A 54,421-nucleotide genomic window follows, 5' to 3' on the forward strand; every position below is an offset into this window, starting at 1 on the left:
TTGTCGCGCGCGCCTTCGCCGTCCGGCAGGCCCATCGCTTCCAGCACGCCGTTCAGAACCTTGCGGTTGTTCACGCGCACCAGATAATCCCCGCGCGGAATGCCAACGGTTTCCAACGTGTCCGACAACAACGCGCAAATCTCAGTGTCGGCAGCCATGCTGGACGTACCAACCGTGTCTGCATCACATTGATAGAACTGGCGATAGCGCCCCGGCCCCGGCTTTTCGTTGCGCCAAACCGGCCCCATCGCGTAGCGGCGATAGGGCGTGGGCAGATCATTGCGGTGCTGCGCATAAACACGCGCCAGGGGGGCGGTCAGGTCATATCGCAATGCCATCCAGTCGCCGTTGTCGTTCTCGTCATACTCCTGCCAGGCAAAGACGCCTTCATTGGGGCGATCCACGTCCGGAAGGAACTTGCCCAACGCTTCGACGGTCTCGACTGCACTCGATTCCAAGGCCTCAAAGCCATAGCGATGATAGACCCCGGCGATCTGATGCAGCATCTCGGCGCGCTCGGAAACTTCGCTGCCGAAATAGTCGCGGAACCCCTTGGGCGTGATCGCCTTGGGGCGGGGGGCTTTTTTCTGCTTGGCCATGGTCATGGTCCCTATGGGATAAGGTTCGACATGGCGTTTACCCAATGCCCCGCGCGGGGGCAAGCAAACCCTCTGCAACACAGCGCCGCGGCAGAAGAAAACGTACGAGAGTTCAGGAGATTATTGGATGGGACGCGACCGCAGAAACAAGTAGAGCGGCAATCCACAGCTGACCCCGATCAGAAAGGTCGCGGGAATCGCGATCAAGGCCAACCAGTTCCGGCGCACCGACACTTCGGCCAGAATCCAGACGGTCAGGGCAATCGCCGAAATGACCAAGTCCCAATAAAGGCCGGTGACCAGTTCATTGGCCTTCCACTCCGCCACCAACCCGTCCAAGGTTTGCAGACTGATGCCGCTTTCGATCACGTAAGGGCCAAAATAGGCCATCGGATGCAGGGCACCCCAGATGGCCAGTCCCAAAAAAATCAAACGCAGCAGTGACATGAGAATATCCTCTTGGCCCGGGGTAACAGGCGGGGCTCGTCAGTAAGGCGTAGGGTCAGTAGCAGGAATAGCACCCGCGGCCCGAGCCTATCGAGATCGAAACCGGCCCACGGGTCACAGAAACAGCCCCAAACGCGCCATCGGTAGACAGGCCAACCGTTCCGTTCATTGTCGGGGCTTCGGGTTCACCATCGACACCACATGCCGCCAGAACCAGCAGCACGCCCAAAAGGCCAAAAATCCGCATCTTACCATTCCTTGTCAGGTTGGGCCCAGAGTACCTGAAAACATGCCCGCCGTCACCATTTAGCGGCCATTGCCGCAATGCGCGCCGCCGTTGCACATGCCACTCGCCGAATAGCCGGGCCGGGCCGTTGGTGTGCCCGTCGTCTGGCACGCTACCAGACCGGTCAGGATCAAAAACAGAAATGCAATTCTCATCTTACCCTCATGTCTCTAGCGATAGCCGCCACAATGCGCGCCACCGTTGCACATACCGCTGGCACTATACCCGGGCCTTGCGGTCTGGCTCGCACTCGTTGTCTGACAGGCGGCCAAAAGCCCCACCGGTCCCAACGCAATGACCATATTTTTCATATCAGATCTCACAATGCCAATCACCTTATGGAGATGGGCCGGAAAACTCCAAAGTCAATTGCGACACTATTGACCGTATACCACGCCGACACGCGCTGAACCGCTGACACTCACGCCAGTCTCAGTTGGCGTCGGCTTTGGGCCATGCGCCGATGTGTTGTTCGGCGCACCACCCGGATCGCATGCTGTCACTGCCAGCAGCGCCACGACGCAGAGGGTCCGAATTATCCCAGTCGCTTTTGCCAGGCCGCCACCTGTGCCAGAACCTGTTTCGGCGCCGTCCCACCATAGGACATGCGCGATGCGACAGAGTTGTGCACTCCCAATACACCAAAGACGTCATCGGTGATCGCGTCGTGAACAGATTGCATATCTTCTAGGCTGAGGTCCGGCAGATCGCACCCCCGTGCTTCGGCCATCGCGACCAAGGTTCCGGTCACGTGGTGTGCATCGCGGAACGGCATGTTCAGCGCCCGCACCAGCCAGTCAGCCAGATCTGTGGCCGTGGAAAACCCGCTGCCGGCAGCTGCTTCCAGCGACTCGCGGTTGGCCGACATGTCTTTGACCATGCCCTGCATCGCAGCAAGCGCCAGCATCAGGTTGTCTGCAGCATCAAAGACCTGCTCTTTGTCTTCCTGCATGTCCTTGGAATAGGCCAGCGGCAGACCCTTCATCACCGTCATCAAAGCCACATTTGCCCCAAAAATCCGGCCGATCTTGGCACGGATCAGCTCGGCGGCATCCGGGTTCTTCTTTTGCGGCATGATGGATGAGCCGGTCGAAAAACGGTCCGAGAGCGTCACAAACCGGAACTGAGCCGAGGACCAGATCACCAGTTCTTCGGCAAAACGGCTGAGGTGCATCGCGCAGATTGACGCGGCCGCCAGAAACTCCAGCGCAAAATCCCGGTCCGACACAGCATCCAGTGAATTGGCCGCCGGACGGTCAAAGCCCAGCGCCTCGGCAGTCATGTGCCGATCAATTGGAAAGGACGTGCCCGCCAAGGCCGCCGCACCCAGCGGAGATTCGTTCATCCGTGCCCGCGCATCCTGAAAACGGCTCATGTCGCGGCCGAACATCTCGACATAGGCCATCATGTGATGTCCCCATGTGACCGGCTGCGCGGTTTGCAGATGGGTAAACCCGGGCATGACCCACTCGGCCCCCGCTTCGGCCTGCACCAACAACGCACGGATCAGCGCGTCGATCCCACCAATCGCGGCGTCGATCTGATCCCGCACCCAGAGTTTAAAGTCGGTCGCGACCTGGTCATTCCGACTGCGGCCCGTGTGCAACCGCCCGGCAGGTTCGCCGATAATCTCTTTCAGCCGAGCCTCGACATTCATATGAATGTCTTCCAGCGCGGTGGAAAACTCAAACGTGCCGCCCTCAATCTCTGACAACACCGTGAGAAGCCCTTCCCGAATGGCGTCAGCATCGCTATCTGTCAGGATGCCCGATTTGGCGAGCATCGCCGCATGGGCCCGAGAACCGGCAATATCCTGTGCCGCCATTCGCTGGTCGAACTCGATCGAGGCATTGATGGCCTCCATGATCGCATCCGGTCCAGCGGCAAAGCGGCCGCCCCACATCTGGTTCGAGGTCTTTTTGGTCATGATATGCCCTTCGGAGGGAATGAAGTAATGTCAAAGTCCGCGCTGGTTTACATGGGCCTTGCCGCAATCGCAATTGCTGCCATTGGGTTTGTTACCCTGCGCGATCCCGCGTCGCAGGGGTCACCCACCGATTACACCGACATCGCCGACATGCGCAAAGGCGACATGCGCAAGCTGATCGTGCATGGTAACCAGCGCGCGGCGTCCAGCATTCCCTTTGAAAGCCAGAATGGCACGGTTATGTCATTGGCCTCGTTTCAGGGGCAGATCGTGCTAGTGAATTTCTGGGCCACATGGTGCGCGCCTTGTCGCAAGGAAATGCCGATGCTTTCGGAACTTCAAAGCGAACTGGGCGGCGAGGATTTTCAGGTCGTAACGCTCGCCACTGGGCGTAACCCCCTGCCCGCGATGGAGAAATTCTTTGACGAGATTGGTGTGAATAACCTGCCGCTCTATCGCGACCCCCAGCAAGAAATTGCACGCGAGATGGCGGTTCTGGGTCTGCCAGCCACGATGATCCTCGATCGCAACGGCAAGGAAATCGCCCGCATGACCGGTGATGCCGACTGGTCCAGCGCGTCAGCCAAGGCGATCCTTCGGGCGTTGATTGCGTCCGAAAGCTAACGCTCGCTATCCTCTTCGCCCGGCCCATGATGAAAGCGTTCGGCTGATCCAACCGCGTTTGCGGGGCGCAGTTGATGTTGCGCTCAGCTTTAGCTCAACCGGTATATGGGCAATTTCAAAGGCGCTGTTGACGGAACTTGCATTCACAAAGGTTGTACCGCTACGCACCAAATGCCCCGCGCTTGCATGGACATGGCCAAAACAATGCAGCTTTGGCCGAACGTCATTCAGCCGCTCGGCGAGATGCGGGCAGCCCAACATCAAACCACGGCTTGAAACGTCCAGCACTCCGGCCGGTGGCGTGTGGGTGATCAGCACATCCGTGTCGCCCGGTATTTCAGCCCATGCTCGTTTCAGCGTCGAATCATCGGCAAAAAACGCATGTCCGCTCAAATCCGGCACCCAGGATGCGCCGTAAAACTTCAGGCCCTCAATCACGATGTCGCGCCCATGCAGAAAGGTGGCATTGCGAAACGGCTCACCGCCCGCCTTTACCGCGTGCTCAAGCTGCACGTCATGGTTCCCGCCGACACATAGGATATGGTCAAAATCCTGCTGCCCGAACCAATCATCCATCCTTGCGATCATCCCGGGTTCTTGCCGGAACAAGTGCTCAAAATCGCCGCAATGGATCAACACATCGCCGCTGAGCTGGCCAAGGTCCGCATGGCGCCCATGCGTATCACTGATGATGACGATCTTCATGGCCCCAGATCATCACGGCCCGCCAGTCGCTGTCTAGGTCCCATATCTAAATGAACGGCAGCAGGGGTTAGGGTTGGCCGCTAACCCTGATCCTTGAACCCCTCAGGCAACTGGGTGCGGAAATCGGGTCGATACTTGCGGGCGCGCACCACGCCAAACCGATCCATCCGCGCCGGGCTCTGGCCTAGCTTGCGCCAGGCTTTCTCTTCGGCCCGTGCCCAAGGCTTCAGGCGCATCACGGCCATCTCATCATAGACCTTTTGCGTCTCGGCCTCGGGGTCTTGCCACGCGGCGCCCGGCAACCCCCTGCCCTCGGCATTGGCTACGGCACGACGCACCGCGTTCGCCTCGGCCAGCGCCTGAGCATTGGCAAACTTAAGATGCGCAAGATAAAATCCACGCGGCATATGAAACGGGAACTCTTGCAAATTCTCGGTCCCGACATCCACGCCGTGCAACCGGAATGGCACCGAAACGCGCGTGGCAACCGCCTTGGAATAGTGCCCCGAAAAGACCGCATCACGGCGCTGGCCCAATGCGGGGCCCTCATCAATTGGCTTGGCATCTGCCATCTCGACCACGTCAAAGCCCAAGGCCCAAACCACAGGCGTCTCGGATTTGGCAATAACATCCTTCAGCCCATCATGTAGCGCCGGATCGTAACACAGGATTTCGTCCACATCCGTACGGAGGACCCAGTCGTAATCCTGCAAAAGATCCGTGACATAAACGTCCAGCATGCGCCCTCGTACGCGGTCGAAATGCGCCAGATCGTCCCGCAAGACGGTGAAAATTCGCGCCTCGGGGCAAATCTCGGCAATCTTCGGGTCGACCCCATGTGACACAACAAAAAGATTCTCAGCGCCCAGCTCTCGTGTGTGTTGCGCATACCAGCGCGACAAGGCCCAATAGTCTCGATAGACCATGGTCAGGGCGGCAATCTTCATTGCCAGCCTTTCGGACGTGCGGCCGCGCTGTAAGGGCCCCGCGCGGGGCAGGTCATCAGGTGGTCATTCACCATGCCCATCGCCTGCATAAAGGCATAGACAATGGTCGGCCCGCAGAACCGAAACCCGGCTTTCTTCAAATCCTTCGAAATTTGAGTCGATAAATCTGTAAATGCCGGCACCTCATCCAAGGTTTCAAACCGGTTTTGCAAGGGTTCAAAATCCACGTATTTCCAGAGGAAGTGGTCGAAACCCTCTGCCTGCTCGATGCGTTGCCAGGCCTGAGCGTTGCCGATCGTGGCCTCAATCTTTCCCCGGTGCCGGATGATGCCGGGGTTGTCCAGCAACCGCAGCACCTCCGGCTCGCCCCATCCGGCGATGATATTGGGATCAAACCCCTGAAATACCTCACGGAAATTATCGCGCTTCTTGAGGATGGTGATCCAGCTCAGCCCTGCCTGAAACCCGTCAAGGATCAGCTTTTCCCACAAGGCGCGGCTGTCATATTCCGGCATGCCCCACTCGGTATCGTGGTAGTCCAGATAGATTTGTTCGGCCCCAGCCCAGCCGCATCGCTCTGTCATCACAACACCTCATGTCGACAGTTTTCATCAAATTCGGACCTTAAGATCCTGTTCATGAGTTTGGCGACATTCTGGCAAGAACTGCAACACCCGCTTGCATGAGGAGCATGCGATGGCGCGCATCAAAAAACGTGACAAGGCCAATGTCCCGCCCGGGCAGGAAACACCACTGGACTTTGCGGTATCCTCTCGCGATGCGGGCACGCTTCAAATGGTGCAAGACGCCATTCACCACAAACAGGTGATGCTGGCCTTTCAGCCCATCATGAATGCGTCAGATCAAACAACCCCGGCCTTTTACGAAGGATTGATCCGGGTTCTGGACGAAACAGGTCGGGTGATTCCCGCAAAGGATTTCATGGGAGCCGTCGAAGACACTGAATTGGGCCGGCAACTGGATTGCCTCGCGCTTGAGCTTGGACTTGCCGAGTTGTCCCAAAACCCATCTTTACGCCTGTCGATCAACATGTCAGCGCGCTCGATCGGGTACAGCCGCTGGATGCGCAGTCTGCAACGCGGGCTAAGAAAGCGCCCGGACGCTGGCGAACGGTTGATCCTTGAGATCTCCGAGGGCTCTGCGCTTCAGGTGCCTGAGCTTGTAATAGATTTTATGGACAAACTGCAGGGAAAGGGCATTGCCTTTGCATTGGATGACTTTGGCAAGGGCTTTACTTCCTTTCGCTATTTCAAAGACTTCTACTTTGATATTCTGAAACTGGATGGCCAATTCAGCCGCAATGTCCATCGGGACAGCGAGAACCAGATCATCGCTGCCGGGATCGCTGCCATTGCTGAGCGGTTCGACATGTATACGGTTGCCACCCGCATCGAAGACCCAAAGGATGCGCATGTTTTGGCCGATCTGGGTTTCGACTGTTTGCAAGGGTTCCTGTTCGGCCCGCCGACCACAAAACCCGACTGGCAAACCTCCAAAAATGACCGCAACGCCGCGTAACGACGAAACATAATTTCGCCTGAGACATAGTGGCCGTTGCCGCAACGCAGCAAATACGCTATGCACGGCCGCATATCGCGTTTGGGGGATTGCATTCCGCACCGTATGCGGACCGCGGTCGCCCAGTCATTTGACAGAGGAAACACATATGACCAACGTAGTGATCGCTTCGGCAGCTCGAACCGCTGTCGGCAGCTTCTCGGGCTCGTTTGCCAATACCCCCGCACATGATCTGGGCGCCACTGTTCTTAAGGCACTGGTCGAGCGCGCAGGCGTCGATCCTTCAGAAGTATCGGAAACCATTCTCGGTCAGGTTCTGACCGGTGGTCAGGGCCAAAACCCCGCGCGCCAGGCACACATCAACGCCGGCTTCAACAAAGAAGCCTCGGCTTGGGGCATCAACCAGGTGTGTGGCTCGGGTCTGCGCGCCGTCGCATTGGCCGCACAGCACGTGCAACTGGGTGACGCGTCGATCGTTGCCGCGGGTGGTCAGGAAAACATGTCCATGTCGCCCCACGTTGCGAACCTGCGTCCCGGCACCAAAATGGGCGACGTAAAATATATCGACTCGATGATCCGCGACGGCTTGTGGGATGCCTTCAACGGCTACCACATGGGCCAGACGGCAGAGAATGTTGCCGAGCAATGGCAGATCAGCCGTGACGCCCAAGACGAGTTCGCCGTTGGCTCGCAGAACAAAGCCGAAGCCGCCCAAAAGGCTGGCAAGTTCGCTGATGAGATCACGCCCTTCACCGTGAAAACTCGCAAGGGTGACATTGTGGTTGAGAGCGACGAATACATCCGCCACGGCGCCAACATCGAAGCCATGGCCAAGATGCGCCCCGCTTTCACTAAAGACGGTTCGGTTACGGCCGCAAACGCCTCGGGTCTGAATGACGGCGCCGCCGGTGCTCTTGTGATGACCGCTGACGAAGCCGAAAAGCGCGGTATCGAGCCTCTGGCCCGCATCGCCTCTTATGCCACCGCTGGCCTCGACCCGTCGATCATGGGTGTTGGCCCGATCTATGCATCGCGCAAAGCGCTGGACAAAGCAGGCTGGGCCGTTGGTGATCTGGACCTCGTGGAAGCCAACGAAGCCTTTGCCGCTCAAGCCTGTGCCGTGAACAAGGACATGGGCTGGGATCCGTCGATCGTTAACGTGAACGGCGGCGCCATCGCCATTGGTCACCCGATCGGTGCTTCGGGCGCGCGTATCCTGAACACCCTGCTGTTTGAAATGCAGCGCCGCGGCGCCAAGAAGGGTCTCGCGACCCTTTGCATCGGCGGCGGTATGGGCGTGGCCATGTGCCTTGAGCGTCCCTGATTCTGCGCCCGCAGAGATGAATCGTAAAACGGGCGCCCTCGCGGCGCCCTTTTCATTGCCAGTTCGACATTTTTTCACTCAATTCGGCAGGAAAAAGCTGCAGTGCGGCAAATTGCTCGCGCAATAATATTGCACACCAGGCGTTTCTTGCGTAACAGAATTACCAACCGAATACACATGAACAGGAGAAACATCATGGCAAGAGTTGCCCTCGTCACCGGCGGATCACGCGGTATCGGTGAAGCCATTTCCAAGAAACTGCAGGCCGAAGGTTACACCGTCGCGGCCACTTATGCCGGCAATGACGAAGCCGCGGCCAAGTTCACCGCGGAAACCGGCATCAAGACTTATAAGTGGAACGTGGCCGACTATGACAGCAGCGCCGCGGGCATCGCCCAGGTTGAAGCTGACCTTGGCCCCATCGACGTGGTTGTCGCCAATGCTGGCATCACCCGCGACGCCCCCTTCCACCGCATGACACCCGAGCAGTGGAAAGAAGTCATCGACACCAACCTGACCGGCGTATTCAACACCGTTCACCCCGTCTGGCCCGGCATGCGCGAGCGCAAGTTCGGCCGCGTCATCGTGATCTCGTCGATCAACGGTCAAAAAGGTCAGTTCGCACAAGTGAACTATGCCGCGACCAAAGCCGGTGATCTCGGCATTGTGAAATCGCTGGCTCAGGAAGGCGCACGCGCAGGCATCACCGCCAACGCGATCTGCCCCGGCTATATCGCCACCGAAATGGTCATGGCGATCCCTGAAAAGGTCCGCGACTCGATCGTTGCTGGCATCCCTGCTGGCCGTCTGGGTGAGCCCGAAGAAATCGCCCGTTGCGTGGCATTCCTCGCATCAGACGACTCAGGCTTCATCAACGGCTCGACCATCTCGGCCAACGGTGCACAGTTCTTCGTCTGATCTGGCACACCTCAGAAGACACCAAAGGCCGCCTCAACTGGGCGGCCTTTTTTCTTGATCCACGACCTTAGAGACCAATCCCGACTACGGACATGATGCGCTGCTTATCAATGTGCATCGCACCATTCCGAGTCATCGATGACCGGCAGCAATGCGGCACCTATTTATTTCTGGCTCAGCTCGTACGCAGCCTTTTGGCCAAACCGTCAAGATTTGCGTCGATTATTTTTCCCATCATCATCTTCATCATTGTTTGCCCCATCAGCCATCCGAGCGGCCCATACTTGACGCGATAGTCAAAGGTCCATGTGACCTTGGATTGACCCACCATCGGGCTGATCTGGATTTTCGAACTAGCTTCGTCCAGAGGCATTGCTGCCATATCCGAGAGCTGCACCGTGTACCCTTCACCTGGTTTCCACTCGATGACTTTCTCTACCACCGAGGTGCCGTTGGCAAAGTGGTTGCGGCGCTTTGCTCCCACGCCTGGCTCACCATCTGTCAATGCATCCACCGATGTAATCTGCGGCGCGAACTCGTCTATGTGCATGTATTTGCTCAGAACCTCCCAAACAGCATCGGGGGCTGCATCGATGGTCAGGCTGCGTTCGTTGTGGATCATAACGGGCTCCGTGGGTTGGCGCGCGACTCGCGTGGTTGTTCTTGATGTCTGAGCCTGTCCTAGACCTCCCCTGCTCTCACCGTTATGACAGCAGCATGAGAGGAGAGGCAAAAAATGCGTCGCACTGAACGTTTGTTCCAGATTATCCAGATATTGCGGTCCACCCGGTCGCCGATCACTGGACGGGAGTTGGCGGATGAATTGGAAATCTCACTTAGTACGCTCTACCGCGACATGGCAGAGCTTCATGCGCAGCGCATTCCTATCACCGGCGAGGCCGGTGTCGGATACGTGCTTGACGATGGCTACGACATGCCGCCGTTGATGCTGACAGCGGATGAGCTGGAGGCCGCTGCTCTTGGCGCGGCTTGGGTGGCGTCCGAGGCGGACCCTTCGCTCGCGCGCGCCGCGCGGGATCTGGTATCAAAGCTTTCAACCGCCATCCCAAAGGATCTGCGGCCAGTGGTTCTGGACGGGAGTTCAAAACCAATCCAAACCCGATCCCCGGTATCTGAACGCGTTGACAGCGCGCTACTGCGCCATGCCATTCGAGTGCGCTACAGGCTGCAGCTATTGTACAAAGACCGCGACGGGCATGCGACGGACCGGATTATCTGGCCTTTGTTCATCGCGTTTCTGGACCGTACGCGATATCTCGTGGGTTGGTGTGAGACCAAGGATGACTATCGTCACTTCAAAACCGAACGGATCGAAGACTTGAGGGTGCTTGGAGAGAAATACCCAGGGCGACGGGCAGCGCTGCTTAAGGGTTGGGACGAAGCGACTGCAAGGCCAACTTAGGGTCACGCCAAGGGTTCACGCACAATGGGCGCGGTTCGAGATTCTACGGTGACGCCGGAAATTCACTCAAGCTCCGCCAAATTTTTTGACCGTCTACTATATACAAAACGGAACAAACCAGGAGTGAGATTTGTGCAAAGCAGACAAAAGGGTCGCCTCCTCGCGGAAACGACCCTTGTTTGATCCCGTAAGTGCCTGACTTTCAGGCGCAGCGGGAAAGCTCCGTAAGGACCGGTTGGCCCAGCGGAACATCTCGTTTGCCAAACAGCCAGCCAACCATTCTAGACAAGGTCTCTCCGCGCTCTTTGTGAGCAAGGTCAAAGGCCTGTTGCATGCGGGCGGTGTGTGCGGTCTCAATCATTGGGTGGCCTCCTTGGGCAAGTATTCCTGAACTGCACCCAATATGTGCCTCACGAATAAAACTCACAAACGAGACTTTTCACGAGTTCAGTTAAGGTGTACTTAACTGAAATGCAGGACCGCCTTCCCCCTCTCACCGCCTTACGCGCCTTTGAAGCTGCGGCGCGTCATATGTCTTTTTCCAGGGCGGCGGATGAATTGCATGTCACGCCCGCGGCGTTATCGTTTCAGATCAAATCTCTCGAAGAGCATCTCGGCGCGCCAGTCTTCCGACGCCTCAACCGTGCCGTGGCACTGACCGAGGCCGGACGCGCACTAGCGCCCGGGCTTTCTGAGGGATTTCAATCTCTTAACTCCGCTTGGCGCACGGCCCAACGGCTGACCAACGAAACCACATTGATGGTCACTGCCGGGCCCGCATTCACCGCAAAGTGGCTGGCTCCGCGGTTTTATGAATTTGCCCGCGCCCATCCCGAAATTGATTTGAGGTTCTCTGCGACACTCCGAAATCTCGACTTTGGGCGGGATGAAGTCGATGTCGCGATTCGGTTCGGTTTAGAAAAACATGAGCCTGGACTATGGTCGCTGCCGTTGGATACCGAGTGGGTCATGCCGGTCATGACGCCGGAGTTGGCTGAGCAGTACCCCACCTTAGAGTCCCTCGGAACGGCTCCACTGATCCATGACGAATCCATTGCATTTCTGTCTCCTCGAGCCGATTGGGATGCTTGGGCGCGCATGATGGGCCTGAGTTTTGACACATCTCATGGCGCCCGCTTTACCGGAGCCGATCACGCCGTGGATGCAGCCCTCGCCCATGCGGGTGTCGTGCTGGGACGTCGCGCGTTGGTGGTCAAAGATCTCTATGAGGGACGCCTGGTTGCGCCTTTCAAGCACGCCATCGAGTTGCAAGCCCGCTTTCGCTTTGTGTGCCGAAAAGGAGCCGAAGATCGCCCGCAGATTGCCGCTTTCAGACAATGGGTTCTGGATGAAATATCCAAAACTGCGTCCGTGACAGAAGCACTTGAGCTGACCCATATCGAGGATATTCCCGCATGACACGCCATCGCGCCACAATGATTGGCTTTGTCGCTGTCCTCCTTTGGGCTCTGCTAGCGCTCTTTACGGTTGGCACTGCGCCCACACCTCCACTGCTGCTCAACGCCATCTGCTTCACCATCGGCGGCACACTTGGGTTACTCTGGACAGCCCGCACTGGTGGACTGGCACGATTGCGCGGGGTGAGCTGGAAAGTCTATGTTTTTGGCACGTTGGGCCTGTTTGGCTACCACGCGCTCTATTTCAGCGCCCTTCGTCTCGCACCTGCCGCCGAAGCCGGATTGATCGCCTACCTGTGGCCGCTGCTGATCGTACTCTTATCAGGGCTATTGCCGGGCGAGCACCTGCGCGCGGGACATCTGATTGGTGCGCTCTGTGGCTTCATTGGTGCAGCTCTCATCATTCAAGGCGGCGGTGGTGGCTTCAATGCCGAAGCCCTTCCCGGCTATCTCTTGGCACTGGCTTGCGCTTTGACGTGGTCGGGGTATTCGGTGATGTCGCGCAAGCTGGGCGACGCACCAACCGAAACTGTCGCAGTTTTTTGCGTGGCAACGGCAATTCTATCTGTGGTGATGCATTTGCTGACCGAAACGACCATCTGGCCGCAAGGCACCTTGGGTTGGGCATCAGCCATTGGTTTGGGGCTCGGCCCGGTTGGGCTGGCGTTCTATGTCTGGGATATCGGGGTGAAACGCGGTGACATACAGCTCTTGGGCACGGCGTCTTATGCAGCGCCCCTGTTGTCCACTTTGATTCTCGTGGCGGTCGGCGTCGCCGAGCCCAGCTGGTTGCTGGGCGCAGCGACCCTTTTGATTACGGGCGGTGCCGTGATCGCGGCGCGCGCCAGTTTGAAAGACTGATCAGACGGATAGTCGTTCGATTTCTTCTTTGATCTTCAGCTTTTGCTTTTTCATTTCGGCAATGTCGAAGTCGCTGGATCCGGGTGCACGTTGTTCGGCTTCGACTTGGTCCGAGAGGGCTTCGTGTTTCCGTTTCAGTTCTTCCAAATGCGAGCTTACGCTCATGGCAGTCCTCCTCTCAAATGTGTTGTCTACGTTCTCAGTGCAGCACAAATTTCTCGATCTGTCACGACACTTACATATAAATCTGGGTTGGATTTTTGGCATTTCCAGATGCCGAGCCCGAGGAATTTCACACAATGCCGAATTTGTCGCATTCAAGACGTTGAAACCAAAGCGTTTCGCTCAAAAACCATCCCATGTCTCAGCCCTCTTATCAGCATGTCAGTGCATGAGCAGGATTCAGCGCCCTTTGAATTCTAACGCGGCACCCTCTCGCAGAACCGCGCGAATCCGCGGCGTATAGCTTTCGCGATCCCTGTCGTGCTGATCCCCGTCATGCATCACAACGGGGGCATGCAGCCGAAACGCGGCGCGCCCCCCTTTTCGGGCCCGTACCAGAACCAAACCCGCCTCTCTTCCGGGGCGCGGCTGCAACGGCAGGACTTCGATCGATCCCAGAACGCTCGACATGGCACTCAAGAGATCCGGCAAGCGCTCAGCACGGTGGACAAAGCTCGCATGGCCCTTGGGCGCAAGGCGTTTTGCAGCCACTTGCACCCAAGCCTCAAGCGGCGTCGCTTCGCCCATAGCGATCTCGCGCCCGTCGTCTTCTGAACGCGTGGACGCCGCCCTGTCAAAGTAGGGCGGGTTGGCAATAACGTGGTCAAAGCTTTGCTGGCGCAAAGTGTCGGGAAGATGGTTCAGATCTGCCTCAACCACACTGAAATCCAATGCATTGGCACGCCCATTTTCCTGCGCCAGATGCGCATACACCGGCTGCACCTCAACGCCGGTCAGCCGCAGCCCGGGCACACGTCGCCCCAAACACAGGCTTGCGGTCCCAACACCGCAGCCCAACTCAAGCACGGATTGCCCGGCCAGCGCCGGGACGGACGCCGCTAAAAGTACGGGATCCACCCCGGCGCGATACCCTTTGGCGGGTTGGCGAATGTGCAGGTGCCCGCCCAGATAGGCGTTGAATGTGGTGGGGTCGGAAACGGTCATACGCCCAGCGGAATCTCATTGTCGCGCATGACTCTTTCCGCCCGTGTCCATTCATCCGTACGCACCATCAGGCGGCGCGGAAAAATTCCTATAGAGCCTTCGAGAATGCTCATATTTACGTCCATTTCAAAGCAGTCTATACCCTCCCCCTGAAGAAGGGCTGAGGCAAAGGCGATGATCGTCGGGTCGTTGCTGCGAAGAAGCTCTTTCATACCGAGATTTAAGGGCAGGTCTGCGGGGATGTCGAGACCTGAGACGGGGGAGTGATGGGCCTGGACCACGCCGCAACCAAACCACACGAAGCATTAAGTGCCGTTTTGGCCGATGAAATGCAGGCCGTGAACGATCTGATTCAGGATCGCATGGCCAGCAAACATGCGCCCCGGATTCCTGAGGTTACTGCGCATTTGGTGAACGCTGGCGGCAAACGCTTGCGCCCGATGCTGACGCTGGCTGCTGCCAAGCTCTGCGGCTATGACGGCCCCTATCACGTGCATCTGGCAGCCACGGTCGAGTTCATTCACACCGCGACGCTGCTGCATGACGATGTCGTCGACGAGAGCGCACAACGACGTGGGCGCCCCACGGCGAATCTGTTGTGGGATAATAAGTCTTCGGTGTTGGTGGGGGATTACCTGTTCTCGCGCTCGTTCCAGTTGATGACCGAGACCGGGTCTATCGACGTCCTGCGGATTCTGTCCAATGCTTCGGCCACCATTGCCGAAGGCGAGGTCCTGCAGTTGACAGCCGCACAAGACCTTCGCACGGATGAGAGCGTTTATCTGCAAGTTGTGCGCGGCAAAACCGCCGCGCTGTTTTCTGCAGCAACTGAGGTTGGCGGCGTCATTGCCGATGCCGACCCGGCCCATGTGCAGGCCTTGTTTGACTATGGCGACGCTTTGGGCATCGCGTTTCAGATCGTTGACGATTTGTTAGACTACCAAGGTGACACTAAGGCCACTGGCAAAAACATTGGTGACGATTTCCGCGAGCGCAAACTAACGCTGCCCGTGATCAAAGCGGTGGCCAAAGCGGACGAGACCGAGCGGGCCTTTTGGGTAAAGACCATCGAAAAGGGCAAGCAGGACGACGGTGATCTTGAGCACGCGCTTGAGCTATTGCACAAGCACGACACGCTGGAGGCCACCCGTCAGGATGCATTGGCTTGGACGGCTAAAGCCAAGGCTGCGATTGCCAAGTTGCCGGAGCATCAAATCCGGGGCCTGCTGAGTGACATCGCCGACTACGTGGTCGCGCGGGTCAACTAAGGCAGGGAGCTGTCCTCCTCTTGGCCTTTGGCCAAAAGAAGTCCTGTTCATTGCGCTTGGGTCGGAACGATCCACCAGTTGGGAAAGGCCCGTTGCAATTGCTTAAGTGCGCTGTCCCGTACGCCCGTGTCAGCGTAAAGGCCGAAACAGGTGGCCCCCGACCCCGACATTCGTGACAAAGTACAACCTTGGCTTTCCCTTAGTGCTTGCAACACCGTGCCGATCACCGGCTGAGCGACAATGGCGGGCATTTCCAGATCATTGCGCTGCGACGCAAGCCATGACACCGCCGCTTTGCGATCCGTCCAGTCTGGCAGGGCGTCAGGCATCGCCGGATTGTCTTTGCGCGACAGAGCCTGAAACACGGGGCCCGTCGGAACCACAACGCGGGGATTGATCAGGATCATTGGCCAGTCAGCTTGTCCGCCAATCGGCGTGACCTGTTCGCCAATACCCTGCATCCGCGTTAAGGAGTCTTCCATGCAAACAGGAACGTCCGCGCCCAGCCCCAATAGATCATCCATGTTCGTGGCGGGCAGGTCGTAGAGCGCTGTCAACGCCCGGATCGTGGCCGCGGCATCTGACGACCCACCACCGATACCCGCTGCCGCAGGCAGGTGCTTGTCTAACGTGATGTGCGCGGGAGCTCCCAAAAGTGATACCGCCCTTAGCACCAGATTGCTTGCGTCGGTCGGTACACCAGCAGCCATTGGTCCGGTCACTGTCAGAGAGGTTTCTTCAGCTTTCTCAACCGTGATCCTGTCACCAATATCCGCAAACATCACCAGCGAATCCAGCAGATGACAGCCATCGGCTCGCTGGCAGGTCACGTGAAGTGTCAGATTGATTTTGGCAGGCGCGAATGCCTCAACCGTCATTGGCAACCTTCAAAGGGTCAGAACCTTCTTCTTCCAGAACCACGTCCAAACCAACCTCCAGTTTGCGACGGATACGGTCAGGTTTGGCTTCTTCGGCAGTTTCTTCATCAACAAAGGACAGCGCACGCTTCCACTGGAATTCAGCCTCAAGCGTACGGCCCACCGCCCAATAGACATCACCCAAATGGTCATTCACCACCGGATCGATCGGCATCAACTCTGCCGCACGTTCCATGTGATCAACCGCTTCATCGTAGCGACCAAGCCGATAGAGCACCCAGCCAAGGGAATCGACGATGTACCCCGAGTCCGGTTGTGCTGCGACAGCGCGTTCAATCATGTTCAACGCTTCGTCCAGCTTGATCTGCTTCTCAACCAGTGAATACCCGAGGTAATTCAGAACCTGAGGCTGTTCTGGGTTCAACTCAAGTGCGGTTCGAAAATCAGCTTCGGATTTTCCCCAATCACCCATACGCTCATGGCCAATGCCCCGCGCATAGTACAGGAACCAACGGCTGCGGTCCTTTTCCGAGGACAGGTCGAGCGCGCGATTATACGCGACAACAGCACCTGCGAAATCCCGTTGTTGGCGCAGCATATCGCCCAGTGACGAGTGCACGATGGACAGATCTCCGTGGCTACGCGCCAACTGTTCCAAGACTTCAATTGCGGCTTCAGGCTTGTCCGCGCGCCGCAGCGCCTCGGCCCGTCCTAACTCGGCCGCGTGGTATGAGGGATGATCCTGCGGTACCTGCTTATAGGCTTTGGTCGACAGATCGTATTGGCCCAATTGTTCCAACAGGCCTGCAGACAGCAGCAGCGCTTCGAAGTGGTCTGGACGCAGATATTGCGCGATCCGCGAATACAGCAATACGTAATCGGGCGCGGCCTCGTTCTCGAGTGCACGGGCCAAGGTAAAGAACACTTCCGCGACACCATCTGTGGCCCCGCGAACATGGGTAAACGGCAGACGTTCACCTGCGGCAAGGCGGGTGCGGGCGTTTTCCAGATCGGGATCCAAATCGCCCTGGAACATCTCATCCATCATGGCGACCGCATCCTCGTTGCGGTCAAGCTGCGATAGAATCTCCAGAAGCGCCATGATCCCACGGCGGGTATTCTGAATCGCTCCGTTTTCTTGATTGGCATAGATTGCCTCGGCGCCCTCATAATCACCAACAGATGCCAGCGCGAGCGCCTTGTGATAGGCGGCAAAGCCCGAAAATCCTGGTTCCTTTGCGACCGAGTCAAAGGCCTCTAGGGCCTGTGTCATGTCGCCGGCACCCATATGCGCCCAAGCCGTAATCAGACCATCCACTAGATGCCCGATGCCGTCATCGTTGGCCAGCGCGTCCAGCAAGGTGGCATAGTCCCCCTGCTTTACCCAACCCGCAGCCACGACCATTTCAGCCAGTTGGCTTTCCAGCCCATCATTGACGATCTTGCGCGCCACAGGCAGCGCAGTCTCAAGATTGCCGGTCGAGAGGTACGCCAGAACCGCGCTTTCCAGCAAAAGCGGGTTTGACGGATCCCGGGCCAGTGCACGGGTGTAATACCGCGCCGCAGTCTCATAATCGCTTGCATAGGTCGCCTGCCGGGCCGCCAGATAGCTACCAGACAAACCGTCCGCCGAAGCAGGCAGTGCCGTCCCAGTCAAAAGCAAGGTAAGAGTCAGTTTTCGGATGAATGACGTGGCCACACGAGGCTCCCTAAAATAGCGCTGCCTGCAAAAGGTAATGCGCATGTAGTGAAACGGCAATGCCAGAAGGCAAAAGGGCCGCCCGTAGGCAGCCCTTTCGATCACAAATTGGTCAGATCACATATTTGGATAGTTCGGCCCGTCGCCACCCTGGGGGGTGACCCAGGTGATATTCTGGCTTGGGTCTTTGATATCGCAGGTTTTGCAATGCACGCAGTTCTGGAAATTGATGACAAAGCGCGGGTCTTTGCCCTCTTCCTCGACGATCTCATATACGCCTGCCGGGCAATACCGTTGAGCAGGTTCTGCATATTTCGGCAGGTTAACCCCAACCGGGATGCTGTCATCGCCCAGTCGCAGATGGCAGGGCTGGCTTTCTTCGTGGTTGGTCATCGCAAAGGACACGTTGGTCAAGCGATCAAATGACAGCTTTCCGTCAGGTTTGGGATAGTCGATGATTTTGTGCTTGTCGGCAGCCTCGGTTGCGTCGGCATCGTTTTTGCCATGGCCCAATGTTCCGAGCAGTGAAAAGCCCAGCGTGTTGGTCCACATGTCCAATCCGCCCAGCATCAGCGATGCCGTCAGGCCCCACTTCGACCAGATTGGTTTGACGTTACGAACCTTCTTCAGGTCTTTGCCGATGGCGCCGGTGCGCACTTCGGTTTCGTAGTCATTCAACTCATCGCCCGAACGACCCTCTTTGATCGCGGCAACGGCGGCTTCTGCTGCAGCCATGCCCGACAGCATCGCGTTGTGGTTGCCCTTAATGCGCGGCACGTTGACCATGCCAACCGAGCAACCCAACAGGGCCGCACCCGGCGCCACCATCTTGGGCATCGATTGGAAACCACCCTCGGAAATGGCCCGCGCGCCATAAGCCACGCGCTTACCACCCTCCAGCAACTCAGCAACCATTGGATGGTGCTTGAGGCGTTGGAATTCCATGTAGGGGAACAAATGCGGGTTCTTGTAGTTCAGGTGCACCACAAAGCCGATGAAGATCTGGTTGTTCTCCATGTGATAGATGAACGAACCGCCCCCTGCATTGCTACCCAAAGGCCAGCCCATCGTGTGCGTCACAGTGCCTTCTTTGTGCTTGGCCGGGTCGATCTCCCAGATCTCCTTCATGCCCAAGCCAAATTTCTGGGGTTCTTTGCCCTTTTGCAGGTCGTACTTGCCGATGATTTCTTTCGCGAGAGACCCGCGCACACCTTCCGAGATAAAGACGTATTTGCCGTGCAGTTCCATGCCCGGCTCAGTGCCTTCACCGATCGAGCCGTCCGCTTCCAGACCGAAGACACCGGCGACCACGCCTTTGACTTCGCCATTATCGCCGTAGACCAACTCAGAACAGGCCATGCCGGGGAAGATTTCTACGCCCAGCTCTTCAGCTTGCTCAGCCATCCAGCGACAGACATTGCCCATCGACACGATGTAGTTGCCGTGGTTGTTCATCAGCGGCGGCATCGGGAAGTTGGGGATACGAATCTCGCCCGCTTCACCCAACATGTAGAAATTGTCGGCTTCGACCGGCACATTGAGCGGCGCGCCCTTCTCTTTCCAGTCTGGAATCAGTTTGTTCAAACCAGAGGGATCCAGCACAGCACCCGACAGGATATGTGCACCCACTTCCGACCCTTTTTCCAGAACAACAACGTTCAGATCAGCGTCCAGTTGCTTCAGACGGATCGCCGCAGACAGGCCCGCGGGACCCGCACCAACGATGACGACGTCATACTCCATTGCTTCGCGTTCGATCTCGGCCATTTGGGCATCCTTCCTTCCGGTGACTGACGGAAATAATCTTTCGCGAGTGCTAGCGCTTTTTGCAACAAACCGTCAATTGGAACCCGACGACAAAAGGTCACAAAACGCCAATTAACGTTGCGAATTTGCCTATTTGCACTTGCAAAGGGATTGGTCCCTTGCTTTTGAAAGAGCGCTCGGGGCACTCTCGGGTCAACAAAAGTTAAAAATGCGGTCCGCACCGAAAGGTGGGACAACTGAAAATCGGGACTTAACCCATGGAAAAACTACCAATGACCCGCGCTGGGCACACCGCGCTGGAAGCAGAATTGAAGCAGCTCAAGACCACTGAGCGCCCGGCCATCATCGAGGCTATCGCGACCGCGCGCGAATTGGGTGACCTGAAAGAAAATGCCGAGTACCACTCGGCACGCGAAAAACAGGGCTTCATCGAGGGCCGCATCAAGGAACTCGAAGGTGCGATTTCGTTGGCAGAGGTGATTGACCCGTCCACGCTCTCTGGCACGATCAAATTTGGTGCCACCGTCACGCTGGTTGACGAGGACACCGACGAAGAAAAGACCTGGCAAATCGTCGGCGAACACGAAGCCAATATCGAAAAGGGTCTCTTGAACATCAAATCTCCCCTTGCGCGCGCGCTGATTGGCAAGGATGAAGGCGACAGCGTCGAAGTCCGCACCCCGGGCGGCGAGCGCAGTTATGAAGTTCTGACAATCGCCTTCAGCTAGGGTAAAATGACCGTAGCAATGGCACCGGAATGGCCATGAGTGACGAAAAAGAAAGCCGCCCGACACCGCTCGGGATTTATGACAAACCCTCGCGCCAGATGGTGACGGGGGTCGAGGTCATTGCCATTGTGCTGTCCGGCATCTGGCTGGCTGGAACAGCGATCTTTTTCCTAATTCTTGGCGGCGCACCCGGCGAAGGCGACTCGCTGCAGTTTGTCATGACGATGCTTGCTGTGTTCATGCCGGTTGCAATGATCTGGGTGGCCGCAACAGCAGCCCGATCCAGCCGGATCATGCGCGAAGAAAGTGCGCGCCTACAGGCCGCCATTGATGCCATGCGCCGGACCTATGTGTCCCAAACCCAAGGCGTCCCTATTGCGACAGGGGCTGAACCTTCGGTGACGCGCAAGCTGGACGAGATTGCAGCAGCACAACGCAAAACTGAAACGGCGCTGGCCACATTTAGCTCGTCTCGCGATCACAATCCCGGCATTCGCAAAACCCCGGAACCAGAAGTGGCACAGGTCGATGCTGAAGATCAGGGCCTGTTGGCTTTGGGAACTCCGGTTGAAGATCTCTCACCACCGCTGGACCGCGAAGTATTCATCAGCGCCCTGAATTTCCCGGAAAACGCCGAAGACAAAGTTGGGTTCGCCGCGCTTCGCAAAGCACTTAAGGATCGGCAGGCCTCGCAGCTTATCCAAGCCGCGCAAGATGTTCTGACTCTGCTCAGCCAGGATGGCATCTACATGGATGACCTGCGCCCGGATCTGGCCCGTCCGGAAATCTGGCGCCGTTTTGCCGCCGGAGAGCGGGGGAGACAGATCGCGCAACTGGGCGGCATTCGGGACAGGACGTCGCTGGCGCTGGCCGCCGGACGCATGAAACAAGACACGATCTTCCGCGATGCCGCACACCATTTCCTGCGCCGCTTTGATCGCACCTTTGTTGAGTTTGAGGAAACCGCCTCGGACGCGCAAATTGCTGCCCTCTCCGACACCCGCACCGCGCGCGCCTTTATGCTGCTGGGACGTGTGGCCGGGATTTTCGACTAAGAAACCTCAGAGGCCGAACCCTGCATAGGGCAGAAACGTCACCGGCGTGCCGTCAGTGATGTTCAGTTCGCCATCAGGCAATTCCACCAGACCTTCGGCCCATGACAGGCCGCTGATGCGTCCTGACCCCTCAGACTGGAACACTTCGGCGTGGCCATCGCGCAGACGCGCGCGCAGGTATTCCCGGCGTCCGGGTTTCTTGAATTTCGAGAATGCCGCCGGCACAGTCAGGCGCAGCGGGGTGTGCCAGCCTTCACCTGCCATCAGCCCCATTGCCGGGCGCGCAAAGATCAAAGTGCAGACCATCGCCGCAACCGGATTGCCCGGCAGCCCAAAGACCGGTGTGCCGTCCCACAGGCCCAGCGCCAGCGGGCGCCCCGGCTTGATCGCCATACGCCATAGGGTCATTGAGCCCGTTTCATTCAGGATCGCGGCCATGTGGTCTTCGTCGCCCGCCGAGGCTCCGCCAGAGGTCAGGATCAGGTCTGCCTGTGCCACTGCCCCGTCCAGAAACGTGCGTAAATGGTCACGATCATCAGGCGCCCGTCCCATATCAACCGGGTGAAACCCTAACCGTTGACACATTGCGATCAGCATGGGGCGGTTGGCGTCATAGATTTGATCTGTGCGCGCCGCTTGGCCCGGTTCGGCCAGTTCGTCGCCGGTAGAGACAATCGCCACGCGCAAGGGCTGCCGCACGGCAACCTGTCCCAATCCTGTCGCCGCCAGCAACGCCAGATCGGCCGGGGTCAGGCGACGCCCAGCCGGCAGGATCACGTCTCCAGCCGCCACGTCTTCGCCTGCCTTGCGGGCGTTGGCGCCTTTCTTCAACGGTCCGTGAAACGCAATGCTCTGCCCGTTTGTTGTGACGTCCTCTTGCAGGATCACGGTATCGACCATGTCGGGCAGTGTCGCTCCGGTCAAAATGCGGATCACATACCCCTCGGGTAGATCACCCAAAAAGGGCTGTCCGGCAGCCGCGCGCCCATCAACCAGTGGCAAGCTTTGCGGGCCTTCAATGATATCCGCGTGGCGCATTGCGTAACCATCAACCGCAGAATTAGGTTGCGGAGGGTTCGATCGCGCGGCGACCACATCGGTTGCCAAAATCCGGTCCAACGCCTCTGCCAGAACAACCGTTTCGACGCCTGTCACAGGCCGCAACCGCGCACGCAAAGTCTCTAACGCCTCGTCAACCGGCGTCCAGTGGGTGCCAGCCGGCAAAGCAAAACAATCGTTTTTCAAAGGGGGAGGTTTCAGGGTCACGAGGCAGTGTCTTTCACGATGAAATCGGCGATGCTCTCGACATCGTCAAGGTCAAAAACCGGCAGGTCGGTCGGCGCTGCGTAATCCGCAGCAACCGCGCGGATGCTGGGATTGTTTGGGGCAATCAGCGCCCGCCCTGCTACCTCGCGCGAGGTTTCGATCTTGGGGTGAGGCGCGGTTTTGTAGCCCTCGATCAGCACGATATCGACCGGATCAAGACGCGCAATCAACTCTTCAACCGTGGGCTCGGGCGCGTCGCGCTGTTCGTTCATCAAGGCCCAGCGGCTGGCCGAAGCCAGGATCACCTGCCCTGCCCCGGCGCTGCGGTGACGAAAACTGTCAGTGCCTGGCTGATCCACATCCACCGCATGGTGGGCGTGTTTGATTGTCGACACGCTCAGCCCGCGCCCGACAAAGGCCGCAACCAGCCGTTCGGTCAACGTGGTCTTGCCTGTGTTCTTCCAGCCGGTGATGCCATAAATGCGCATGGGTTATTCTTTGGCCATGCGCCGCGCCTGCGCAAGCTCTTCGGGCGTATTGACGTTGAAAAACGGATCGACGCGCCCTACCGGAAATTCGGCCAGAACACCGCCGTGCCGGTCAGTCCACATCACCACTTTGCGCAGCCCATCTTGTAACGCGGCGCGCAAATCATCGCGCAGAGACACCGGCCACAAGCCAAACGTCGGCTGCCGCCACAAGTTGCCACTGTCTGGGTCCCGGCTGGCGGCAAGGGCCACGGGCTGCGCCATGCCTTCAGCTGCCAGCATCAACTGCGGCACCAAATCGCAAGGAAAAAACGGTGTGTCCGCCGCCGCGGTCACAATTGTGTCGGCGCCCTGCCCTGCCGCCCAATCGAGCCCGGCCAACACCCCTGCCAATGGGCCGGGAAATTCGGCAATACTGTCGGGCAAAACGGGCAAGCCAGTGTTTGCAAAACGATCCGCGTCGCCATTGGCATTCAACGCCAAGCCTGCAACTTGCGGCTCTAGCCGCTCTATCACATGTGTCAGGATCGACTTGCCATTCAGGTCTAACAGTCCCTTATCGCCACCACCCATCCGGGTTGCACGACCGCCCGCGAGAATAACACCAACCGGCTGTTTCATGATTTTGCGCCTCCGGCGGGAGTATTTTTGGCAATACGAAGCATGGCGTCAGCCACCCGATTTCCGGCGATGTTTCTTGTCTTCCTGCGGCACGGTCGCAGGGTCTACATCGCGGATCAGGCGGTGTTCGCCGGCTAGGCAGACAAAGCGCTGGCCACGCATGCGGCCAATCAGCGTCAGGCCAACCTGCTGGGCAATCTCAACACCCCATGCAGTAAACCCCGAGCGCGAGGCCAAAACGGAAATGCCCATGAGCGCGGTCTTGATGACCATCTCTGATGTCAGGCGACCCGTGGTGTAGAGCAGTTTGTCATCCGCCGGGACATCTTGGTCAAACATCCAGCCTGCGATCTTGTCGACGGCGTTGTGGCGTCCGACATCCTCCATATAGACCAGCGGGCGATTTCCCTGGCACAGCACGGTGCCGTGGATTGCACCAGCTTCGAGGTAAAGCGACGGCGTGCGATTGATCTGATGAGCCAGCGCATAAAGGTCCGACGTCTTCACTGAAGTATCCGGCAGGGTCAGCTCCTCGATGCCTTCCATCATGTCGCCAAACACGGTGCCCACGGCACAGCCCGAAGTGCGGGTCTTTTTCTGGAGTTTTTCTTCGTGGCTGGTCTCATGCTCGGTGCGGACGACAACGGTCTCCAGTTCTTCGTCAAAATCCACGCCTGTCACAACGTCAGCGTCACTCAGCATGCCTTGATTACGCAGGAACCCAAGCGCCAGGTATTTCGGGTAGTCACCGATGGTCATGGCAGTCACGATCTCGCGACTGTTGAGAAAGATCGTCAGCGGACGTTCTTCGACCACGGACAACGTCACGGCCTGCCCATATTGATCCGTTCCCGTTACCTCGCGGGTTAATCCGGCTCGGGAAGGATCGGGGGCGATCAGATAGGCGCCGCTCTCTGGGGTGGTGGCCAATTGCATCTCCGTGACTGGAAGGTTAGGGCAGTCTAGCAGACTCAACTTAGGATCAGGCGATGGCATCCTCCAGTGTCAAATCAGCGTATTGGAAAGGTTTTCGCGACGCGACGCCGTTTATCGTGGTGATTATTCCGTTTTCGACGCTGTTTGGCGTGATCGCCACAGAGGCCGGGTTAAGCGTTTTTGAAATCCTCAGCATGTCCGTTGTTGTCATTGCCGGGGCAGCCCAGTTTACGGCCTTACAACTGATGACCGAGAACGCACCGACCTTTGTGGTGCTGGCATCGTCGCTGGCGGTGAACCTTCGGATGGCGATGTATTCCGCATCACTCACGCCCTATTTGGGCGCCGCTCCGGGGTGGCAACGCGCGATCATGGCCTATTTCACGGTCGATCAGTCTTATGCGCTGAGCGTGCTGAAATTTGAGACTGAACCCAAGATGACGCTGCCCGAGCGGGTGGCCTACTTCATGGGCACTGTCTCGCCCGTATGTCCGAATTGGTATCTGTTCACGCTTGTCGGCGCGCTTGTCGGGCAATCTATACCGCCTTGGATGGCGCTTGATTTCGCGGTTCCGATCACTTTTCTGGCGATGATCGGACCGATGCTGCGTACTGGCGCGCATCTGGTGGCGGCACTTGTGTCGGTTGCACTGGCGCTATGTTTTGCCTGGGTGCCCTACAACCTGGGTCTCATGGTCGCAGGACTTGGCGGTATGATGGCGGGGGCACAAACCGAAGTGATCGTTGCACGGAGGGCTGACACATGATCAGCCAGACCGAATTGTGGATCGTGATCTTTGGCCTTGGTCTCGGCAGTTTCGGGATGCGCTTTCTGTTCCTGGGGCTGGTCGGAGACCGTCCCCTGCCCGCATGGCTCTTGCGGCATTTGCGCTATACGGCTGTGGCGATTTTGCCGGGGCTTGTGGCGCCTTTGGCGGTTTGGCCTGCGGCAACCGGCGGCGAAACAGACCCGGCGCGTCTGGCCGCTGCGGCAACAACGCTGACATTAGGCTATGTTACCAAGAACGTGATCCTGTCGATCCTCGCAGGCGGTGTAGTGCTTTTCGGTGGGCTGTATCTGTTGGGATAAGCGCTCATCGCGCTTAGTTAGCAGCCTTGCGCGTGGCCCGCGTTTCTGCGACCCGCTGAGCGTCATAGGCTTCCAGCACTTTAGACTTGTCGTCGCCATCATACTCGAAAAGCTTGCTTTCGGTCGGACCGTACTGCTTGAACCCTTCATAGAGTTTCAGCGGGTAATACGTGGACGGAATACCTTCGAAGCCCGGCAATGTCCGTAAGATGGCAGATGTACTCGCGGCACAGGTGGCCTGAGGCACTGCGCCATGAGACATCACAGTCCTGAGCGCCTGTTCGGCAACGGCGGCACTGACCGGCAATTCCTGAATGATCACGTGATAGGTCTCGCGCGCGTGGAACCGGGTATAAAGATCAACCATCTGCGGAGTCATGCCATAAACCACATCGCCGCTGGCGATGATGCTTTCAGCACGGAAACTACCCGCAGGATCCCAAGCAACGCGTTGCGATCCATTGATCAACAATGACGTATGCGCGCCTTTGCCCGTGTCATTGCTGACCATCGTGTAAAGGGTTAGCGACGGAGGCCCATCGTGCTGATAAGCCGCTGCCTGAATCTCTTCCGCGGTGCGGGTCTCTTTGTTGACTTCACAGCCAGCCAGCACAAATACGGCCATCAAGACCGCAATCAGTCGTACAACAGGAGCCATGAGGGTCACCAAGCTATTTGGGATCAGCTGTTAAAGATCGCGAGAAAGATCAGAATGCCGATGGAAACACCTGCAACCCATGTCGAGGCTTTAACAAAACCTGCAAAAGTTTTTTCCTGAACGTCTGTGTTCATCGATCCATGCTTGTGGTCGGCCATGTCGCGTCGTCCTTGTATCGTCGTTTTTTGCTGATTAACGGATTCGAAAGGGCCTGTCACCACGTCATTCGCGCACAGGCCTTTTGGATCAGTCGCCTTTACTGGCCAAATCGGCCGCCAATCGGAACCCAATGCGGGTGGGTGGTTCTTCCTGAGTGGGTTTGGGCAAGGCCCGCAGCATGACCGAAAGCTGGCTCACGTGTTGGACCAACTGGGTTTTGACGCCCACCGAATCCGATCCGTAAAAGGTGATCATGTCGGGATCAAAAAAACCCATGCCCTCGATCCGCAAAACACCCGCGTCTCCCCCGGTAAACCCCATCGCAACTTCGTGCTCATTATCGAGTTGCTGTTCAAAGTTCTGGATATAGAGGATCAGGCGTTCATAAGCCCATTCTGCCGGACTTTTCTGTTCGACGGGCGTCTGCGCCACCGAGTCAGGGATATCCTTGCAGGGCTCCACATCCGGATCGGCGTGAACCTCGTGGCGGCGCGGCAGCGCGGCAGCTTCGGCGGCTTCAGCGCTTGTTTCGATTTCGTCACCCATATGTCTTACCCTTTACGTTGCCAGAGCCACGCACCATCCTCGCGCATGATGCGGGTCACTTTGCCAACATGGTACAAGTGATTCAAATGGGCAATCGCTTCGACCAGCGCCAGCCCGTAGGCGGACCCACCGATGTTGCGTTTGAAAATCGGCAGGAAACACTCGCCGCCGGTCTTGGGGTCGTCCAGATGATCCAAAAGGCGATCCAGAGCGCCGTGATGGTTTTCCACCAATTGCTTCATACGCAATTTCAGCCCGGTAAAGGGCAGTTTGTGGCCTCCCAGCACCAGATGATCCGGCCGCCCGAACTGAGCAAGCCGTTCGCAACTTTCCAGCCAATCCCCTACGGGGTCCGCGTCTGGTTCGGTGGCATAGACACCGATGTTCGAGCTGATCGAGGGCAAGATCTGGTCGCCTGAAATCACGAGATTGTCATCCCTGCTCCAGAAAGTGGCATGTTCGGGGGCGTGGCCATTGCCGATGCGCACATCCCAGTCGCGACCCCCGATTCGCAGCACGTCACCTTCTTTGATGCGCTTGTAGCCCACAGGCATTGGATCCACGACATCGGAAAAATTGAACGGCCGTTCGCTGGCGCGCTGGTTGAACACCTCTTCGTCCATGCCGCAAGCTTTGTAAAAGGCCATCGTCTCTTGGGTCGGAACAGCCTGTTCGTCGAGTTGCAGCATCCGCGCCATCAACCAAGAGGTCCGCGTTGTCCACAGTTCGGCGCCAAATTCGGTCTGGAACCACCCGGCAAGCCCGACATGGTCGGGATGGTGATGGGTCACAATCACACGTTTGACCGGTTTCCCGGCCAAAGGCCCCTCCATGAGTGAGGTCCAGATCTTTTTGCCGCGTTTTGACGAAAAACCGGTGTCGATCAGCGTCCAGCTGTCGCCGTCATCCAACGCGTAGACATTGACGTGATCCAGCGCCATCGGCAACGGCAGGCGCATCCACAACACGCCCTTGGCCACTTCAATTGCTTCACCCTGGGCCGGAGGCTCATCCCATGGATATCGAATCCCGGTCAGGTCATCACTCATAGGCTCAGGTCATCCACGCTGATTGAATACAAATCCTCGGCCCCGCGCACAGAATGTGCCAACAGTCCCGAATGTTCGGGCAGCATACGAGTGATGTAAAAACGCGCAAGCCTGCTGCGTGCACCATAGTCGTCTTCGCCCATCGCGGCCTTAAGGTGGTAATGCGCACCGAGCACACGGGCAAACCCCTTGAGGAATGGCACCGATCCGGCAAAACGGTTGTTCATGTCGTCCTGCGCCACCAACCACTCCGTGGTTTCGCGCAGGGTTTCGGTTGCTTGCCATACCGGCTCTGCCAATTCTGGCAGCTTGGCGCGAGCGCCTTCGGCATGGGCTTCGATCTCGTCCAAGAGACGATAAGCCGCCTCACCACCGTCCATCAGCTTGCGCCCCACAAGGTCCATCGACTGGATGCCGTTGGTGCCCTCATAGATGGCTGTCACGCGCACATCCCGGCTGTACTGCGCTGCACCGGTTTCTTCGATGAACCCCATACCGCCATGCACCTGCACGCCCATTTCCGAAACCGCGATCCCGGTATCCGTGCCAAAAGCCTTGGCTATCGGGGTTAGGAACGCCGCACGGGCCTTCCATTCCGCATCTCCAGTGGCGGTGCCCATGTCGATCGCCACGGCGCAATCCATTGCGATGGCACGCGCGGCAAAGGTATCAGCTTTCATCGTCGCCAGCATCCGGCGCACGTCGGCATGATCGACAATCGTGCCGGCGCCACCCTCAACAGGAGTGCGGCCTTGTTTGCGCTCAAGCGCATAGGCCAGTGCGTGCTGATAGGCGCCTTCGGCCACGCCGATGCCCTGACATCCAACACCCAGGCGCGCGTTGTTCATCATCGTGAACATTGCACGCATCCCGTCATGGGGCTTGCCCACGAGCCACCCCTGCGCACCGTCAAACTGCATCACTGCCGTCGGCGAACCGTGCAGGCCCATTTTATGCTCTAGGCTCACCACCTTAAGGCTGTTGGCCACGCCGGGATCACCATTTTCGTCCGGAATGTTGCGCGGCACGATAAAAAGGCTGATGCCTTTTGTGCCGGGAACACCATCCGGCAAACGCGCCAACACCAGATGGCAGACGTTCTCGGTAAAGTCGTTGTCGCCCCACGAAATGTAGATCTTCTGACCCGAGACCGAAAAAGATCCGTCACCGTTTGGTTCGGCCTTTGAGCGCAACGCGCCTACATCCGAGCCGGCCTGTGGTTCGGTCAGGTTCATCGTCCCCGCCCACGTGCCCGAAATCAGTTTCGGCAAGTACACGGCCTTGATCTCATCGCTGGCGTGATGCTCCAGCGCCTCGATCTGGCCTTGTGTCATCAACGGGTTCAGCTGCAGCGAAAGGCAGGCGCCACTCATCATTTCGTTCACCGCCGTGGTGATCGTATGCGGCAGCCCCATGCCCCCATACTCCGGATCAGCGCTTGTCGAAATCCAGCCACCTTCTGCAACTTGCGCATAGGCCTCGGCAAAGCCTTTCGAGGTGCGCACAACACCGTTTTCCAGAACCGCGCCATCCAGATCACCATTGCGCTGTACGGGATACATGACCTTTTCGCACATGCGCCCGGCTTCGGTCAGGATCGCGTCGGTGACATCCTTGTCGGCATCGGAAAACCGCTCGGTCGAGGTCACAGCGTTCAGATCCACCACATGATCGAACAGGAACTGATAGTCGGCAACTGGGGCGCGATAAGGCATGGCACTCTCCTTCGGTTACAGCTTGGCAATACTCGCGGGCGCTTGTATTTAGCTTTGCGCCCCAAGGTAAGGGGACGTCTGCGCCCGACATAGAAAAACGCAGCGTCACGGAAGGTAGCAACGTGAAGACACAGACCCTCACCCCTGATCGCGCGGGTTTTGACTGCGCTGCCGCCCTCTTGGGCGAGGGGCAGCTGGTCGCCTTTCCAACCGAGACAGTCTATGGCCTTGGCGGCGATGCCCGCGATGATATGGCCGTGGCGCGGATATTTGAAGCCAAGGGTCGTCCGCGGTTCAACCCGCTGATCGTGCATGTGCCTTCGGTCGACGTCGCCAAGCAATACGTGACGTGGAACGATGATGCCGATCGTCTGGCGAGTGCCTTTTGGCCTGGACCAATGACGCTGGTCCTGCCTCTGAAACCCAACAGCGGCCTCTCAACTTTGGTCACTGCGGACCTGCCAACACTGGCCATCCGAGTACCTGAACATACCGTGGCCAAAAAGCTACTGGAAACCTTTGGTGGTCCCGTCGCCGCGCCCTCTGCCAACCCATCCGGCAAGATCAGCCCGACTTCGGCTGCCCATGTTACGGCGGGTCTGTCAGGTCGGATCGCCGCTATTCTGGATGGCGGTCCCTGCGGCGTTGGACTGGAATCCACCATCCTTGGGCTGTCCGACACGCCGACGCTGCTGCGCCCCGGCGGTTTGCCGTCGGAAGCGATCGAGGCCGCATTGGGCGCGCCTCTGGCGCGGCATCACACGGGCGATCCGTTAACAGCCCCCGGGCAGATGACTTCGCACTACGCGCCCGGCGCGCCGATGCGCCTGAACGCAACCGACCTGCACGAAAACGAGATGCTCTTGGGCTTTGGATCGGTTGACGCGACACTGAATCTGTCACCCGCCGGCGATCTGATCGAGGCCGCCGCCAATCTCTTTGGTTACTTGCACAAGATGGATGCATTGGAACCTGAAACGATTGCCGTGTCACCAATTCCAGATCATGGACTTGGACGCGCGATCAACGACCGTTTGCGTCGCGCTGCAGCGCCACGGCCCTAACCTGTTCAGGCGTGCCCAGCAGTTGCCGACAGGGTGATCGGGTCAATGCCAAGGCTTTTTAGTGCTTCCGGCCAGACATTGGCCGGATCTTCATGAAACACCAGTGCCTGCGTCGGTTCAGCGATCAGCCAACCATTGTCGGCAATCTCAGCCTCAAGCTGCCCCGGTCCCCAGCCCGAATAGCCCAAGGCCACCAACGCGCCCGACGGACCTCTGCCCTCGGCTATTTCTTCCAGCACGTCTTGGGTTGCCGTCATGGCAAAGCGACCATCAATATCCAGCGTCGACAGTTCTGAACGGTAGTCTGGTGTGTGCAGGACAAAGCCACGCCCCGTTTCGACCGGGCCACCAAAAAACACATCACGCGTCCCGCTTTCACCTTTGGCCTCGATCTCAAGCTGCTCAAACAGTTCCGCCAACGCCATGCCTTCGACGGACTTGTTGACGATTAAGCCCATCGCGCCGTCTTCGGAATACGCACACAAAAGCACCACAGAATGCGCAAACCGCGGATCACCCATGCCCGGCATGGCAATCAGGATTTTGCCAGTCAGATCCATTTCTGCATTAGTTGAGTCGGTCAACTCAGGCTCTCCTTTTTCGTCATCCCAAGATGCGCCCCGCCCACGGACTGCGCAAGCCCCGAGCAACGCTTTGACAGGGGTCATGTTACAACAAACACACGATTTCTCGCCCAGTTGTGAGTTGGCATCCGCCGCATCATCCCGCACATAGAAGACATGTGGAAATACCTTGCCCTTTCGTTCGTCCTGTTGGCGGGCCTTGTCGGCCCCGGCCAAGCGCAATCCTTTGACCGGGTGGTGCAGGCTGAAATCCTGCCTGGATGGCAGCAATCTGATGGCACGCACATGGCCGCGATCCGGATCACGCTGAACCCCGGCTGGAAGACCTATTGGCGCAGCCCCGGTGATGCGGGCATTCCGCCACGCATCGATTGGAGCGGCTCGGGCAACATCCGCAGCGCCAACCTGACTTGGCCTACACCCGACGTGTTTTCACAAAATGGCATGCGGTCAATCGGCTATGAACAGGAACTGATCCTGCCGGTTCAGATCGACCCCAAAAAGCCGGGCAAAACCATCCGCCTCAAGGCCCTTTTGGATATCGGTGTTTGCCGGGATATCTGCGTGCCTCAGCGATTGAAACTGACCGGCAAAATTCCGGCTTCGGGTGGTGAACGGGATCCGCGCATTGCCGCCGCCATCGCGTCGCGCCCGCTTTCGGCGTCTGAGGCGGGTCTGAGCAGGGCGACCTGCCGGATTTCTCCGATTGAAGACGGGTTGCGGGTTGAAGCGCGCCTGCACTTGCCCAGCGCGGGCGGCGCCGAAATTGCCGTGATGGAAATGGACAATCCAAACGTCTGGGTCAGCGAAACCAAAACCCGCCGCGACGGTGGCGTTCTGATCGCCCAAAGCGACATGATGCATGTCGACGGGGCCAGCTTTATGGTCGACCGCTCAACCTTGCGCTTTACAGTTTTAGGCAAACGCCACGCGGTCGATATTCTGGGTTGCGGCGCAGGCTGATCGTTCAGGTCTGCTCTGCGCGGCGTCGCGCCATCGTCAGGCGTATCCCGGCCGCGCTGAATATCACGATCGTCAGCGCCCAAGCGCCAAAGAAAAAGACAATCAGCACGATTATCAGGTTCGGCGCACCGGACAACATCGGTAGAACCTGCGCCAAGGGCGGAAACACGCCGCCAGTTATGACCGCATAGCCCATCGTCGCCACAAACCACGCGGCCATCAACACCCCCGAAATCCCCATAAGCGGCCGCATTTTGACATTGCGCATGGCACGTCGCAACGCCTGGAACTGACGCATCACGTCTTCCTGCACAGCGATTAGTGCCGGTACCACCAACAGCACCAGCACCAGACCAAAGCCCAGCCCATAGACCAGCGTGATCACGGTGGGCTTCAGGAACTGCGCCTGCTGCGAGCGCTCAAACAACAAGGGCGCCAGCCCCAGCACGGTCGTCGCCGACGTCAACATGACCGGGCGCAACCGGTCCGCTGCCCCATCAATGATCGACGGTACTAGCCCGCGCGTTTCAGCGTGTTCATCCACAGTACTGACCAGCACGATACTGTCGTTGATGATAATGCCGGTCAGCCCTAACAAGCCCACCACCGTGAACATCGACAAAGGCACTTCGTGGAAGTGATGACCATAGATCGTCCCTACCAATCCGAATGGAATGATCGCCATGACCACCAGCGGACGCACCCAGCTGGCAAAGACCCAGGCCAGCACGATATAAATCCCGGTCAGGCACATGATCAGCCCCAACAACGCATCATTCAAAAAGGTGTTTTCCTGTTCTGCCAGACCGGCCATGCGCCAATCGACCTGTTGGGTCGAGGCGATCAGCGGCAGGATATCATCCTCCAGCAATTTCTGGATTTCTTCGGCGCGCGCCGGATCGTCCTCGGAAATGTCGCCCGTGACACTTACGGTGCGAACGCCGTTTTCTCGCCGTACCGTCGAAAACCCGGTGCGGCGCTCGACGGTTACCAGATCAGCCAGCGGCACGTATTTGCCCTGAGGAGAGCGCATCAAACTGCCTTCAAGGAAATTCGCCGTTAACTCGTGGCTTGGCACCTGCACTCTTATTTCGGCCGAGCGTGGCCCGTCCGGATAGGTCGCGGCCTCAAGGCCGTTCAGGCGATGGCGCAACATGCGCCCCAGCCCGTCGATCTCAAAGCCCAGCGCACGGCCCTGTGGCGTCAACTCCAGGATCAGCTCTTCTTTGTCATAGGCCAGGTTGTCCTCGACGGCGGACACTTCCGGGAACACTGCCACGGCGGTTTTAAGCGCCTCGGCCGCCTGTTTCAGGTCCTCGGAACTGGCGCCAAAGAACTGGACGTCCAGCGCATCCCCGCCCGGACCCGACCGCCAACCACGAAAGCTCACTGTGTCGACAAGCGGATGCTTCTGCACCCTTTCCTGCAACTCGGCGACAAAGGCAAAACTGGAATAGGGGCGTAGATCCGCGTCGATCAATTCAATCGCTATCCCCCCCTTGAGGTCCGCGTCCAGAGCATCCGCACTAGACAGGCCCCGCCCAGAGTTGCCGCCAATCTCAGCCATGACATAATCCAGCGGATTGCGGCCATAGCGCTCTTCATACTCAGCACCCAAGTCTTCGGTCGCACGCTGCAACTCGCGCATCATCGCCAACGTATCGTCGCGGTTGGCCGAGGGCAGCATAAAGAAGTTCCCGGTCACCGACCCACGCTCGGGCGCGTTGAAGAACCGCCACTTAACGTCGCCGCCGACGAACAGCGCCAGCTGGCTGGCCAGCACCACGGTCGCCAGACCCAGAACCGGATAGCGCGCCCAGACAATCAGCCCCATCATCGGGCGGAACACGCGATTGCGGAACACTCGGAAACCTCGATTGACCACGCGGCTTGGCAAGTCATACCAATGTTCTTTGGCCGAGTGTTTCAACGCATGTGCCATATGGTTGGGCAGGATCAGGAAGCATTCCACCAGCGAGGCCAGCAACACGGCGATCACCGTGAACGGCACATCGGCAATCAAGTCGCCAAAGCGTCCCGAGATCACAGTCAATCCGAAGAACGCAATCACCGTGGTCAGCGTCGCTGAAAACACCGGCATCGACATCCGGCCCGCGGCATTCTCGGCAGCAACTACAGGTGACTCACCCAGATTTCGCGCCCTGTGGTCGGCATGTTCCCCCACCACAATGGCATCATCCACCACAATCCCCAGTGTGATGATCAGCGCAAAGAGCGAGATCATATTGATCGTCAGCCCCAGCCCATACATCAACGCAATCGTCGCCAACATCGCCACGGGAATGCCCGCGGCCACCCAAAGCGCCGTGCGCGCGTTGAGGAACAGGAACAAAAGGCTCACCACGAGTGCAAGCCCCACCAGACCGTTGTCCAGCAAAAGGCTCAAGCGGCTCGAGATCGCCTCGGCGCGGGTGCGGATCAACTCGACCGTCACCCCTCGGGGCAAAGTGGTCTGCATCTTGGCCGCGACCTCTTCGACAGTTGCCTGGATGCCAATGGCATCGCCCTTGTCGCTGCGATCCACGCGCACCGACATGGCCGGGTTTTCGCCGACGTAATAAGTGCGGTTGCGGGTGACACCTTCGACACGCACGTTGGCCACATCGCCGATCAGAAGCTTTGATCCATCCGGGTTCGAACGCAGAACAATACCTTCGATCTGGTCGGGAGCGCGTTTTTCAACACCGGTTCGAACCCGCGCATTGGCGCCTTCGACATCGCCCGCCGGATCGGCATCCACCTCTTGCTGGATCGCGTTGGCAATCTCTTCGATGCTGACGTCATAACTCATCAGATCAACGGTCGAAACCTCCACCACAGTCTGTGGTGCGGCCAGCCCGCGGATCGTTGTGCGGGTGACGCCTTCGGCAAAAAGCCGTGTGACAAATTCATCCGTATAGCGCGCCAGTTGGGCCGGATCGACCGGCCCGGTGACCACCACATCTGTCACCCGATCTCGCCACGCATTGCGGCGAACCTTGGGGTCTTCGGCATCTGCCGGTAGGGTCGTGACCGCATCGACAGCCGCCTGTACGTCATCCGCGGCACGCCCCATATCCCAACCTGGTTCAAACTCCAGCGCGATATTGGCACTGCCTTCAGTGGACCGTGAATTGGTGCTTTCCACACCTTCGACACCCAGCATGGCAGGCTCGAGCACTTGCACGATCGCAGCATCTATGTCGGCGGCTCCGGCCCCCTCCCATATCACGCTCACTCGGACGCTATCTAGGATCACATCAGGGAAAAACTGCGCCCGCATCCGAGGTACCGCAACAAGACCCGCAACAATCAGCACCACTAGCAACAGGTTCGCTGCTGTGCCATGGCGGGTGAAGTATGACAGCAAGCCGCCAGCGGGTCCCGAGACGCGTCGCATGGCCGCTTACCCCCCCATCCGGCTTTGGATACGCTCCAACAGGCGCGCAGGGATCTCGGGTTGTGCCAGCAACTCAAGCACTCTGGCTTTGCGGTCGTCGGGCATGCCCTCATTGGCTTCGATGGCGGCAATCAGGCGGGCGCGGGTCGTTTCATCCAAGGCCACCATATCAGGCTCGTCATTGACCTGAGTTTGGCCGCTTGCCAGCGGCTTAACCTGAATGCCTGGCCCCAGAAGTGGCGTCAGTCGCGTCACGATTTTCTGGCCCGCAATCTCTTCACCGGACAAAAGAATTTCATCGCCTTGACGCCGCAACAAGGTCACCGAAATGGCCTCAAGGCGATTGTTTTCATCCACGACCATCACACGGCCTTGGGCATCCATCGCCGTTGCAGGCAGCTTAACGACGTTCTCCATCATGGCCTCACGGACACGCACGGTGACGAAATCGCCGGGCTTCAATCCACGTGGCGCGTCCAGCCGCGCAAACAGACGTCGCCCGGTTTCACCCTCACCTACAATAGCGCTCTCGCGGGAAATCACACCCGTCGCAACCAAATTCTCGCCGAAGACGTTCAAGGTTGCGGTCACTTCAGAGGCGGGCAACTGCCCGCTTTCCCCGACAAGCCGCACATATTGCGCGGTCGAAACCCGAAAGGCGACTTCAAGCGCTTCGGCATCAATCAGTGTGGCCAGTTTCTCGTTGACCGACACCAAGCGGCCTTTGACGACGGCGACTTCGGACAAGGTGCCCGAAAACCCGGCGACAAGCGTTGTCTGATCCAGCGCCCGTTCGGCCTCTGCCTTGGCCACACGCGCCCTCTCGAGCCGGGTCACGGCCTGATCCACACGCGCTTCGGCCTGTGCCTCGGATTGACGCCGGGTGACCACGGCCTGATTGGCTGATGACACCGCAATCTCGGCGGTTTCTACGGCGGCCGAGGTTGTGACCTCGCGGGCCAACAGGTCAAGCTGGCGGTCTAGAGCTTTTTGTCGCAAACCCCATTGCGCCTCGGCTGCGGCCAATTCGTCCCGCGCCAGTTCCAGAACCCGCGCGGCATCGCGCTGTTCGGCTTCGGCATCCAGCAAGTCATTTTGCGCCCGCGTCAGTGCAAATTCGGCGGGCACCGGGTCAATCTGCACCAGAGTGTCGCCTTGGGTAACCATGCCGCCTTCTTCAAAACGCGGCGACAGGGATGTGATTGTACCTGCGGTCTTGGCCCGAACTTCCAGGCTGCGCCGACTGCGGACTTCTCCGAAGGCGACCAATTCGGGCGCAACCCGTGCCGGTTCGGCCGTCAGAACGTTCACCGCAAACACCCGTTCACTGCCCTGCGGCGGGCGCGAGTCGCGGGCCATGCGTTCAGACACGGCACCAAACATCAGACTGCCGGCCACAGCCACAAAGGCCAGTGTCATGGCAAGCAGGAGCAATCCTGTCAGGCTTTGTCTGAGAAATCTCATCGGGCCGTGCTCTCCAGGTGACGTCAATCCGCCTTACATAATTGGCGCAAACGCCTGAAAAGCCAAGCGCTCACACCAACTCGTGACATTCTACGCATGGCCGCGTCATTTCCGTCGCAAATGTTCGTCAAGCCGCGGAAAGATTTCGACAAAGTTGCAAGGCAGATGGCGGTAATCCAGCTGATATTGCAAAATCTCATCCCAGGCATCCTTGCAGGCTCCGGTCGAACCCGGCAGTGCAAAGAGATAAGTACCATTGGCAACGCCGCCTGTCGCACGGCTTTGGACGGCGGATGTGCCAATCTTGTTCATCGACACCATGGTAAAGACGGTGGCAAAAGCCTCGATCTCTTTTTCATAGACATCACGATGCGCCTCGACAGTCACATCGCGGCCGGTCAGCCCCGTGCCGCCGGTTGAGATAATTACGTCGATCTCATTATTCGCGCACCACTCGCGCAACTGCTCTGAAATTTGCTCACGCTCATCGCGGATGATCTTGCGATCCGCCAGAATATGCCCGGCACCTTCGATCCGACCAACCAGCGTGTTGCCAGATTTGTCCTGATCCAGCCCCCGCGTGTCGCTGACGGTCAGTACGGCGATACGAACAGGAATGAAGTCTTTTCTCTCATCAAAACGTGGCATTTCAGGTCCTTAGGGGCAGGGTTGGGTCACAGGCAGGCGAGGCTTGGCGAGGGCTTTTTCGAACAAAGCATCGGCGCCTTCACCCACCAAAACGTCCGCATAATCAATCATCGCAGAATGTGGAACACATTCAGCAGGCTCGCTCTGGTAAGTTTCGACCAAGGCCTCAAATCGCGCCTCAACCTCTGCACGTTCCGCTACCGGAGAGGCGTTTTGTGCATAAAAAGCCATCAGGGTCTCGAGGTTCCTTGGGTTGGGCGCCGGGACCAGGTCAGGGCAGGACCGCGCAAAGGCCAGCACTTCGGCATAAAAATCAGCAAGACAACCCACAGGACCACCCGGTGCAAAATCAACCCCTGCATACAGCCGGGTCGCACCGTCGATCGTCTCATAGATGGTGACACCATCCGACAGTTCCAGAACACGCGCGCCGCCCGCATCAGTCACGAGTTGATCGGCATGGGTTTCGAACAAAGCTGCGTAGTCATTCAGACCCAGCGGGTCGGCCTGCGCCGCGCCCCCAAATAAGACAAGGGCTGACAGCCACCGCATCACGAAAGCTCTCGCAACTTAGCCTTGAGCGACAACAAGTCGGCCCAGGCCTCGCGCTTTGCATGGGATTGGCGCAACAGATAGGCCGGGTGGAACATCGGCAGAACAGGTTTGCCCAATGCCTCGACCCAATTGCCGCGCAGGCGTGTAATGCCCCGGCGATCCAAGACAGCCTGACAGGCAATATTGCCCATCAGCACGATCACATCAGGGGCAACGATCTCGACATGGCGTTTGAGGAACGGCAACAGCATCTGGATCTCAATGGCTTCCGGATCACGGTTTTGCGGCGGACGCCACGGCAGGACGTTGGTGATATAGACCGACTGCGATGACATATCATGCGCGCGGCCCATCTCGATCGCGCCCAGCATCTTGTCCAGAAGCTGCCCGGCACGACCCACAAAAGGCTTGCCCTCGCGATCCTCATCCCGGCCCGGCGCTTCGCCGATAATCATCACCCGCGCAGCCGGGTTGCCATCGGAAAACACAAGGTTGCGGGCACCGCGTTTCAGATCACAATGCTCAAACGCTGCCATCGCCGCATGCAAAGCCTCAAGATCGCCGGCCTTGGCCGCCATCTGTTTGGCCACCTGCACCGGATCAACCGCAGTGGCCACCGGAGCGAGTGCCGCAACCTCCGACGTAACTTTGGGTTTTTCAGCCTTAATCGGCGCCTCATAACGGTCCAACGGTGCATCCAGAATGGCCTCGGTTGCACCAAGTTCCACCTGCCATTCCAGCAGAGCACGCGCCGTATGATAGTCGAGAGCCGATTCCATGCCGCCACACTATCCGCTTGACGTGAGGGGGGGAAGAGAGGGGCCCGCCCTTCTTGGCCGCAGGCGGTCAATTCACCCCGGGATATTTTTGGCCAAAAGAAGCAAGCGGTATTCTTGCCCCTTGGACGACAGCTTTCTATAAGCAGGTGACAATCTGCACAGGAGCGAGTCTATGGGGTTCAGTCAGAAGCATCTTCTGGGGATCGAGCATTTGCGCCCTGATGAGATCACCGACATCCTTGATCTGGCCGATCAATACGTTGATCTGAACCGGCGTGATGTGAAACACGCGGACGCTCTGACGGGCCTCACACAGATCAACATGTTCTTTGAAAACTCGACACGCACGCAGGCCAGCTTTGAATTGGCGGGCAAACGGCTGGGCGCAGATGTGATGAACATGGCGATGCAGGCCAGTTCGATCAAAAAGGGTGAGACCCTGATCGACACCGCGATGACGCTGAACGCCATGCATCCCGACCTTCTGGTCGTCCGCCACCCGCATTCCGGCGCCGTGGATCTCTTGAGCCAAAAGGTCAATTGTGCAGTGCTGAACGCGGGCGACGGCAAACATGAACACCCCACCCAAGCCCTGCTGGATGCTCTGACAATCCGGCGCGCCAAGGGGCGTCTGCACCGTCTGAACGTAGCGATCTGCGGCGATGTCGCGCACAGCCGCGTGGCACGGTCGAACCTGATCCTTTTGGGCAAGATGGAAAACCGCGTGCGCCTTGTTGGTCCGCCGACGCTTGTACCCGCGCAGTTTGCCGAGTTCGGCGCCGAGATCTATGAGGACATGACCGAAGGGCTGAAAGACGTCGACGTGGTCATGATGCTACGGCTTCAGCGCGAGCGTATGGATGGCGGCTTTATCCCGTCGGAACGCGAGTATTACCACCGCTACGGACTCGACGCCGAAAAACTGGCGCATGCCAAACCCGACGCCATTGTCATGCACCCCGGCCCGATGAATCGCGGAGTTGAGATCGACGGCGAGATCGCGGATGACATCAACCGTTCAGTCATTCAGGAACAGGTTGAGATGGGTGTCGCCGTGCGCATGGCCGCGATGGACCTTCTTGCGCGCAATGTGCGGGCCGAACGCATCAACACCGCAGTTGAGGTCTAAGCCGATGGAAGACCCCAAAGACCCGAAAATGTCCGGCCGCGTGGCCACTGTGGCGTTAATCGTCATGTTTGCGATGGTCGGCCTCGTGATCTGGATCGCCGGATGACGCGTATGGAGGTCACATCCACCGAACATGGGCACATTCGCCTGTTCTCGGTTGATCTGCCTTCTGACGACCTTGCCGCCTTCTTCACACACTCCGACCAAGATGTCTGGCCCTTTCGGGATGCGCTTGGGGCCAAGCAATTGGACGAAGGGTTCACGGAATACTTCGACGTGGCCGATCTCGAGGGCTTGGGGCTGATCGGCTACATGACCGAAGGGCTGGGCATCGACGAAGACGAGGTCGATGAGGACGCCCAACGTCTCTCATCCCTCTCGGGGCACGTTGTAATCGTTTATTCCTCGGCCTTTTGCGGAGTGGCGCAAACCCTCACCCCGCGAGCCCCGCTGCGCTGGATCGGCACCTATCGCGAAGACGGCGCTTCTGTGAGTTTTGCCCCGCTGCCCTCCAAAGCCGCCAAGGGCATTCTCGCAAGTGGCGCGCCAAAACACGCCAACGCGCATCTCAACGTTCTCCTGGCGATCCTGGCCCTGCCGGTTTTGGCAGCCATCCTTGCCACCGTTTATTTCCTGGTGCGAGGGTAGATCGTTGAACCATCCTGACCCCCATCAATTGCCGCCTCTCGTGGATCTCGCCCCCGGTGAAATCCAAAAAGAGATCTGGCGCCCCCAGTTTCGTTTCTTTCTGCTCAAGATCAGTTTTGTGTCCGGCCTCACGACCGTCATTTTCGGCGGAGCAGGGAGCTTCGCTCTGAGCCTTTCCGGTTTTTTGATTTGGGTCGGTGCCTTTGTTATATCCGCCGCGATCTATGCCTTTGTCTTCGACGATTATCTTGAATGGCGCGCCCGCAAGGATGATGTCTGGATTTTGACCGATCGGCGGCTGATCTATTACAATCCGAATGATGACAGCTCTCCGGCTTTTGTGCCACTGGCGCAAGTCAAACAGGTGAAACGCTGGATGTTCTGGGCTCTGCGTGTCCAACTTTATCCACGCGATCAGGTCATGATGGTGTTTGTGCCAGAGCGACAGCTGATCAAGGACGCCATACTCAAGTACGTCGATATCGCGGCGACAGCTGCCCCACAGAAGGTTCAAACACCATGAGCGAACACCGCATGACCCCCAACACTCCATTGGCCGAAGGCGAACAGGTGCTGACCAGTTTCCGTGCTGATCGTGCCACCTATGTGCGCACCAACACCTGGATGGCTGTGGTCGCGATGGGCGGCGGTATGGTGATCCTTTGGATGCTGGGCAACCCGCATGTCTGGGCCGGTGCGGTCGGGGGCCTTATGGCGGTTGCGGTGCGCGCCTTTTACCTGATGTCCGAGGCCCTGTCGGAACGCTGGGACCTGACCAACCAGCGGCTGCTCGGACCGATGGGCCGTGCGATCCGGTTGGGCGAGATCAAACAGCTGAACAAACTGGGCAACGTCGTGCAGGTGGTGACCACATCCGGCAACAAATATCTGTTGAAGTACCAAGGCGACGTGCCCGAAACCATTCGCCAGATCAAATCGGCACAGGTCGGAGGGCAGGTTTGAGCGACATCCAAGAAAGATCAGCCAATGAATGACGACCTTTACGGGCACGCGCTGAACAAAGGTGAACAAGTAAGCTATGCGCAATTGCCGTCGGGTGTGGGCCTGCCGGTTCGGCTCATCTTGCTTATCTTGATAATCTGGTTCGTCGTGCCCGAACTCGCCACCGAGCTGGGGGCACCGCAGCCTTTTCGCCCCTCGCCAGGGCCGGTGATCTTGCTCTTGGTGCTGCTTTCGATTGTTGCAGGGATCTGGCCCGCACTCCTGTCTCGCGTCTGGTTCACTCGCCCGCGCCCAGCCCTTGTCACAACACAGCGCGTCATCGCCACGAATGGCGTCGACATGCCTCTTTCTCGCATCTCAAAGGTCCACGGACGCTGGTCCACCATTAAACTTGACGGTCAAAAGCTTGCCGACGGGCTGGTAATCAGGGATATGCAGAATGCACACGCCTTCCGCACCGCCATAGAAAGACACCTCGCATGACGACCCTCTTCACCAACGCCCGCCTGATCGATCCGGAAACCGGCAGCGATGCCCTTGGGTGGGTGCTGATTGAAAACGGCGCAATTTCCGCAACAGGCACGTCAGATGTGCCGAACGCGGCATATACCATCGACTGCAACGGCAAATGCCTCGCGCCCGGCATCGTCGACATCGGCGTCAAGGTGTGTGAGCCGGGCGAGCGGCACAAGGAAAGCTACAAGACTGCGGGCCTTGCGGCGGCGGCAGGCGGTGTCACCACGATGGTGACACGCCCCGACACCCTGCCCGCGCTGGATACTCCCGAAGCTCTGGAATTCGTCGAACGCCGCGCCAATCAGGCGGCCCCTGTCAACGTCGTCCCCATGGCCGCGCTGACCAAGGGGCGCGAGGGGCGCGAGATGACTGAGATCGGCTTTCTGATGGATGCCGGCGCTGCGGCCTTTACCGACTGCGACCACGTCGTGACCGACCCAAAGGTCTTGTCACGCGCCATGACCTATGCCCGCGCCATGGGCGCCCTGGTCATCTCGCATCCTCAAGAACCGACACTCTCGAAAGGCGCCGCAGCCACCTCGGGCAAATTCGCCGCGCTGCGCGGATTGCCAGCCGTGTCCCCGATGGCCGAACGTATGGGGCTGGACCGCGACATTGCATTGGTTGAGATGACCGGAGTGAAATACCATGCCGACCAGATCACATGTGCCCGCGCCCTGCCCTCGCTCGAACGGGCCAAGGCAAACGGGTTTGATGTGACCGCAGGCACGTCGATTCACCACTTGACGCTGAACGAACTGGACGTTGCGGATTATCGCACCTTCTTTAAAATCAAGCCACCTTTGCGCTCGGAAGACGACCGGATGGCGATCATCGACGCGGTCAAATCCGGCCTGATCGACATCATCTCATCTATGCACACCCCACAAGACGAAGAAAGCAAGCGCCTGCCCTTCGAAGAGGCCGCATCCGGCGCCGTGGCGCTGGAAACCCTCTTGCCGGCAGCGATGTCGCTCTATCACAACGGCTATCTCACCTTGCCGGACCTGTGGCGCGCCATGTCACTGAACCCGGCCAAACGGCTGGGCCTGTCAGGTGGTCGCCTCGCGGCGGGTGCGCCTGCCGACCTTGTGGTGTTTGATCCGGATGTGCCTTTTGTGCTGGACCGCACCAAGCTGAACTCCAAGTCCAAGAACACGCCGTTTGACGGGCGCCAGATGCAAGGTAAGGTGCTGGCAACTTATGTGGCTGGCAAGGCCGTTTACCAGAGAGACTGATGCCCGAAATTGTCCACACATTGCCCGTTCTGTTGATCTGGGCCGCGCTTGGCTATCTCTTGGGGTCGATCCCTTTTGGCATGGTTGTGACGCGCGTCATGGGGTTGGGCAACTTGCGCGAGATTGGCTCGGGCAACATTGGCACAACAAACGTGTTGCGCACCGGCAGCAAAAGCGCCGCCGCGCTGACATTGGTGCTGGATGGCGGCAAAGGGGCGCTGGCAGTTGTATTGGGCCGCCTGTTGGCAGGCGAAGATGTGGCACAGATCGCGGGCCTCATGGCCTTTATCGGTCATTGTTATCCGGTCTGGCTGCGCTTCAAAGGCGGCAAAGGCGTTGCAACGTTTCTTGGCCTTTTGCTGGCATTGGCATGGCCCGTTGGAATCGCCTGCTGCCTGACATGGCTGGCCACTGCGGTGGCGTCTCGCACCTCTTCACTGTCGGCTCTGATCGCAGCGGCGTCATCAACATTCTGGATGCTGGTCTTTGGGTCCGGCAGCACCTTTGCCTTAGGGATCGCCACGACGCTTTTGGTTTTCTGGCGCCACAAAGACAACATCCGACGCCTGCGCGCTGGCACAGAGCCCAAGATTGGCCAAAAGTGACGCCATGTCAGCGCAAAGGCTGATCCTGATTGCTCCTTGGTTTGGACCCTGGCCTGTCTGGATCAATCTCTATCTCGAAAGCTGCCGTTGGAATCCTGATATCGCCTGGCTGATCCCAACAGATCAGGACCCACCCGAGAACCGCCCCCCGAACGTCACTTTTCTAAAGATGGGTTTTGACGCAATCATCGCGCGAGCACAGGCGGTGGCCGGCACGCTCATTACCGCGCCCGACGCCTACAAGCTGACCGATCTCAAGCCGCTTCTCGGGGCGATGTTTGAAACAGAGATTTCGGACTTTTCACATTTTGGCTACACCGATCTCGACATCATCTACGGTCAGCTTAACTGTGAATTCACCCCAGAGCGCCTGGACCAGTACGAAGTCATCTCAAGCCACTCGAATATGCAATCTGGACATCTGTCGATCTTTCAGAACTCGCAGCGCATGCGAACCGAGTGGCGTCGCGTTCGGGGTTGGCGCCGGGCCATTTCTTCACCCGAACATCAGAGTTTTGACGAACGCAGTTTCAGCCGTCGCCTTGATCCCCGTAAGTGGCAACCGCCATGGCGACGCTACAAAGTGCTGTGGCACGAGATGTACTCAATGCCGGACCGGAGGCAGGTTTGGCTTGATGGCGGCCCGCCACCGACCCGCATGATCTGGAAACAAGGACGCCTGACTGAACCCCGCAATGCCCAACCTCAATATGCCTATCTGCATTTCATGCTGTGGCGATCAAACCGCTATCGTTACACCAACCGTGTGGGAATGGCGCCCTGGCCTGAGCGGGACGAGATCATGCATGTGAAGGATTGGCGCGAGGCCGCCGAGCAAGGGTTCGAAATCTCGCACGATGGGTTCACGCTTATTCGCTCAAATTCAGATGTCACCTAGACAGATTCTGCCACCGTTCTTGCACAGAGACTCTGCGCAAATGCACAATCAACCTTAGTTGTTTTGAACGTGATGAACCGACCTCATAGCTCGGTTTTACCAAGATGCAATTCCATCTTGGATTTCAAAATCTGCCCTCACGGAAATTTCTGCCGTTGGGCTTGTTCAAAAGGACAAGATACCATGAACTCGATCAAACACCTTATGGCTGGCGCTGCTATGTCAGTCGCTCTCGTGACCTCAACCCTTGCCGCTGACGTGGATGTCAACGCCACCTCGACCGGGCTGGCACTTCGCGGCTATGACCCTGTGGCCTACTTCACTGAGGGCGCACCTACCCCCGGCGACTGGCAGATTACGGCAGAGTACAACGAAGCGACCTATCGTTTTACCTCGGAAGCGAACAAGGCCACCTTTGAGGCCAACCCCGAAGCCTATGCCCCGGCCTACGGCGGCTACTGCGCCTTTGGAACAGCCATGGGCTTTAAGTTCGACGGGGACCCTGAGGTCTGGAAGATCGTTGATGACAAGCTGTATCTGAACCTTTCCACCGCCGTACAAGAGCGCTGGGAAGGCGATGTTCCGGGCTTTATCGAAAAAGCGTCTATGCAGTGGACGGACATCGCAGATAAAACCCCATCGGAGTTACAGGCGCAATAATCCAAACAGTCTCAAAAAAAACCAAAACGGCGGCGCTTACCAGCGCGGCCGTTTTTTCTTGCCTTGGCGCTCGAAACGATGTCGAGACGCCCATCAGTCGAACTTCACTTAAGCCTTGTCAGCCATACGCTCTGTCGCTTCGGCGGTGCGCTTGGTGTTGTCATGAATGCCTAGCGCGAGATACATCATCCCGCCCATGACCAGCACATAGACGGCCCCGAACGCCCAGACCATAAGCCCGGGAATAATCCCACCCTCGGGTGTGAACATGGTGCCCAAACCACCTAACACCACGCCCAGCGACATCAACACGATGATGGCAGAGACGATTTTTTCCAGTGAGTTGATAAAGAAATCGCGCATTAGAATGTCCTCCTGAAATGACGGGAGAAACGGTGCGCGATATACATCGCCAAATCAAGGGGGTGATGGCAGAGCCCTAGTAACTGAATTCTTTGAAAATCCGCGTGACGTCGCCGTTCCAATCGCCGTGATAGCGCTCTAGCAGCTCGTCCGCGGGCACCTTGCCGCTGTCCAGACTGTCTTTGAGTGCGCTGAGGAAATGAGTTTCATCCGGCACCAAACCACCTGCTCCTTCATGACCACGCGCCACAAGGCCGGCCTCGGAAATCTCGACAACCTGACGTGCGAGATCATGCATGTTCACGCCGCCAACTTTCGCCTGCAGCCCGTCTTCGCTCGCGGCGACACGCAATGCCTCACGGGTTTCTGCATCCCAGCCTTTGACCAGATCCCACGCCGCATTCAGCGAGGATTGGTCATACATCAGGCCCACCCAGAATGCGGGCAAGGCACAGAGGCGCCGCCACGGGCCACCATCAGCCCCCCGCATTTCCATGTATTTCTTGATCCGCGCCTCGGGGAATGCCGTGGTCAGGTGATCGGCCCAGTCGCTCAACTGCGGGGTTTCACCCGGAAGAGCGGACAATTCGCCCTTGAGGAAGTCCCGAAAGGACATGCCCAGCGCGTTGATATACTCGCCATTGCGATAGACAAAATACATTGGCACATCGAGCGCGTATTGCACCCACGCCTCAAATCCAAACCCCTCTTCGAACACAAAGGGCAACATCCCGGTCCGCGCCGGATCCAGATCACGCCAAACGCGGCTGCGCCAGCTTTTGTGACCGTTGGGTTTGCCCTCAAGGAACGGCGAATTGGCGAACAGAGCCGTTGCCACGGGTTGCAGCGCCAGCGCCACGCGCAGCTTTTGCACCATGTCGGCCTCGGACGCGAAATCAAGGTTCACCTGCACCGTACAGGTGCGGCGCATCATGGTGGTGCCCATGGTGCCGACCTCTTTCATGTAGCTGTCCATCAGCTTGTAGCGCCCTTTGGGCATCAAGGGCATGTCTTCGTGGCTCCAGATCGGGGCCGCGCCGAGACCGATAAAGCCGACACCGATCTTGTCCGCGATGTCTTTGACATCCGACAGATGCTGGTTCACCTCATCGCAGGTCTGGTGGATGTTTTCCAAGGGGGCGCCTGAAAGCTCCAGCTGGCCACCCGGTTCCAGCGAGACATTGGCGCCGTCTTTTTCCAACCCGATCAGCTTGCCGCCTTCTTCAAGCGGGGACCAACCGTGACCGTCGCGCAAACCTTTGAGCACGGCGAGGATCGACCGCTCGCCCTCATATGGCAGGGGTTTCAACGTGTCTTTGCAATAGCCGAATTTCTCGTGCTCGGTGCCAATGCGCCACTCATCACGTGGCTTGCAGCCAGATTCCAGATACTCGGCCAATTGCGAGTGGTGTTCGATCGGGCCGCCGCCGGACTGAGGGATGGACATGGCGAAAACTCCGCGCGTTTGAGAAGATCAGGTTCGGTCAGTGGTGATGCGAATTGCGCCCGGTGTCAATGCAGCCGGGCGGCGGGTTTCGTCCAGATCACGACTGGGTGATCCGGTTTTTTCGACAGCTGAGCCAGCATATGTTCCGTCCGAATACCGGGCAAAGCCGCAAAGGCATCAAACAGCGCATCGGTCCCTGCGGCATTCACCGGAATATGCAACTCGGGCTGGCCCGGTTGACGCAACACCCAGACCGGAGGAGCGCTGCGTGAATCCAGAGACACGCCAGACAATTCGTCGATCGCCACTGCTCCGCCGTCCAAAGGGCCGAAATAGGTGATCTGACGCTCATCCACCTGAACCACACCCGGGCCACCTTGACGCCCGCGAAATCGCGCGCGCTGCCACCCTGCAAGCGCCAAGGCCAGACCCGCAATCACAACGACCATGCCGACCCATTTCAGCAAACCGAACCCGGTTGCCCAGGCCATACCCAGCGCAAGAACAGGCAGGCTGATCAGGACTTCACGCCAACGCCACAGCACTGCGCGGGCTTCGGGCCGAATGAAGTTCACACCCAGTCTCCCAACGCCTGTTGCCACAAAGTCATGGCTGCCACGGCCGCGGTGTCAGCGCGCAGGATACGCGGGCCGAGACTGACCACATGTGCAAAAGGCAAGGCTTTCAACCGGTCCCGCTCGGCGGTGGAAAATCCACCCTCTGGGCCAATCAGGATCGCCCATTTCTCTCCTGAAGCGGCGCCCAGCCGGGCTGTACTGCCGACTTCGGCCTCATCACAAAACATCAGTTGGCGGTCTTTGGGCCAATCCGCCAGCACCTTGTCCAGCCGCTGCAACTCGGTCACTTCGGGCACATAGGTGCCGCCACATTGCTCGGCGGCCTCAACCGCATGAGCCTGCAAACGATCCTGTCGGATACGTTCGGAATTGGTGAACTCTGTTTGCACCGGAAGGATACGCGCGGCGCCCATTTCAGCGGCTTTTTCGACGATAAAATCGGTCCGCGCCTTTTTGATCGGCGCAAACATCAACCAAAGGTCTGGCGGCATCCGCAACGGCTTGGTCTGTTCTTCACACAGCAACACGCCCTTGCGTTTGCCTGCCTCAGCGACAGAACAGCGCCACTCGCCATCCGTGCCGTTGAACAGCAAAACTGGATCGCCTTCGCTCATTCGCATGACCCCGAACAGATAATGCGCAGCCTCTCGCTCCAGAGGAACGGATTGCCCTGCCCCAAGGGGATGCTCTACATACAGCCTGACTTTTGCCTGTTTCATGGAATCCTACATATGGCCGACACGCCCACAACACCAGAGCCGACGCCTGAAACAGGTGGACAGGTATCCGACGCCGTCACAGGCAATTGGGTCGACCACCTCGCGCCCGCATGGAGCCGCCCCTATCTGCGCCTGTCGCGCGCCGACCGGCCGATCGGCACCTGGCTTCTGCTTCTGCCCTGTTGGATGGGTTTGGCGCTGGCCATGCTGTGGGACGGGCAGCCCAGCCTGCATGACGCGTGGATTTTTCTGGGCTGTGGCGCCGGCGCTTTCCTGATGCGCGGTGCGGGCTGCACGTGGAACGACATCACCGACCGAGAGTATGACGCGAAAGTGGAACGCACGCGCTCTCGACCTATCCCCTCAGGACAAGTCAGTGCCAAACAGGCTGCCGGTTGGATGATCCTGCAGGCCCTGATCGCCTTCGGCATCCTGCTGACCTTTCACGTCAACGCCGTTCTTTTGGGGCTTTTGTCGCTTCTGCCTGTCGCGATCTACCCATTCGCCAAGCGCTTTACATGGTGGCCGCAGGTGTTTCTTGGGATTGCCTTTAACTGGGGTGCGCTTCTGGCGTGGACGGCCCATACCGGCACACTGAATTGGCCCGCCGTTGTTCTCTACTGCGCAGGCATCTCCTGGACCCTGTTTTATGACACAATCTACGCGCATCAGGACACCGAGGACGACGCCCTGATCGGCGTAAAATCCACCGCGCGTCTGTTTGCCGAGAATACACCGCAATGGTTGCAGGGATTTCTGATGCTGACCGTGGCGCTTTTGGCCGTGGCGATCTATCTCAGCACCAAGGATCGTAGCCCGTTGTCGCTGATTGTCGCGCTGGCCGGCTCTTGGGCGATGGGCTGGCACATGCAATGGCAATTGCGCAGGCTCGACACGAATGACCCCGAACGCTGCATGATCCTCTTCCGATCAAACCGCGACACCGGCCTCATCCCTTTGCTGTTTTTCGCCGTTGCGATGTTCCTGTGATTGCAAGCCGGGACCATGCGTCGTAACAAGGCGCCTGTAACCGAATAATAAAACGCCCCCGAATGCGCCTGTCCTCACTCGTCATCGTCACCTCAACCTTTGCCGTCGCTGCTGTGCTCAGCGTCGTTGCCGCGATGTTTTCTGCCGACATCATCGAAGACAATTCGCGAACCGGTGTCAAACGCGCGCTCGAAGACAAGGATATGATGTGGACCAACGTGCATGCCGAAGGTCTGCAGGTTTTTCTGACCGGTGTTGCCCCGACCGAGGCTGACCGTTTTCGCGCCATTTCCACCGCCGGGGGTATCGTGGATGCCGCCCGCGTGATTGACAACATGCAGGTCGAGGCCACAGCGGATCTGGCACCCCCTAGGTTTTCTGTCGAAATCCTGCGCAACGAGGCAGGTATCCAACTGATCGGCCTGATCCCCGAAGGATCCGACCGCGACGCCATGCTGCGCAGCTTGCGCAAGCTGGATGACGTGCCGGAGATCACTGACTTTCTCGAAACCGCCAGCTACGACGTCCCTGATGGATGGCCCGAGGCCACAAGCCTTGCGCTCTATGCATTGCAACACCTGCCACGCGCCAAAATCTCGGTTGAGGCGGGCAGCGTGTCGGTCACAGCGATGAGTGACAGCGCCGAACACCGCAATGACATTGAGACCAAGCTGCGGCGCCGGGCGTCGGCCAATCTGAACCTGACGCTGGCCATTTCGTCGCCCCGCCCAGTGATCACGCCCTTTACGTTGCGCTTTGTCAGGGATGAAAGCGGCGCTCGGTTTGATGCCTGCTCAGCGGACACTGAGGCCGCGCGCACCCGTATCCTGACTGCCGCTCAAACTGCTGGGCTGGAGGCCGATGGCACCTGCACGATTGGCCTTGGGGTTCCCACGCCATCATGGGCTGAAGCCGTCGAAATCGCGCTTGGCGGTGTTGCTGAACTGGGTGGAGGGACTGTCACCTTCTCAGATGCTGACGTGACACTGGTCGCCCTGATGGGCACAAATCCGGCCCTGTTTGACCGCGTTGTCGGCGAACTGGAAACCTCGCTGCCCGAGGTTTTTGCGCTGCATTCCACATTACCTGAACCCGAAGTCGAAGACGGCGACGGCACCATCCCCGAGTTCACCGCAACGCTCAGTCCCGAAGGCCTGTTGCAGTTGCGTGGCCGTCTGCCAGATGAACTGAGCCGCCAGACCACGTCTAACTTTGCACGTGCCCGGTTTGGCAGCGACGCCGTGTACATGGCTGCCCGTATCGACGACGCCCTGCCAGCCACATGGTCGCTGCGTGTTATGGCGGGCCTTGATGCCCTGGCACAATTGCACAACGGTGTGATGACAATGACCCCTGACAGCCTGAATGTGCGCGGCACCACGGGCGACGCCGAGGCCAACGCGCGCATCTCACAGATGCTGGCTGACCGGCTGTCTCAGACCGATAGTTTCTCGATCGATGTGACTTATCAGGAAGCATTGGATCCGGTGGCTCTCTTGCCCACACCTGAAGAATGTGAACTGGCTGTGCGCGAGATCCTGAAGGACAAGAAAATCTCGTTCGAACCCGGGTCCGGCACGCTGGACGAAACAGCGGGGCCAATCATCGACGAGATCGCGCAAGTCCTGATCGACTGCTCTGGTGTCCAGTTGGAAATCCAAGGCCACACCGACAGCCAGGGACGCGAGGAAATGAACCTTGCTCTGAGCCAAACGCGCGCACAATCGGTTCTGAACGCCTTGCATGACCGCCGCATTTTGACCGGCAGTTTCTTGGCGCAAGGCTATGGTGAGACCAATCCGATCGCCGACAACGACACCGACGAAGGCCGGGAAGCGAACCGCCGGATCGAATTCGTTCTTGTGCGCCCGGAACCCACTGCCGAACAGCAAACTGCTCTCGAAGAGGCAGAGACCTCAGCCACCGACGGCACGGCAGACGCCGCCTCCACCGAGGCTGATCCCGAGACTGACGCAGCAACCACAGACGCCGACGCAGAGACCCAAGCGGAGACCACCGATGACCAGAACTGATTTCATCATCACCACGGCAATCATTCTCTTTGTGGCTTTCTGCATGGGTTGGTTCGCCAATTGGCTGATCCACCGCTTTAGCCGCGTCAGCCAGGCGGACGTCGATCAACTGGAGCGCATGAGTCAGGAATTGCACGAGGCCGAAGAAACCCGCGATCAGGCGATCACCTATCTGCAGCAACGCGAGGCCGAACTGACCAACCAACTGGCCCAGACCGAAGCCGAGCTTTCTGCTGCAATGGAAGGCCTGCGCGACGCCCGGCACGAGGCCGAAGAACTGCGCGCCCATATCGAGCGTGTGAACCAGGGCTAGTCGTCACGCCGCGTCGTCATCCCCCTCTGGAGGATTGCGCAGGAGCAACCCAATCCTTGCCAAAAGGATCAGGGCAAAGGTCACCAGCGTCGCTATCGGGTCCCCAAGCCACTGCACCAACACCAGATAGGCCGCACCGCCAGCCAGCGAGAGCGTGGCATAGAGGTCTTCCCGCAAAACGCTGGGTGTGATGTTGCACAGCAGGTCGCGGATCATGCCACCCGCCGTCCCCGTTACGCAGCCAATCACCACCGCGATCACAGGTGACACGCCCGCTTCTATCGCGACGTGAACCCCAGTGAGTGTGAACAAGCTCAGCCCGATGGCATCGAGATACATCAGCAACCGCAGACGTTGTCCGTTGCCCGACGGCATGGCCCGCGCGAGGTAATAGCTTAGGGCGGCGACTGGCACCGCGACCATCAGATAGGTGGTATCGTCGATCCAAAACACCGGCGTCCGCCCGATCAAAAGATCGCGCAATGTGCCGCCACCCACGGCCGTTACCACCCCCAGAACCGTGGCCCCGAACAGATCAAGTTGAAAGCGCCGAGCCTGGATCGCCGCCGAAGCTGCCATCACAGCCGTTGCCACCATTGTCAGCGACAGAAATACATTTGCCAAAACATCCATTGCTGCGCACCTTCGCAGCTATGGCGGCTTGCAATCAACCGGATAAATGCTGGATTTTGAGCTACTGAGGATTTCGCGTGAATTGGGCGCGGCCAAGCGCTAACCGTCCACACTCTCCATATTCCAAGCTTCCAAAAGCCGCGGCAGCACCACATCCCAATCCATCACACCGATCTCCTTGGCCCAAGCCTCGTATTGCGCCAGCATGTCTTTCTCGCGCGGGGCGTTCTTCCCGATCAGGTTGGTCAACTCGGTGCGATCAGCCTCCATGTCATAAAGCTCCCAGTCGTGCCCGTGCAGGCGCACCAGCTTGAATGGACCCGACCGGATCGCAGCATTGCCCTCATGCTCCCAGAAAATCGGCTGCACACGCTCCCACTCTTTGTCGCGCAGCAGATCCATCAAGGATTCACCCTGCATCGGCTGGATCTCGTGACCACCCACTTCGGTCTGATAGGTGCACCCCGTCGCCTCAAGAATGGTTGGTAGAATATCGACGACGTGACAGGCAGCATGGGCTGTGCCTCGTGGGGTAAACCCCTTGCGCCAATGCGCCACCAGCGGCGTCGAAATCCCGCCCTCGTGCACATAGTGCTTGAACAGGCGGAAGGGGGCGTTCGAGACGTTGGCCCAGGGCTTGTCATAGCTCTGGAATGTCTGCGCATCGCCGGGACGCAGGTCCACGACGTTGCCCATCGTGATCTTGCGCCCGTCATGGGTCACGTCCGGATAGAACTGCGCCCAACCATCCTCGGCCATGAACTCGGCGCAGCCGCCGTTGTCCGACAGGAACAGGATCAGCGTATTGTCGAACTGGTCCAACTGCTTGAGCGCCGCGATCAACCTGCCGATCGACTGATCCATCCGATCGACCATCGCGGCATAGGTGGCCATCTTGCTGGCTTCCCAGTCCTTGTTGGCCTCATCTCCCCAAGGATGCACCCCGGTGTCGCGTGGAGAGATAGCCCAACCCTGCTGAAACACGCCTTGTCCGTTCATCTCTTCGTGGCGTGCGGTGCGGACATGGTCCCAGCCCTTGTCATAGACCCCATCGTAGCGGGCAATGTCTTCGGGGTGGGCATGCAAAGGCCAATGCGGTGCCGTATGGGCGAGGTAGAGGAAG

General features: G+C 58.5%; 63 protein-coding genes (2 of these 63 running past the window's edge). 26 read left to right on the forward strand and 37 right to left on the reverse strand.

Translation table 11 applies throughout. The annotated features are described in order from the left end of the window. From hisS to argH, 5 genes are all read right to left on the reverse strand, one after another. Positions 1–599: the start of a histidine--tRNA ligase gene (gene hisS / locus Q0932_RS11005; RefSeq protein ID WP_299352425.1), read on the reverse strand. Its footprint begins 892 nt before the window's first position; 599 of the gene's 1,491 nt are visible here — the first part of the coding sequence; it begins with the start codon at positions 597–599; its stop codon lies off the left edge, out of view. A gap of 120 nt (positions 600–719) precedes the next feature. Continuing rightward, the gene (locus tag Q0932_RS11010; RefSeq protein ID WP_299352428.1) at positions 720–1,046 is read right to left on the reverse strand and encodes a DUF2834 domain-containing protein; all 327 of its coding nucleotides are present in this window, start codon (positions 1,044–1,046) and stop codon (positions 720–722) included. A gap of 55 nt (positions 1,047–1,101) precedes the next feature. Further along, positions 1,102–1,293 (reverse strand): hypothetical protein, encoded by a 192-nt coding sequence (locus Q0932_RS11015; protein WP_299352431.1) that lies wholly within the window; start codon positions 1,291–1,293, stop codon positions 1,102–1,104. A gap of 59 nt (positions 1,294–1,352) precedes the next feature. After that, complete coding sequence (locus Q0932_RS11020) at positions 1,353–1,487, reverse strand: hypothetical protein (RefSeq protein WP_299352434.1); 135 nt, start codon at positions 1,485–1,487, stop codon at positions 1,353–1,355. Positions 1,488–1,867: 380 nt separating this feature from the next. Further along, positions 1,868–3,259 (reverse strand): argininosuccinate lyase, encoded by a 1,392-nt coding sequence (argH, locus tag Q0932_RS11025; protein WP_299352437.1) that lies wholly within the window; start codon positions 3,257–3,259, stop codon positions 1,868–1,870. A gap of 27 nt (positions 3,260–3,286) precedes the next feature. On the opposite strand from argH, the gene Q0932_RS11030 reads away from it, so the two are divergent. Continuing rightward, positions 3,287–3,883 (forward strand): TlpA disulfide reductase family protein, encoded by a 597-nt coding sequence (locus Q0932_RS11030; RefSeq protein WP_299352440.1) that lies wholly within the window; start codon positions 3,287–3,289, stop codon positions 3,881–3,883. 6 nt (positions 3,884–3,889) lie between these two features. Here the strand turns inward: Q0932_RS11030 and Q0932_RS11035 are convergent, their stop codons facing one another. The 3 genes from Q0932_RS11035 to Q0932_RS11045 all read right to left on the reverse strand — a co-directional run bounded on the left by Q0932_RS11035 (position 3,890) and on the right by Q0932_RS11045 (position 6,119). Continuing rightward, the gene (locus Q0932_RS11035; RefSeq protein ID WP_299352443.1) at positions 3,890–4,588 is read right to left on the reverse strand and encodes a metallophosphatase domain-containing protein; all 699 of its coding nucleotides are present in this window, start codon (positions 4,586–4,588) and stop codon (positions 3,890–3,892) included. A gap of 80 nt (positions 4,589–4,668) precedes the next feature. Then, positions 4,669–5,535, reverse strand: coding sequence for a glycosyltransferase family 2 protein (locus Q0932_RS11040; RefSeq protein WP_299352445.1), 867 nt, complete (start codon positions 5,533–5,535; stop codon positions 4,669–4,671). After that, positions 5,532–6,119: a DNA-3-methyladenine glycosylase I gene (locus tag Q0932_RS11045; protein ID WP_299352448.1), complete on the reverse strand. Its 588-nt coding sequence runs from the start codon at positions 6,117–6,119 to the stop codon at positions 5,532–5,534. Before Q0932_RS11045 ends, Q0932_RS11040 begins: the two co-directional genes overlap by 4 nt. 112 nt (positions 6,120–6,231) lie before the next feature. Between Q0932_RS11045 and Q0932_RS11050 the strand changes: the two genes are divergently transcribed. From Q0932_RS11050 to phbB, 3 genes are all read left to right on the forward strand, one after another. Next, positions 6,232–7,074, forward strand: coding sequence for an EAL domain-containing protein (locus Q0932_RS11050; protein ID WP_299352451.1), 843 nt, complete (start codon positions 6,232–6,234; stop codon positions 7,072–7,074). 148 nt (positions 7,075–7,222) lie between these two features. Beyond that, on the forward strand, positions 7,223–8,398 hold the full coding sequence (locus tag Q0932_RS11055; RefSeq protein ID WP_299352454.1) for an acetyl-CoA C-acetyltransferase: 1,176 nt from the start codon (positions 7,223–7,225) through the stop codon (positions 8,396–8,398). A gap of 195 nt (positions 8,399–8,593) precedes the next feature. Beyond that, on the forward strand, positions 8,594–9,316 hold the full coding sequence (phbB, locus tag Q0932_RS11060; protein ID WP_299352457.1) for an acetoacetyl-CoA reductase: 723 nt from the start codon (positions 8,594–8,596) through the stop codon (positions 9,314–9,316). Between the two features lie 175 nt (positions 9,317–9,491). On the opposite strand, the gene Q0932_RS11065 is transcribed toward phbB, so the two are convergent. Beyond that, a complete protein-coding gene (locus Q0932_RS11065) occupies positions 9,492–9,938 on the reverse strand; it encodes an SRPBCC family protein (protein ID WP_299352460.1) in 447 nt (148 codons plus the stop codon). 114 nt (positions 9,939–10,052) lie between these two features. Between Q0932_RS11065 and Q0932_RS11070 the strand changes: the two genes are divergently transcribed. After that, complete coding sequence (locus Q0932_RS11070; protein ID WP_299352463.1) at positions 10,053–10,739, forward strand: YafY family protein; 687 nt, start codon at positions 10,053–10,055, stop codon at positions 10,737–10,739. Between the two features lie 202 nt (positions 10,740–10,941). Here Q0932_RS11070 and Q0932_RS11075 read toward each other — a convergent pair whose 3' ends face one another. After that, complete coding sequence (locus tag Q0932_RS11075; RefSeq protein WP_299352465.1) at positions 10,942–11,100, reverse strand: hypothetical protein; 159 nt, start codon at positions 11,098–11,100, stop codon at positions 10,942–10,944. Between the two features lie 110 nt (positions 11,101–11,210). On the opposite strand from Q0932_RS11075, the gene gcvA reads away from it, so the two are divergent. Both gcvA and Q0932_RS11085 read left to right on the forward strand, forming a co-directional pair. Beyond that, positions 11,211–12,158, forward strand: a complete 948-nt coding sequence (gene gcvA / locus Q0932_RS11080; protein WP_299352468.1) for a transcriptional regulator GcvA — start codon at positions 11,211–11,213, stop codon at positions 12,156–12,158. Continuing rightward, entirely contained in the window at positions 12,155–13,018 is an 864-nt protein-coding gene (locus Q0932_RS11085; RefSeq protein ID WP_299352470.1) for an EamA family transporter, read from the forward strand. The genes gcvA and Q0932_RS11085 overlap by 4 nt, the downstream gene beginning before the upstream one ends. Here Q0932_RS11085 and Q0932_RS11090 read toward each other — a convergent pair whose 3' ends face one another. From Q0932_RS11090 to Q0932_RS11100, 3 genes are all read right to left on the reverse strand, one after another. After that, positions 13,019–13,183: a YdcH family protein gene (locus tag Q0932_RS11090; protein ID WP_299352473.1), complete on the reverse strand. Its 165-nt coding sequence runs from the start codon at positions 13,181–13,183 to the stop codon at positions 13,019–13,021. A gap of 237 nt (positions 13,184–13,420) precedes the next feature. Continuing rightward, positions 13,421–14,185 (reverse strand): methyltransferase, encoded by a 765-nt coding sequence (locus Q0932_RS11095; RefSeq protein WP_299352476.1) that lies wholly within the window; start codon positions 14,183–14,185, stop codon positions 13,421–13,423. Then, positions 14,182–14,397: a DUF2007 domain-containing protein gene (locus Q0932_RS11100; RefSeq protein WP_299352479.1), complete on the reverse strand. Its 216-nt coding sequence runs from the start codon at positions 14,395–14,397 to the stop codon at positions 14,182–14,184. Before Q0932_RS11100 ends, Q0932_RS11095 begins: the two co-directional genes overlap by 4 nt. A gap of 54 nt (positions 14,398–14,451) precedes the next feature. On the opposite strand from Q0932_RS11100, the gene Q0932_RS11105 reads away from it, so the two are divergent. Continuing rightward, on the forward strand, positions 14,452–15,453 hold the full coding sequence (locus Q0932_RS11105) for a polyprenyl synthetase family protein (RefSeq protein ID WP_299352481.1): 1,002 nt from the start codon (positions 14,452–14,454) through the stop codon (positions 15,451–15,453). 47 nt (positions 15,454–15,500) lie between these two features. Here the strand turns inward: Q0932_RS11105 and Q0932_RS11110 are convergent, their stop codons facing one another. The 3 genes from Q0932_RS11110 to Q0932_RS11120 form a co-directional block, all read right to left on the reverse strand. After that, positions 15,501–16,331, reverse strand: coding sequence for a 4-(cytidine 5'-diphospho)-2-C-methyl-D-erythritol kinase (locus Q0932_RS11110; RefSeq protein WP_299352483.1), 831 nt, complete (start codon positions 16,329–16,331; stop codon positions 15,501–15,503). Next, positions 16,321–18,075, reverse strand: a complete 1,755-nt coding sequence (locus Q0932_RS11115; protein ID WP_299352664.1) for a tetratricopeptide repeat protein — start codon at positions 18,073–18,075, stop codon at positions 16,321–16,323. The genes Q0932_RS11110 and Q0932_RS11115 overlap by 11 nt, the downstream gene beginning before the upstream one ends. A gap of 72 nt (positions 18,076–18,147) precedes the next feature. Beyond that, entirely contained in the window at positions 18,148–19,797 is a 1,650-nt protein-coding gene (locus Q0932_RS11120; protein WP_299352485.1) for an electron transfer flavoprotein-ubiquinone oxidoreductase, read from the reverse strand. A 257-nt stretch (positions 19,798–20,054) separates the two neighbouring features. On the opposite strand from Q0932_RS11120, the gene greA reads away from it, so the two are divergent. Continuing rightward, positions 20,055–20,525: a transcription elongation factor GreA gene (gene greA / locus Q0932_RS11125; protein ID WP_299352487.1), complete on the forward strand. Its 471-nt coding sequence runs from the start codon at positions 20,055–20,057 to the stop codon at positions 20,523–20,525. Positions 20,526–20,560: 35 nt separating this feature from the next. After that, positions 20,561–21,580, forward strand: a complete 1,020-nt coding sequence (locus Q0932_RS11130; protein WP_299352489.1) for a hypothetical protein — start codon at positions 20,561–20,563, stop codon at positions 21,578–21,580. Positions 21,581–21,586: 6 nt separating this feature from the next. Here the strand turns inward: Q0932_RS11130 and glp are convergent, their stop codons facing one another. Genes glp through Q0932_RS11150 form a run of 4 tightly spaced genes read right to left on the reverse strand, consistent with a single transcriptional unit; the run spans position 21,587 to position 24,891 of the window. Next, a complete protein-coding gene (gene glp / locus Q0932_RS11135; RefSeq protein WP_299352491.1) occupies positions 21,587–22,846 on the reverse strand; it encodes a gephyrin-like molybdotransferase Glp in 1,260 nt (419 codons plus the stop codon). Beyond that, a complete protein-coding gene (gene mobB / locus Q0932_RS11140; protein ID WP_299352493.1) occupies positions 22,843–23,334 on the reverse strand; it encodes a molybdopterin-guanine dinucleotide biosynthesis protein B in 492 nt (163 codons plus the stop codon). Before mobB ends, glp begins: the two co-directional genes overlap by 4 nt. Before the next feature lie 3 nt (positions 23,335–23,337). Further along, complete coding sequence (mobA, locus tag Q0932_RS11145) at positions 23,338–23,955, reverse strand: molybdenum cofactor guanylyltransferase MobA (RefSeq protein WP_299352495.1); 618 nt, start codon at positions 23,953–23,955, stop codon at positions 23,338–23,340. Positions 23,956–24,003: 48 nt separating this feature from the next. Further along, a complete protein-coding gene (locus Q0932_RS11150; protein ID WP_299352497.1) occupies positions 24,004–24,891 on the reverse strand; it encodes a formate dehydrogenase accessory sulfurtransferase FdhD in 888 nt (295 codons plus the stop codon). Positions 24,892–24,944: 53 nt separating this feature from the next. Here Q0932_RS11150 and Q0932_RS11155 point away from each other — a divergent pair, with 53 nt between their 5' ends. After that, complete coding sequence (locus Q0932_RS11155; protein ID WP_299352499.1) at positions 24,945–25,658, forward strand: AzlC family ABC transporter permease; 714 nt, start codon at positions 24,945–24,947, stop codon at positions 25,656–25,658. Next, positions 25,655–25,981, forward strand: a complete 327-nt coding sequence (locus Q0932_RS11160; protein WP_299352501.1) for an AzlD domain-containing protein — start codon at positions 25,655–25,657, stop codon at positions 25,979–25,981. The genes Q0932_RS11155 and Q0932_RS11160 overlap by 4 nt, the downstream gene beginning before the upstream one ends. A 13-nt stretch (positions 25,982–25,994) precedes the next feature. Here Q0932_RS11160 and Q0932_RS11165 read toward each other — a convergent pair whose 3' ends face one another. From Q0932_RS11165 to Q0932_RS11185, 5 genes are all read right to left on the reverse strand, one after another. Further along, positions 25,995–26,639 (reverse strand): hypothetical protein, encoded by a 645-nt coding sequence (locus tag Q0932_RS11165; protein WP_299352503.1) that lies wholly within the window; start codon positions 26,637–26,639, stop codon positions 25,995–25,997. Positions 26,640–26,662: 23 nt separating this feature from the next. Further along, positions 26,663–26,797, reverse strand: a complete 135-nt coding sequence (locus Q0932_RS11170) for an aa3-type cytochrome c oxidase subunit IV (RefSeq protein WP_127113754.1) — start codon at positions 26,795–26,797, stop codon at positions 26,663–26,665. Between the two features lie 88 nt (positions 26,798–26,885). Next, positions 26,886–27,344 (reverse strand): DUF6173 family protein, encoded by a 459-nt coding sequence (locus Q0932_RS11175; protein WP_299352509.1) that lies wholly within the window; start codon positions 27,342–27,344, stop codon positions 26,886–26,888. Between the two features lie 5 nt (positions 27,345–27,349). Next, on the reverse strand, positions 27,350–28,393 hold the full coding sequence (locus tag Q0932_RS11180) for an MBL fold metallo-hydrolase (RefSeq protein WP_299352511.1): 1,044 nt from the start codon (positions 28,391–28,393) through the stop codon (positions 27,350–27,352). Beyond that, a complete protein-coding gene (locus Q0932_RS11185; protein ID WP_299352513.1) occupies positions 28,390–30,108 on the reverse strand; it encodes an acyl-CoA dehydrogenase in 1,719 nt (572 codons plus the stop codon). Before Q0932_RS11185 ends, Q0932_RS11180 begins: the two co-directional genes overlap by 4 nt. A 122-nt stretch (positions 30,109–30,230) precedes the next feature. Here Q0932_RS11185 and Q0932_RS11190 point away from each other — a divergent pair, with 122 nt between their 5' ends. Beyond that, entirely contained in the window at positions 30,231–31,172 is a 942-nt protein-coding gene (locus Q0932_RS11190) for an L-threonylcarbamoyladenylate synthase (protein ID WP_299352515.1), read from the forward strand. A gap of 5 nt (positions 31,173–31,177) precedes the next feature. On the opposite strand, the gene Q0932_RS11195 is transcribed toward Q0932_RS11190, so the two are convergent. Beyond that, the gene (locus Q0932_RS11195) at positions 31,178–31,732 is read right to left on the reverse strand and encodes a YqgE/AlgH family protein (protein WP_299352667.1); all 555 of its coding nucleotides are present in this window, start codon (positions 31,730–31,732) and stop codon (positions 31,178–31,180) included. Positions 31,733–31,912: 180 nt separating this feature from the next. Between Q0932_RS11195 and Q0932_RS11200 the strand changes: the two genes are divergently transcribed. Then, positions 31,913–32,719, forward strand: coding sequence for a protein-disulfide reductase DsbD domain-containing protein (locus Q0932_RS11200; protein ID WP_299352517.1), 807 nt, complete (start codon positions 31,913–31,915; stop codon positions 32,717–32,719). 4 nt (positions 32,720–32,723) lie between these two features. Here Q0932_RS11200 and Q0932_RS11205 read toward each other — a convergent pair whose 3' ends face one another. From Q0932_RS11205 to Q0932_RS11225, 5 genes are all read right to left on the reverse strand, one after another. Next, positions 32,724–36,119 (reverse strand): efflux RND transporter permease subunit, encoded by a 3,396-nt coding sequence (locus Q0932_RS11205; protein WP_299352519.1) that lies wholly within the window; start codon positions 36,117–36,119, stop codon positions 32,724–32,726. A gap of 6 nt (positions 36,120–36,125) precedes the next feature. Continuing rightward, positions 36,126–37,583, reverse strand: a complete 1,458-nt coding sequence (locus Q0932_RS11210; RefSeq protein WP_299352521.1) for an HlyD family efflux transporter periplasmic adaptor subunit — start codon at positions 37,581–37,583, stop codon at positions 36,126–36,128. A gap of 105 nt (positions 37,584–37,688) precedes the next feature. Next, complete coding sequence (gene moaB, locus Q0932_RS11215) at positions 37,689–38,231, reverse strand: molybdenum cofactor biosynthesis protein B (protein WP_299352523.1); 543 nt, start codon at positions 38,229–38,231, stop codon at positions 37,689–37,691. 9 nt (positions 38,232–38,240) lie between these two features. Next, the gene (locus tag Q0932_RS11220; RefSeq protein WP_299352526.1) at positions 38,241–38,783 is read right to left on the reverse strand and encodes a hypothetical protein; all 543 of its coding nucleotides are present in this window, start codon (positions 38,781–38,783) and stop codon (positions 38,241–38,243) included. Continuing rightward, the gene (locus Q0932_RS11225) at positions 38,783–39,565 is read right to left on the reverse strand and encodes a uracil-DNA glycosylase (RefSeq protein WP_299352529.1); all 783 of its coding nucleotides are present in this window, start codon (positions 39,563–39,565) and stop codon (positions 38,783–38,785) included. Before Q0932_RS11225 ends, Q0932_RS11220 begins: the two co-directional genes overlap by 1 nt. A gap of 172 nt (positions 39,566–39,737) precedes the next feature. On the opposite strand from Q0932_RS11225, the gene Q0932_RS11230 reads away from it, so the two are divergent. From Q0932_RS11230 to Q0932_RS11270, 9 genes are all read left to right on the forward strand, one after another. After that, positions 39,738–40,694 (forward strand): aspartate carbamoyltransferase catalytic subunit, encoded by a 957-nt coding sequence (locus tag Q0932_RS11230; RefSeq protein ID WP_299352532.1) that lies wholly within the window; start codon positions 39,738–39,740, stop codon positions 40,692–40,694. A 102-nt stretch (positions 40,695–40,796) separates the two neighbouring features. Continuing rightward, the gene (locus Q0932_RS11235) at positions 40,797–41,342 is read left to right on the forward strand and encodes a hypothetical protein (RefSeq protein WP_299352535.1); all 546 of its coding nucleotides are present in this window, start codon (positions 40,797–40,799) and stop codon (positions 41,340–41,342) included. Between the two features lie 4 nt (positions 41,343–41,346). Next, positions 41,347–41,865, forward strand: coding sequence for a hypothetical protein (locus Q0932_RS11240; protein WP_299352538.1), 519 nt, complete (start codon positions 41,347–41,349; stop codon positions 41,863–41,865). Next, the gene (locus Q0932_RS11245; RefSeq protein ID WP_299352540.1) at positions 41,862–42,305 is read left to right on the forward strand and encodes a hypothetical protein; all 444 of its coding nucleotides are present in this window, start codon (positions 41,862–41,864) and stop codon (positions 42,303–42,305) included. Before Q0932_RS11240 ends, Q0932_RS11245 begins: the two co-directional genes overlap by 4 nt. A gap of 24 nt (positions 42,306–42,329) precedes the next feature. Then, complete coding sequence (locus Q0932_RS11250) at positions 42,330–42,788, forward strand: hypothetical protein (RefSeq protein WP_299352543.1); 459 nt, start codon at positions 42,330–42,332, stop codon at positions 42,786–42,788. Continuing rightward, positions 42,785–44,059, forward strand: a complete 1,275-nt coding sequence (gene pyrC / locus Q0932_RS11255) for a dihydroorotase (RefSeq protein ID WP_299352546.1) — start codon at positions 42,785–42,787, stop codon at positions 44,057–44,059. Before Q0932_RS11250 ends, pyrC begins: the two co-directional genes overlap by 4 nt. After that, on the forward strand, positions 44,059–44,664 hold the full coding sequence (gene plsY / locus Q0932_RS11260; RefSeq protein WP_299352549.1) for a glycerol-3-phosphate 1-O-acyltransferase PlsY: 606 nt from the start codon (positions 44,059–44,061) through the stop codon (positions 44,662–44,664). The genes pyrC and plsY overlap by 1 nt, the downstream gene beginning before the upstream one ends. Next, positions 44,651–45,562: a DUF6625 family protein gene (locus Q0932_RS11265; RefSeq protein WP_299352552.1), complete on the forward strand. Its 912-nt coding sequence runs from the start codon at positions 44,651–44,653 to the stop codon at positions 45,560–45,562. The genes plsY and Q0932_RS11265 overlap by 14 nt, the downstream gene beginning before the upstream one ends. 183 nt (positions 45,563–45,745) lie before the next feature. Further along, entirely contained in the window at positions 45,746–46,222 is a 477-nt protein-coding gene (locus Q0932_RS11270; protein WP_299352555.1) for a YHS domain-containing (seleno)protein, read from the forward strand. Between the two features lie 108 nt (positions 46,223–46,330). Here Q0932_RS11270 and Q0932_RS11275 read toward each other — a convergent pair whose 3' ends face one another. The 4 genes from Q0932_RS11275 to Q0932_RS11290 all read right to left on the reverse strand — a co-directional run bounded on the left by Q0932_RS11275 (position 46,331) and on the right by Q0932_RS11290 (position 49,329). Continuing rightward, positions 46,331–46,585 carry a hypothetical protein gene (locus Q0932_RS11275; RefSeq protein WP_299352556.1) on the reverse strand — a complete coding sequence of 85 codons (255 nt, stop codon included), beginning with the start codon at positions 46,583–46,585 and terminating at the stop codon, positions 46,331–46,333. Positions 46,586–46,661: 76 nt separating this feature from the next. Further along, a complete protein-coding gene (locus Q0932_RS11280; RefSeq protein WP_299352558.1) occupies positions 46,662–48,032 on the reverse strand; it encodes a glutamate--cysteine ligase in 1,371 nt (456 codons plus the stop codon). A gap of 65 nt (positions 48,033–48,097) precedes the next feature. Beyond that, the gene (locus Q0932_RS11285; RefSeq protein ID WP_299352560.1) at positions 48,098–48,607 is read right to left on the reverse strand and encodes a hypothetical protein; all 510 of its coding nucleotides are present in this window, start codon (positions 48,605–48,607) and stop codon (positions 48,098–48,100) included. Further along, a complete protein-coding gene (locus tag Q0932_RS11290) occupies positions 48,604–49,329 on the reverse strand; it encodes a 16S rRNA (uracil(1498)-N(3))-methyltransferase (RefSeq protein WP_299352563.1) in 726 nt (241 codons plus the stop codon). Before Q0932_RS11290 ends, Q0932_RS11285 begins: the two co-directional genes overlap by 4 nt. 12 nt (positions 49,330–49,341) lie before the next feature. Between Q0932_RS11290 and ubiA the strand changes: the two genes are divergently transcribed. The 3 genes from ubiA to Q0932_RS11305 all read left to right on the forward strand — a co-directional run bounded on the left by ubiA (position 49,342) and on the right by Q0932_RS11305 (position 52,665). Continuing rightward, complete coding sequence (ubiA, locus tag Q0932_RS11295; protein WP_299352566.1) at positions 49,342–50,319, forward strand: 4-hydroxybenzoate octaprenyltransferase; 978 nt, start codon at positions 49,342–49,344, stop codon at positions 50,317–50,319. 62 nt (positions 50,320–50,381) lie between these two features. Continuing rightward, complete coding sequence (locus Q0932_RS11300; protein ID WP_299352569.1) at positions 50,382–52,352, forward strand: OmpA family protein; 1,971 nt, start codon at positions 50,382–50,384, stop codon at positions 52,350–52,352. Continuing rightward, entirely contained in the window at positions 52,339–52,665 is a 327-nt protein-coding gene (locus Q0932_RS11305; RefSeq protein ID WP_299352572.1) for a hypothetical protein, read from the forward strand. The genes Q0932_RS11300 and Q0932_RS11305 overlap by 14 nt, the downstream gene beginning before the upstream one ends. Positions 52,666–52,668: 3 nt before the next feature. Here Q0932_RS11305 and Q0932_RS11310 read toward each other — a convergent pair whose 3' ends face one another. Together Q0932_RS11310 and Q0932_RS11315 are read right to left on the reverse strand one after the other, a co-directional pair. Beyond that, the gene (locus tag Q0932_RS11310) at positions 52,669–53,298 is read right to left on the reverse strand and encodes a trimeric intracellular cation channel family protein (RefSeq protein ID WP_299352575.1); all 630 of its coding nucleotides are present in this window, start codon (positions 53,296–53,298) and stop codon (positions 52,669–52,671) included. A 99-nt stretch (positions 53,299–53,397) separates the two neighbouring features. Further along, positions 53,398–54,421, reverse strand: partial view of an arylsulfatase gene (locus Q0932_RS11315; RefSeq protein WP_299352578.1) — the 3' portion only. Its footprint extends 602 nt past the window's final position; only the last 1,024 of its 1,626 coding nucleotides appear in the window; its start codon lies beyond the right edge, outside the window; the stop codon is at positions 53,398–53,400.

Source organism: uncultured Shimia sp. (genome assembly GCF_947498095.1).
GTDB lineage: Bacteria > Pseudomonadota > Alphaproteobacteria > Rhodobacterales > Rhodobacteraceae > Shimia.

Bases quoted from the DNA above. Each gene is read 5' to 3' on its own strand.
- Q0932_RS11010 (WP_299352428.1), bottom strand. From the start codon at position 1,046: ATGTCACTGCTGCGTTTGATTTTTTTGGGACTGGCCATCTGGGGTGCC.
- Q0932_RS11015 (WP_299352431.1), bottom strand. From the start codon at position 1,293: ATGCGGATTTTTGGCCTTTTGGGCGTGCTGCTGGTTCTGGCGGCATGT.
- Q0932_RS11020 (WP_299352434.1), bottom strand. From the start codon at position 1,487: ATGAGAATTGCATTTCTGTTTTTGATCCTGACCGGTCTGGTAGCGTGC.
- argH (WP_299352437.1), bottom strand. From the start codon at position 3,259: ATGACCAAAAAGACCTCGAACCAGATGTGGGGCGGCCGCTTTGCCGCT.
- Q0932_RS11030 (WP_299352440.1), top strand. From the start codon at position 3,287: ATGTCAAAGTCCGCGCTGGTTTACATGGGCCTTGCCGCAATCGCAATT.
- Q0932_RS11035 (WP_299352443.1), bottom strand. From the start codon at position 4,588: ATGAAGATCGTCATCATCAGTGATACGCATGGGCGCCATGCGGACCTT.
- Q0932_RS11040 (WP_299352445.1), bottom strand. From the start codon at position 5,535: ATGAAGATTGCCGCCCTGACCATGGTCTATCGAGACTATTGGGCCTTG.
- Q0932_RS11045 (WP_299352448.1), bottom strand. From the start codon at position 6,119: ATGACAGAGCGATGCGGCTGGGCTGGGGCCGAACAAATCTATCTGGAC.
- Q0932_RS11050 (WP_299352451.1), top strand. From the start codon at position 6,232: ATGGCGCGCATCAAAAAACGTGACAAGGCCAATGTCCCGCCCGGGCAG.
- Q0932_RS11055 (WP_299352454.1), top strand. From the start codon at position 7,223: ATGACCAACGTAGTGATCGCTTCGGCAGCTCGAACCGCTGTCGGCAGC.
- phbB (WP_299352457.1), top strand. From the start codon at position 8,594: ATGGCAAGAGTTGCCCTCGTCACCGGCGGATCACGCGGTATCGGTGAA.
- Q0932_RS11065 (WP_299352460.1), bottom strand. From the start codon at position 9,938: ATGATCCACAACGAACGCAGCCTGACCATCGATGCAGCCCCCGATGCT.
- Q0932_RS11070 (WP_299352463.1), top strand. From the start codon at position 10,053: ATGCGTCGCACTGAACGTTTGTTCCAGATTATCCAGATATTGCGGTCC.
- Q0932_RS11075 (WP_299352465.1), bottom strand. From the start codon at position 11,100: ATGATTGAGACCGCACACACCGCCCGCATGCAACAGGCCTTTGACCTT.
- gcvA (WP_299352468.1), top strand. From the start codon at position 11,211: ATGCAGGACCGCCTTCCCCCTCTCACCGCCTTACGCGCCTTTGAAGCT.
- Q0932_RS11085 (WP_299352470.1), top strand. From the start codon at position 12,155: ATGACACGCCATCGCGCCACAATGATTGGCTTTGTCGCTGTCCTCCTT.
- Q0932_RS11090 (WP_299352473.1), bottom strand. From the start codon at position 13,183: ATGAGCGTAAGCTCGCATTTGGAAGAACTGAAACGGAAACACGAAGCC.
- Q0932_RS11095 (WP_299352476.1), bottom strand. From the start codon at position 14,185: ATGACCGTTTCCGACCCCACCACATTCAACGCCTATCTGGGCGGGCAC.
- Q0932_RS11100 (WP_299352479.1), bottom strand. From the start codon at position 14,397: ATGAAAGAGCTTCTTCGCAGCAACGACCCGACGATCATCGCCTTTGCC.
- Q0932_RS11105 (WP_299352481.1), top strand. From the start codon at position 14,452: ATGGGCCTGGACCACGCCGCAACCAAACCACACGAAGCATTAAGTGCC.
- Q0932_RS11110 (WP_299352483.1), bottom strand. From the start codon at position 16,331: ATGACGGTTGAGGCATTCGCGCCTGCCAAAATCAATCTGACACTTCAC.
- Q0932_RS11115 (WP_299352664.1), bottom strand. From the start codon at position 18,075: ATGCGCATTACCTTTTGCAGGCAGCGCTATTTTAGGGAGCCTCGTGTG.
- Q0932_RS11120 (WP_299352485.1), bottom strand. From the start codon at position 19,797: ATGGCCGAGATCGAACGCGAAGCAATGGAGTATGACGTCGTCATCGTT.
- greA (WP_299352487.1), top strand. From the start codon at position 20,055: ATGGAAAAACTACCAATGACCCGCGCTGGGCACACCGCGCTGGAAGCA.
- Q0932_RS11130 (WP_299352489.1), top strand. From the start codon at position 20,561: ATGAGTGACGAAAAAGAAAGCCGCCCGACACCGCTCGGGATTTATGAC.
- mobB (WP_299352493.1), bottom strand. From the start codon at position 23,334: ATGCGCATTTATGGCATCACCGGCTGGAAGAACACAGGCAAGACCACG.
- mobA (WP_299352495.1), bottom strand. From the start codon at position 23,955: ATGAAACAGCCGGTTGGTGTTATTCTCGCGGGCGGTCGTGCAACCCGG.
- Q0932_RS11150 (WP_299352497.1), bottom strand. From the start codon at position 24,891: ATGCAATTGGCCACCACCCCAGAGAGCGGCGCCTATCTGATCGCCCCC.
- Q0932_RS11155 (WP_299352499.1), top strand. From the start codon at position 24,945: ATGGCATCCTCCAGTGTCAAATCAGCGTATTGGAAAGGTTTTCGCGAC.
- Q0932_RS11160 (WP_299352501.1), top strand. From the start codon at position 25,655: ATGATCAGCCAGACCGAATTGTGGATCGTGATCTTTGGCCTTGGTCTC.
- Q0932_RS11165 (WP_299352503.1), bottom strand. From the start codon at position 26,639: ATGGCTCCTGTTGTACGACTGATTGCGGTCTTGATGGCCGTATTTGTG.
- Q0932_RS11170 (WP_127113754.1), bottom strand. From the start codon at position 26,797: ATGGCCGACCACAAGCATGGATCGATGAACACAGACGTTCAGGAAAAA.
- Q0932_RS11175 (WP_299352509.1), bottom strand. From the start codon at position 27,344: ATGGGTGACGAAATCGAAACAAGCGCTGAAGCCGCCGAAGCTGCCGCG.
- Q0932_RS11180 (WP_299352511.1), bottom strand. From the start codon at position 28,393: ATGAGTGATGACCTGACCGGGATTCGATATCCATGGGATGAGCCTCCG.
- Q0932_RS11185 (WP_299352513.1), bottom strand. From the start codon at position 30,108: ATGCCTTATCGCGCCCCAGTTGCCGACTATCAGTTCCTGTTCGATCAT.
- Q0932_RS11195 (WP_299352667.1), bottom strand. From the start codon at position 31,732: ATGGATCTGACTGGCAAAATCCTGATTGCCATGCCGGGCATGGGTGAT.
- Q0932_RS11200 (WP_299352517.1), top strand. From the start codon at position 31,913: ATGTGGAAATACCTTGCCCTTTCGTTCGTCCTGTTGGCGGGCCTTGTC.
- Q0932_RS11205 (WP_299352519.1), bottom strand. From the start codon at position 36,119: ATGCGACGCGTCTCGGGACCCGCTGGCGGCTTGCTGTCATACTTCACC.
- Q0932_RS11210 (WP_299352521.1), bottom strand. From the start codon at position 37,583: ATGAGATTTCTCAGACAAAGCCTGACAGGATTGCTCCTGCTTGCCATG.
- moaB (WP_299352523.1), bottom strand. From the start codon at position 38,231: ATGCCACGTTTTGATGAGAGAAAAGACTTCATTCCTGTTCGTATCGCC.
- Q0932_RS11220 (WP_299352526.1), bottom strand. From the start codon at position 38,783: ATGCGGTGGCTGTCAGCCCTTGTCTTATTTGGGGGCGCGGCGCAGGCC.
- Q0932_RS11225 (WP_299352529.1), bottom strand. From the start codon at position 39,565: ATGGAATCGGCTCTCGACTATCATACGGCGCGTGCTCTGCTGGAATGG.
- Q0932_RS11230 (WP_299352532.1), top strand. From the start codon at position 39,738: ATGGGGTTCAGTCAGAAGCATCTTCTGGGGATCGAGCATTTGCGCCCT.
- Q0932_RS11235 (WP_299352535.1), top strand. From the start codon at position 40,797: ATGACGCGTATGGAGGTCACATCCACCGAACATGGGCACATTCGCCTG.
- Q0932_RS11245 (WP_299352540.1), top strand. From the start codon at position 41,862: ATGAGCGAACACCGCATGACCCCCAACACTCCATTGGCCGAAGGCGAA.
- Q0932_RS11250 (WP_299352543.1), top strand. From the start codon at position 42,330: ATGAATGACGACCTTTACGGGCACGCGCTGAACAAAGGTGAACAAGTA.
- pyrC (WP_299352546.1), top strand. From the start codon at position 42,785: ATGACGACCCTCTTCACCAACGCCCGCCTGATCGATCCGGAAACCGGC.
- plsY (WP_299352549.1), top strand. From the start codon at position 44,059: ATGCCCGAAATTGTCCACACATTGCCCGTTCTGTTGATCTGGGCCGCG.
- Q0932_RS11270 (WP_299352555.1), top strand. From the start codon at position 45,746: ATGAACTCGATCAAACACCTTATGGCTGGCGCTGCTATGTCAGTCGCT.
- Q0932_RS11275 (WP_299352556.1), bottom strand. From the start codon at position 46,585: ATGCGCGATTTCTTTATCAACTCACTGGAAAAAATCGTCTCTGCCATC.
- Q0932_RS11280 (WP_299352558.1), bottom strand. From the start codon at position 48,032: ATGTCCATCCCTCAGTCCGGCGGCGGCCCGATCGAACACCACTCGCAA.
- Q0932_RS11290 (WP_299352563.1), bottom strand. From the start codon at position 49,329: ATGAAACAGGCAAAAGTCAGGCTGTATGTAGAGCATCCCCTTGGGGCA.
- ubiA (WP_299352566.1), top strand. From the start codon at position 49,342: ATGGCCGACACGCCCACAACACCAGAGCCGACGCCTGAAACAGGTGGA.
- Q0932_RS11300 (WP_299352569.1), top strand. From the start codon at position 50,382: ATGCGCCTGTCCTCACTCGTCATCGTCACCTCAACCTTTGCCGTCGCT.
- Q0932_RS11305 (WP_299352572.1), top strand. From the start codon at position 52,339: ATGACCAGAACTGATTTCATCATCACCACGGCAATCATTCTCTTTGTG.
- Q0932_RS11310 (WP_299352575.1), bottom strand. From the start codon at position 53,298: ATGGATGTTTTGGCAAATGTATTTCTGTCGCTGACAATGGTGGCAACG.